Origin of the sequence: Luteimonas lutimaris (assembly GCF_039537065.1) — a bacterium.
Lineage (GTDB): Bacteria > Pseudomonadota > Gammaproteobacteria > Xanthomonadales > Xanthomonadaceae > Luteimonas > Luteimonas lutimaris.
The window spans coordinates 1-51328 of the sequence record NZ_BAAAZU010000029.1; the positions used below are offsets into that span (position 1 = coordinate 1).

46 protein-coding genes, 2 tRNA genes and 1 pseudogene are annotated in these 51328 nt (G+C 70.0%); 13 read left to right on the forward strand and 36 right to left on the reverse strand.

Features of this window, described 5'->3' with window-relative positions; genetic code table 11:
- Positions 1-70 precede the first annotated feature (70 nt).
- Positions 71-622: pseudogene (locus ABD679_RS12550) on the forward strand (integron integrase); the annotation flags it as partial.
- 11 nt (positions 623-633) lie between these two features.
- Here ABD679_RS12550 and ABD679_RS12555 read toward each other — a convergent pair.
- The 8 genes from ABD679_RS12555 to ABD679_RS12590 form a co-directional block, all read right to left on the reverse strand.
- On the reverse strand, positions 634-1434 hold the full coding sequence (locus ABD679_RS12555; protein ID WP_344760332.1) for a M15 family metallopeptidase: 801 nt from the start codon (positions 1432-1434) through the stop codon (positions 634-636).
- Between the two features lie 10 nt (positions 1435-1444).
- Positions 1445-2032, reverse strand: a complete 588-nt coding sequence (locus ABD679_RS12560) for a PH domain-containing protein (protein WP_344760333.1) — start codon at positions 2030-2032, stop codon at positions 1445-1447.
- A gap of 37 nt (positions 2033-2069) precedes the next feature.
- Positions 2070-3410 (reverse strand): alpha/beta hydrolase, encoded by a 1341-nt coding sequence (locus ABD679_RS12565; protein ID WP_344760334.1) that lies wholly within the window; start codon positions 3408-3410, stop codon positions 2070-2072.
- Positions 3411-3412: 2 nt separating this feature from the next.
- On the reverse strand, positions 3413-3592 hold the full coding sequence (locus tag ABD679_RS12570; RefSeq protein ID WP_344760335.1) for a DUF4177 domain-containing protein: 180 nt from the start codon (positions 3590-3592) through the stop codon (positions 3413-3415).
- Complete coding sequence (locus tag ABD679_RS12575; RefSeq protein ID WP_344760336.1) at positions 3589-3795, reverse strand: type II toxin-antitoxin system antitoxin; 207 nt, start codon at positions 3793-3795, stop codon at positions 3589-3591. Before ABD679_RS12575 ends, ABD679_RS12570 begins: the two co-directional genes overlap by 4 nt.
- On the reverse strand, positions 3792-4109 hold the full coding sequence (locus ABD679_RS12580) for a hypothetical protein (protein ID WP_344760337.1): 318 nt from the start codon (positions 4107-4109) through the stop codon (positions 3792-3794). The genes ABD679_RS12575 and ABD679_RS12580 overlap by 4 nt, the downstream gene beginning before the upstream one ends.
- Before the next feature lie 10 nt (positions 4110-4119).
- Entirely contained in the window at positions 4120-4947 is an 828-nt protein-coding gene (locus tag ABD679_RS12585) for an SPFH domain-containing protein (RefSeq protein ID WP_425561903.1), read from the reverse strand.
- Positions 4948-5250: 303 nt separating this feature from the next.
- Positions 5251-6174 (reverse strand): hypothetical protein, encoded by a 924-nt coding sequence (locus ABD679_RS12590; RefSeq protein ID WP_344760340.1) that lies wholly within the window; start codon positions 6172-6174, stop codon positions 5251-5253.
- Between the two features lie 111 nt (positions 6175-6285).
- Between ABD679_RS12590 and ABD679_RS12595 the strand changes: the two genes are divergently transcribed.
- Positions 6286-6711 carry a hypothetical protein gene (locus ABD679_RS12595; protein WP_344760341.1) on the forward strand — a complete coding sequence of 142 codons (426 nt, stop codon included), beginning with the start codon at positions 6286-6288 and terminating at the stop codon, positions 6709-6711.
- 451 nt (positions 6712-7162) lie between these two features.
- Here the strand turns inward: ABD679_RS12595 and ABD679_RS12600 are convergent, their stop codons facing one another.
- Entirely contained in the window at positions 7163-8380 is a 1218-nt protein-coding gene (locus ABD679_RS12600) for an endonuclease/exonuclease/phosphatase family protein (protein ID WP_344760342.1), read from the reverse strand.
- A complete protein-coding gene (locus ABD679_RS12605; RefSeq protein ID WP_344760343.1) occupies positions 8377-9114 on the reverse strand; it encodes an arginyltransferase in 738 nt (245 codons plus the stop codon). Before ABD679_RS12605 ends, ABD679_RS12600 begins: the two co-directional genes overlap by 4 nt.
- A 216-nt stretch (positions 9115-9330) precedes the next feature.
- On the opposite strand from ABD679_RS12605, the gene ABD679_RS12610 reads away from it, so the two are divergent.
- Entirely contained in the window at positions 9331-9906 is a 576-nt protein-coding gene (locus tag ABD679_RS12610) for an EF-hand domain-containing protein (protein ID WP_344760344.1), read from the forward strand.
- A gap of 103 nt (positions 9907-10009) precedes the next feature.
- On the opposite strand, the gene ABD679_RS12615 is transcribed toward ABD679_RS12610, so the two are convergent.
- The 4 genes from ABD679_RS12615 to ABD679_RS12630 form a co-directional block, all read right to left on the reverse strand.
- The gene (locus ABD679_RS12615; RefSeq protein WP_344760345.1) at positions 10010-11164 is read right to left on the reverse strand and encodes an RNA polymerase sigma factor; all 1155 of its coding nucleotides are present in this window, start codon (positions 11162-11164) and stop codon (positions 10010-10012) included.
- Between the two features lie 55 nt (positions 11165-11219).
- A complete protein-coding gene (locus ABD679_RS12620) occupies positions 11220-12065 on the reverse strand; it encodes a hypothetical protein (RefSeq protein ID WP_344760346.1) in 846 nt (281 codons plus the stop codon).
- 7 nt (positions 12066-12072) lie between these two features.
- Positions 12073-12996 (reverse strand): acyl-CoA thioesterase, encoded by a 924-nt coding sequence (locus ABD679_RS12625; RefSeq protein ID WP_344760347.1) that lies wholly within the window; start codon positions 12994-12996, stop codon positions 12073-12075.
- Between the two features lie 229 nt (positions 12997-13225).
- The gene (locus tag ABD679_RS12630) at positions 13226-13813 is read right to left on the reverse strand and encodes an N-acetylmuramoyl-L-alanine amidase (protein ID WP_344760348.1); all 588 of its coding nucleotides are present in this window, start codon (positions 13811-13813) and stop codon (positions 13226-13228) included.
- 22 nt (positions 13814-13835) lie between these two features.
- On the opposite strand from ABD679_RS12630, the gene ABD679_RS12635 reads away from it, so the two are divergent.
- The 3 genes from ABD679_RS12635 (at position 13836) to ABD679_RS12645 (ending at position 17645) form a co-directional block, all read left to right on the forward strand.
- On the forward strand, positions 13836-14366 hold the full coding sequence (locus ABD679_RS12635; protein WP_344760349.1) for a YqiA/YcfP family alpha/beta fold hydrolase: 531 nt from the start codon (positions 13836-13838) through the stop codon (positions 14364-14366).
- 121 nt (positions 14367-14487) lie between these two features.
- Positions 14488-16626 (forward strand): bifunctional 23S rRNA (guanine(2069)-N(7))-methyltransferase RlmK/23S rRNA (guanine(2445)-N(2))-methyltransferase RlmL, encoded by a 2139-nt coding sequence (rlmKL, locus tag ABD679_RS12640; RefSeq protein ID WP_344760350.1) that lies wholly within the window; start codon positions 14488-14490, stop codon positions 16624-16626.
- A 167-nt stretch (positions 16627-16793) separates the two neighbouring features.
- Positions 16794-17645: a pirin family protein gene (locus tag ABD679_RS12645; RefSeq protein WP_344760351.1), complete on the forward strand. Its 852-nt coding sequence runs from the start codon at positions 16794-16796 to the stop codon at positions 17643-17645.
- 476 nt (positions 17646-18121) lie between these two features.
- Here ABD679_RS12645 and ABD679_RS12650 read toward each other — a convergent pair whose 3' ends face one another.
- The 8 genes from ABD679_RS12650 to ABD679_RS12685 form a co-directional block, all read right to left on the reverse strand.
- Entirely contained in the window at positions 18122-18277 is a 156-nt protein-coding gene (locus tag ABD679_RS12650; RefSeq protein ID WP_344760352.1) for a hypothetical protein, read from the reverse strand.
- 79 nt (positions 18278-18356) lie between these two features.
- A complete protein-coding gene (gene aqpZ, locus ABD679_RS12655) occupies positions 18357-19094 on the reverse strand; it encodes an aquaporin Z (protein WP_344760353.1) in 738 nt (245 codons plus the stop codon).
- A 164-nt stretch (positions 19095-19258) separates the two neighbouring features.
- On the reverse strand, positions 19259-19702 hold the full coding sequence (locus ABD679_RS12660; RefSeq protein ID WP_344760354.1) for a hypothetical protein: 444 nt from the start codon (positions 19700-19702) through the stop codon (positions 19259-19261).
- Between the two features lie 105 nt (positions 19703-19807).
- Positions 19808-20668, reverse strand: coding sequence for a pirin family protein (locus ABD679_RS12665; RefSeq protein ID WP_344760355.1), 861 nt, complete (start codon positions 20666-20668; stop codon positions 19808-19810).
- A gap of 130 nt (positions 20669-20798) precedes the next feature.
- Complete coding sequence (locus tag ABD679_RS12670) at positions 20799-21209, reverse strand: hypothetical protein (RefSeq protein WP_344760356.1); 411 nt, start codon at positions 21207-21209, stop codon at positions 20799-20801.
- 80 nt (positions 21210-21289) lie between these two features.
- Positions 21290-21967, reverse strand: coding sequence for a deoxyribonuclease V (nfi, locus tag ABD679_RS12675; RefSeq protein ID WP_344760357.1), 678 nt, complete (start codon positions 21965-21967; stop codon positions 21290-21292).
- 20 nt (positions 21968-21987) lie between these two features.
- Positions 21988-22500: a histidine phosphatase family protein gene (locus ABD679_RS12680; RefSeq protein WP_344760358.1), complete on the reverse strand. Its 513-nt coding sequence runs from the start codon at positions 22498-22500 to the stop codon at positions 21988-21990.
- 127 nt (positions 22501-22627) lie between these two features.
- A complete protein-coding gene (locus ABD679_RS12685; RefSeq protein WP_344760359.1) occupies positions 22628-23524 on the reverse strand; it encodes a diguanylate cyclase in 897 nt (298 codons plus the stop codon).
- Positions 23525-23623: 99 nt separating this feature from the next.
- Here ABD679_RS12685 and ABD679_RS12690 point away from each other — a divergent pair, with 99 nt between their 5' ends.
- Positions 23624-26353 (forward strand): serine/threonine-protein kinase, encoded by a 2730-nt coding sequence (locus ABD679_RS12690; protein ID WP_344760360.1) that lies wholly within the window; start codon positions 23624-23626, stop codon positions 26351-26353.
- Between the two features lie 10 nt (positions 26354-26363).
- Here the strand turns inward: ABD679_RS12690 and ABD679_RS12695 are convergent, their stop codons facing one another.
- From ABD679_RS12695 to ABD679_RS12745, 11 genes are all read right to left on the reverse strand, one after another.
- Complete coding sequence (locus ABD679_RS12695; protein ID WP_344760361.1) at positions 26364-27269, reverse strand: DMT family transporter; 906 nt, start codon at positions 27267-27269, stop codon at positions 26364-26366.
- A 123-nt stretch (positions 27270-27392) separates the two neighbouring features.
- Entirely contained in the window at positions 27393-28475 is a 1083-nt protein-coding gene (gene murB / locus ABD679_RS12700) for a UDP-N-acetylmuramate dehydrogenase (protein WP_344760362.1), read from the reverse strand.
- Between the two features lie 5 nt (positions 28476-28480).
- A complete protein-coding gene (locus ABD679_RS12705; RefSeq protein ID WP_344760363.1) occupies positions 28481-29536 on the reverse strand; it encodes a quinone-dependent dihydroorotate dehydrogenase in 1056 nt (351 codons plus the stop codon).
- A 2-nt stretch (positions 29537-29538) separates the two neighbouring features.
- Positions 29539-30327 carry a class I SAM-dependent methyltransferase gene (locus ABD679_RS12710; protein WP_344760364.1) on the reverse strand — a complete coding sequence of 263 codons (789 nt, stop codon included), beginning with the start codon at positions 30325-30327 and terminating at the stop codon, positions 29539-29541.
- 31 nt (positions 30328-30358) lie between these two features.
- A complete protein-coding gene (gene amaB, locus ABD679_RS12715) occupies positions 30359-31891 on the reverse strand; it encodes an L-piperidine-6-carboxylate dehydrogenase (RefSeq protein WP_344760365.1) in 1533 nt (510 codons plus the stop codon).
- A gap of 130 nt (positions 31892-32021) precedes the next feature.
- Positions 32022-32098, reverse strand: a tRNA-Arg gene (locus ABD679_RS12720).
- A 132-nt stretch (positions 32099-32230) separates the two neighbouring features.
- The gene (locus ABD679_RS12725) at positions 32231-33529 is read right to left on the reverse strand and encodes a dicarboxylate/amino acid:cation symporter (RefSeq protein WP_344760366.1); all 1299 of its coding nucleotides are present in this window, start codon (positions 33527-33529) and stop codon (positions 32231-32233) included.
- 117 nt (positions 33530-33646) lie between these two features.
- Positions 33647-34423 (reverse strand): L,D-transpeptidase family protein, encoded by a 777-nt coding sequence (locus ABD679_RS12730; RefSeq protein ID WP_344760367.1) that lies wholly within the window; start codon positions 34421-34423, stop codon positions 33647-33649.
- Positions 34424-34563: 140 nt separating this feature from the next.
- A complete protein-coding gene (locus ABD679_RS12735; RefSeq protein ID WP_344760368.1) occupies positions 34564-35415 on the reverse strand; it encodes a MurR/RpiR family transcriptional regulator in 852 nt (283 codons plus the stop codon).
- A gap of 16 nt (positions 35416-35431) precedes the next feature.
- The gene (locus ABD679_RS12740) at positions 35432-36529 is read right to left on the reverse strand and encodes a dipeptide epimerase (RefSeq protein WP_344760369.1); all 1098 of its coding nucleotides are present in this window, start codon (positions 36527-36529) and stop codon (positions 35432-35434) included.
- Positions 36530-36557: 28 nt separating this feature from the next.
- The gene (locus ABD679_RS12745; protein ID WP_344760370.1) at positions 36558-37955 is read right to left on the reverse strand and encodes a C40 family peptidase; all 1398 of its coding nucleotides are present in this window, start codon (positions 37953-37955) and stop codon (positions 36558-36560) included.
- A 366-nt stretch (positions 37956-38321) separates the two neighbouring features.
- Here ABD679_RS12745 and ABD679_RS12750 point away from each other — a divergent pair, with 366 nt between their 5' ends.
- From ABD679_RS12750 to ABD679_RS12765, 4 genes are all read left to right on the forward strand, one after another.
- Positions 38322-39830 carry a transglutaminase-like domain-containing protein gene (locus tag ABD679_RS12750; protein ID WP_425561904.1) on the forward strand — a complete coding sequence of 503 codons (1509 nt, stop codon included), beginning with the start codon at positions 38322-38324 and terminating at the stop codon, positions 39828-39830.
- A 114-nt stretch (positions 39831-39944) separates the two neighbouring features.
- Complete coding sequence (locus ABD679_RS12755) at positions 39945-42872, forward strand: TonB-dependent receptor (RefSeq protein ID WP_344760371.1); 2928 nt, start codon at positions 39945-39947, stop codon at positions 42870-42872.
- Between the two features lie 94 nt (positions 42873-42966).
- Complete coding sequence (locus ABD679_RS12760; RefSeq protein ID WP_344760372.1) at positions 42967-45228, forward strand: serine hydrolase; 2262 nt, start codon at positions 42967-42969, stop codon at positions 45226-45228.
- 382 nt (positions 45229-45610) lie between these two features.
- A complete protein-coding gene (locus ABD679_RS12765; protein ID WP_344760373.1) occupies positions 45611-46672 on the forward strand; it encodes a DNA topoisomerase IB in 1062 nt (353 codons plus the stop codon).
- Positions 46673-46865: 193 nt separating this feature from the next.
- On the opposite strand, the gene ABD679_RS12770 is transcribed toward ABD679_RS12765, so the two are convergent.
- Positions 46866-46941, reverse strand: a tRNA-Ala gene (locus tag ABD679_RS12770).
- A 13-nt stretch (positions 46942-46954) separates the two neighbouring features.
- Entirely contained in the window at positions 46955-48094 is a 1140-nt protein-coding gene (gene rnd, locus ABD679_RS12775; protein WP_344760374.1) for a ribonuclease D, read from the reverse strand.
- Positions 48095-48235: 141 nt separating this feature from the next.
- Between rnd and ABD679_RS12780 the strand changes: the two genes are divergently transcribed.
- The gene (locus tag ABD679_RS12780) at positions 48236-50077 is read left to right on the forward strand and encodes a formylglycine-generating enzyme family protein (protein ID WP_344760375.1); all 1842 of its coding nucleotides are present in this window, start codon (positions 48236-48238) and stop codon (positions 50075-50077) included.
- Between the two features lie 20 nt (positions 50078-50097).
- Positions 50098-50997: a M48 family metallopeptidase gene (locus ABD679_RS12785; protein WP_344760376.1), complete on the forward strand. Its 900-nt coding sequence runs from the start codon at positions 50098-50100 to the stop codon at positions 50995-50997.
- 73 nt (positions 50998-51070) lie between these two features.
- On the opposite strand, the gene ABD679_RS12790 is transcribed toward ABD679_RS12785, so the two are convergent.
- A partial coding sequence (locus ABD679_RS12790; RefSeq protein ID WP_344760377.1) for a hypothetical protein occupies positions 51071-51328 on the reverse strand: 258 nt, incomplete at its 5' end.

Genomic DNA, 51328 nt, shown 5'->3' on the forward strand with positions numbered 1-51328 from the left:
CATGGTGTCTCCGGGTAGATCGACAGTCTCCTGCCGGGTACCCGGTTACACAAAATCTTGGACAGGCCCGTTGATGGAGTGCGTGCGCCTGCGGGTGAAGGACGTGGACTTCGAGCGCGGCGAAATCGTGGTGCGCAGCGGCAAGGGCGGCAAGGATCGCCGGGTGCCGCTGCCGCAGAAGCTGCGCGAACCGTTGCAGGCCGCCATCGAGCGCGCCTGCCTGTTGCACGCGTCCGACACCGCGGCTGGCCTTGGCGAGGTGTGGCTGCCGCACGCGCTGGCGCGCAAGTATCCGAATGCCGCGCGCGAGACCGGATGGCAGTACGTCTTCCCGTCGCCGCGGCTTTCGGCCGATCCGCGGTCGGGCAGCCAGCGGCGGCACCACGTCGACGACAGCATGCTGCAGCGCGCGGTGAAGGCGGCAAGGCGGCTGGCGGGCATCGACAAGCCGGCCACCTGCCACACGCTGCGGCACTCGTTCGCCACGCATCTGCTGGAGGCCGGGCACGATATCCGTACGGTGCAGGAGCTGCTCGGGCACAAGGACGTGGCGACGACGCAGATCTACACCCACGTGCTGGGCCGCGGCGCGGGCGCGGTGCTCAGTCCGCTCGACAGGTAGGCGGCGCGCGCTCAGCGCGAGTGACGCCAGTGCCAGGGTTCGTACACGATGCCGTGCGGGTTGTCGCGCGGGTAGCTCATCGCGAAGCCGTGTTCGCCGGCGTGGTGCGTGAGCCATTCGAACGCGGGCGTCGCTTCGAACGATTCCTCGGCCGGCGGCTCGCCAGGCGTGCCGATGTCGAGTGCGCGCCCGGAGTGGTGCTCGGAATAGCCGGGCGCGGCGTTGACGGCGAGGATATCGTCCATGCATTGCCCGCGCGCGAGCTTGCGCTCGAAGATTCCCAGCTGGTAGTCGTGGCTGCGGTAGCCGGAAATGGCGTCGAGCACGATGCCGTCGCCCACTGCCGCGTCGCGCAGGGTGTGCCAGGCGCGCGCGGCGTCGGCGTGCAGCCACAGCGGCCGGCGGAAGCGGTCGAAGCCTGCAAACGAAAGCCAGGCCGGTTCGGCCACCAGCGGCAGGCCGCTGCGTCCGGCGTAGCTGTCCGCGTCCAGCCCGAGCTTGTCGAGCCGTGCCTGCAGGCGCTGCAGGGGCAGGGTGGGGACGACGTCGAGGCCGGGCCTTGCGTGCGCGTGCGGCTGGTCGAGTGCATCGAGGGCGTCGTCGATGCCCGGTTCGCGCGCCAGGCGCGGCACCAGCGACAGCAGGCCTTCGGGCAGTTCGGCGGCGAGGTAGCAGCCGTCGCGTTTGCGGCGCAGCACGCGGCGTGCGCGTGAGAGGGCGCGCGCATCGTGGTTGCTGCGCGCGCGCAGCAGGCCGCCGGGCCAGAGTTCGATCTCCGGCGTGTTGACCAGTATCCGGGCCTGTCCGCGCATGTGGCTCAGGTTAGTCGCGGGCGCCGGGCGGTGCCAGCTCGGCCAGGCGCTGCACGAATGCCTGCGGCTGGCGCGGCTGCAGCAGCAGGTCGTAGCCGGCAGTCGTGGGCAGGTACACCAGGCGCGTGCCGCCGACGGTCGCCACGAACGCCCGATGCAGGTTGCGCAGGCGGAACCAGCCGCTGTGGAAACCGGGCAGGCTGGCGCCGTTGGTCTTGAGCACGGGCTTGAGTTCGGTGCGTTCGCCCAGGTCCACGATGCGCGCCTGTGACAGCTGCAGTTCGCGCCAGCCAAGCCTGCGCGAGTAGAAGCTGGTGGTGATTGCGAGGCCGTCGCTGTCGAGCGTGACCGCGTGCCGGCGCATCGCGCGGGCGATGAGCCAGTGGATGGCCAGCGTCAGGGCGAGGATGCCGGCCAGGATCAAGGCGTTGGTGAGCAACGGGCTGCCGCCGATCAGCTGCTTCGGCCCCGGGTCATCGCCCGCATAGGCGATCGCGCCCGCGGCGATGGCGACCGGAAGCGCGACCAGCAGCAGGAACAGCCACAGGCGCGAGGTGGGGGAGGGAGGCTGCAGTTGCCAGGCAGGCGTCGTGTCCATGGGAGCTCCGCAGGCGGAAAAGACCGGGAACGAACCTTCAATCCGTCGATGCGGCCTTGATCCAGCCGGCGACGTCATCGATCAGCGTGGTATCGACGTGGCCGGGCTGCGTGTACTGCGCCGGGCCGGGCTCGCCCTCGACGGCGATGCCGAGGTGGTTGAGGGTCGGGTACAGCTTGAACTCGACCTTCGGGTCGTCATGGAAGCCCGCCTTCCAGTGCTGCCAGTCGGCGTCCACCACCTGGAAATCCTGCGCGCCCTGCAGCACCAGCATCGGCAGGGCGACGGCCCTGGCTTCGGCGACCGGGTCCACGGCCTCGGTGCTGCGCCAATAGTCGGCGGGCTGGCCCAGCGGCGAGGCGTCGGTGGCGACGTCGCCGCCCGCGCGGACGGCGGCGACCTGGCCCTTGAGCCTGGCGATTGCCGCGGCTTCTTCGTCGCTTGTCTTGCCGTCGTCGAGCACCGCCAGCCGGATGTGCTGCTCGATCATGATGTCCAGCATCGGCCGCGCGGGCGCGGCGAACAGGACCAGGCCGGCGACATGGCCGGACTTCGCCGCGATCCGGGGCGCCATCATCGCGCCCTGGCTGTGGCCGAGGACGTACACGCGCGCCGGGTCCACGCCCGGCGCCTTGCGCAGCGCGTCGACGGCGATGACGGCGTCGTCGGTGGTCTCGCTGTCGATGGTGACCTTGCCGTCGGCGTAGTCCTGCGGCCGCGCCTGCGTACGCTTGTCGAAGCGCAGCACCGCGATGCCCTGTGCCGCCAGTCCGCGCGCGATATCGAGGAAGGGGCGGTTGGGGCCGACGGTCTCGTCGCGGTCGTGCGGGCCGGAACCGTGCACCAGTACGACGGCAGGCACCGGCGCGTCGGCGCTTGCGTCCGCGGGCATCGCCAGCGTGCCGGGCAGGGCGCGCTCGCCGTCGCCGACGCTGAAGTCGCGCTCCTGGTAACCGGCATCCGCTTCCGGCGGCGCGGCCTCGGGAGCAGGCGCCGCCGCGGGTGCATAGCGCAGGCCGGCGACCTTGCCATCGCCGTCGATGGCGATGGTGGCGTCCACGCTGGCCAGTTCGCGGTGGACGCGGACCACCACCACGGTCATGCCCGATTGCTGCGAAACCTGCGGCGCGTCGCGGCCGGTCTGCGTGCCGGCGGCAGCCAGCTGCTGCTGGACGCCTTCGAGCTTGTCGACGCCCAGCGCGGCCTTCATCTGCGGCGAGAAGTCGGCGCTGGCGGCCTCGTACTCGCCGGCCTCCATGTGGTCGAGCAGGCGGGTCGCGGTCGCGACCGCATCGGCATCGCCGTCGGCGGCCATTGCCGGGAGCGCGACGGGCAGGCAGCACAGCGCGGCCAGCAGCATTGCGTGCAGGATTCGCATCTTCAGTTCTCCTTCTTGAGGAACATGCGCAGTGCATCGGCATAGTGCGACTGCACGACGGAGACCAGCTCCCAGCCCTGCGCGCCCAGCTTGTCCAGCTCGGCCTGGGCCCGATCGTTGAGCTTGCCGCCGAACACCTTGTACGGCAATTCGACCACCTTGTACTGCCATCGCCTGCTCATGGAGTTTCCTCGTTTCCGGGGCCTGGTGTGCCCGGTGTGTTCGATTTGTCCGGCTTCGGCAGCCGGCCGGCCTTGCGCAGGGATTCGCGCAACACGTATTCGATCTGTGCATTGAGGCTGCGCAGTTCGTCGTCGGCCCAGCGCTGCGCGGCGGCGAGCACGTCGGCGTTGATGCGCAGCGGGTAGGACTTCTTCGCGCTCACGGGCGTTGCCTTGCCTTGCGCCGCGCGGCGAAGAACGAGAGCAGCACGGCGACGACCATCGCGTTGACCAGCACCACCATCGCCACGATCACGAAGGTGGCGCGGCCGCGGTCGTCGCCGGCCCACCACAACCCCGCCGCCGCCAGCAGCCCGACCACGCCGACCGCTTCCATCAGCCGCGACAGCCGGCGGTCGAGCCGGGCCTTGGCCTCGTTGCCGGCGTCCTGCGTGCCGCGTTGCAGCGAGCGGGCGATCAGGAACGCCGGCGCGCTGGAAAGCGCGAACACGATGGCGGCGAGGTTGGCGGTGCCCACGGTCGCGTCCTCAGTACAGCGAGCCGGTGTTGACGACGGGCTGGGTGGCGCGGTCGCTGCACAGCACGACCAGCAGGTTGCTGACCATGTTGGCCTTGCGCTCCTCGTCGAGTTCGATCACGCCGTTCTTCTGCAGCTCGTCCAGCGCCATTTCCACCATGCCCACCGCGCCGGCGACGATGCGCGTGCGGGCGGCGATGATGGCGTTGGCCTGCTGCCGCTGGAGCATCGCCTGGGCGATTTCCGGCGCGTAGGCGAGGTGGCTGATGCGCGCGTCGATCACCTGCACGCCGGCGTCGGACAGGCGCTCGGCCAGTTCGTCGCGCAGGTGCTCGCTGATTTCGGCGGCGTGGCTGCGCAGCGCGACCTGGCCTTCCTCGTGCTGGTCGTACGGATAGCTGGTGGCCATCGTGCGCAGCGCCGACTCGGACTGGATGTGGACGAAGCTTTCGTAGTCGTCGACGTTGTAGACCGCCTCGGCGGAATCCACCACCTGCCACACGATCACCGCGGCGATCTCGATCGGGCTGCCGTCGAGTTCGTTGACCTTGAGCTTGCCGCTCTCGAAATTGCGCACCCGCATCGACACCTTGCGGGTGTTGAAGAAGGGGTTGTTCCAGCGCAGGCCGTTGTCCTTGACGGTGCCGACGTACTTGCCGAACAGGCTCAGCACCGCCGCCTTGTTGGGTTCGACCATGTACAGGCCGGCCAGGCCGAACACGATGGCGATGGTCAGCAGGATGCTGATGATCAGGAAGAACGGTGACGCTTTGCCTGTGTCGAACGCGCCGAGGCCGCTGATGAACAGCCAGAAGGCGGCGAAGGCGCCCAACAGCATGTAAAGCAGAATCGGAATGCCGGAGAGGGAGCGGATCGGATTTTCTTTCATGGCGGGTCTCTCGTGTCCCCAATGGACAATGAATTGATATCAAATTGATATCACATCGTCAAGTGGCACGTGGCCCGGTCGACCGCAAAACCCGCACCCCCGCGGCTTGGCCGCGGGCCTTCCAATCCCGTAGGAGCGACGGAAGTCGCGACTGTTTTGCGGGGACGGCTTTCGCGACTTCCGTCGCTCCTGCACAGGCAAGGGTTCGCGGCTGAAGCCGCTCGTGCACGAGCGGAAGGGGCCGAACCCCACTCACTCCCCCGGGTTGAGGTACAGCAGCGGCGCCGGCGCGAACTCGCCGGTGGCATACAGGCCGCGGCCTTCGGCATCCCAGCCCAGGGCCTCGGCCTGCGGCAGCCACGGCAGGTCGTGGACGACCGGCTTGCGTGCCACCGCCTCGGCCCAGGACTCGTCGCCGCGGCGGCGGTACAGCAGGACTTCGTTGTAGGTCATCACCGCCAGACGGCCGCGGTCGGGGGAAACGTCGGCGGCGGTGACCTGGTGGCGGATCCGTGCCATGCGCTCGTTGGCGCGCAGCGCCTCGGCATCGGGCACCGGCACGCCGGCCAGCACGCCCAGCTTGCGCGCGACCTGCAGCCCCTCGTCGTCGGGCCGCAGGGGCAGGGAGAACAGTTCCGGCGGCGTGCGCTTCTTCGACACCAGCAGGATCTCGCCGCGTTCGGCATCCACGGCCACCGCCTCGCAGTCGCGCGCGCCGTCGGGCCAGCGGAAGGCGATCGACCAGGCGGGCTTGAGCGGGGCGCGCCGGGCATCTTCGCCGAGCGAGGCCGGCTCTTCGATCACGTGCAGCTGCAGGCTGCGGCGCAGGCCGCCGTTGTCGCCGGTATCGGCCACCAGCAGGTAGTGGTGGCCGTCGAGCTCGAAGGCGGCGATGTCTTCCCAGTCGGTCTTGGCCACGCCGGCCACCTCGAACGTGGCCTGCACGCCGCCGCGCGTGCCGACTGCGAACAGGCGCGCCGGGTTGCCGCCGTCGTCGAGCATCCACAGCACGCCGTCATGCGTGCGCGATGCCGCCAGGCCGCTGATCTCGTCCAGGTGCGCGTCGAGCAGCATGCCCGACAGTTGCGCGAACGGCGGCGCCTGTGCGGTGCACGCGGCCAGCAGCGCCGCAAGCACGGGCGGCAGCAGGCGGCGGATCGGGCGGCGCGGCGTCATGGCGCCAGCATCGCATGACGCGCCGCCGCCGCGAAACACCGCTGTCGCGCCTCGTGCCGGCCGCTAGAATCCAGCGATTGCCACCCGGCACGAACAGGACAACCACGGCCCATGAACGAATCCAACGGCTACGCCGTCTTCTTCTTCCCGCAGGCACTCGAAGCGCTGGGCGACGCGATCCGGCCCTACCTGCAGGAAGGCGCGACCGGCGCGCACGTGCTGTGCAACGAAATCGACACCGGCGGCGCGCTGGTGGAAATGACCCTGCAGGGACGCGACTCGGAGAACCGTGAGGTCGCGCTGGAACTGATGGTGCCGACCAGCATGGTGCGGATGATCGTCTCCACGCGCAGCGACGAGAGCTTCGGCTTCGGGCCGAAGGTGGCGGCCAGGCCGGAGCCGGTGGTGGCGAACGTCGCCGGCAGCGCGGCTGCGCCGGCGGATGCGGGGAGTGAAGGGAAGCCGGAGGCCGGTGCGCAGTCGCCGGCGCCGGCCGCATCCCCTGAGCCGGCGGCGGAAGAACCCGGCAAGCCCTGATTCCAGGCAGATCAGCAGGAGCGGCGGAAGCCGCGAGCTTTTCCCGTCGGCTGGAATCAGGGGACTGGATGACCAGCCTTCGGCCGTTGTAAAGCGCCGCGTGCGCGGGGATGACGCGTTCCGATGCACGGGTGCCTTTGCAGGAGCGGCTTCAGCCGCGAGCTCTTCCATCGACCGGAATCAGGATGACTGGATGACCAGCCTTCGGCTGTTGTAAAGCGCTTCCCGCCTGCGCGGGGATGCCGATTCCGATGCGTTGATACGCAGGTGCGCTGATGCACCGATGCACCGATGCACCTTGCGATGCATGCGCTGGGCGCCCTTGCGGGAGCCTTGTGGGAGCGGCCATGGCCGCGATCCCTCGATCCGCGCAGGACGTCCCTGTCCCCGCCTGCGCGGGCACGCTGGCCAAAAGCTCGCGACTTCCGCCGCTCCTGCAAGTCCCGCCGACCTACAGGCGCACGTCCACCCACACCGCGCGATGGTCGCTCGCATCGATGACGTCACTGCCGGGCTCACCGGTCTTCGGCCAGTACACGCCGCTGTCCAGCAGGCGCATGCCGGTGGACGGCAGCACGTAGTCCAGCCGCAGCGTGCCGACGCCGGGGCCGAAGTCGCCGGTCGCGTGCGCCGCTGCGCCGCGGTGGGCGATGCCATCGGCGGCATGCCTGGCGCCGGCTTCGACCGCGCCTTCGCTGCGCGGCGTCGCCTGGCGCAGCACGCGCGGGTGTTCGAGCAGCTCGACGATCGCCTCGTGGCGTCCGTCGCCGTCGGCCGGGTCGTTGTTGAGGTCGCCGGCAATGACGAAGCGCGCGCCGGCATCGAGCCCGCCGCAGCGGCCGGCGTCATCGCACAGCCACGGCCGGTAACCGGGTGAGATGTATTCGCGCCACAGCCGGATCTCGTCGGCGTTGCGCGCACCGTTGCGGTCCTCGGGGCCGTCGAACACCGGCGGCGTGGGATGCGAGGCCAGCAGGTGCAGCATGCCGCGCGGCGTGCGGATGGGGACGTCCCAATGCGACTTCGACGACAGCCGCAGCTGCGTCCAGGTGTCGTCCGGGTAGTAGGGCGTGCCATCCGCGCGCATCGGCCGTGCGGCATCGGGCAGCTCGTTCCACTTCAGCAGGTGGAAGGTGCGCACCGCGGCCGCATCGATCGGGTAGCGCGACAGCACCAGCATCCCGTACTGGCCCGGGTGCAGGCCGTAGCCCCAGGCGTCGTTGCCGCCGGCGCGGCCCTCGCCACCCGCGCTGCCGTTGCCGTCCAGGTCCAGCCCGCTGGGCACGCCGGTGTTGACCGGCGCGAGGTAGTGGTATGGATAGCGCAGCGGTTCGCCGCCGCCGGGCTGCGCGTGTTCGAGGTAGTCGTGCCGGAACAGGTCGGCGGCGCGATGCGCGGGGTCGTAGTCGAACTCGTTGAGCAGCACGATGTCGGGGCGCACGCGCTGCAGCACGGCGGCGACCTTGCGCGCGTTTTCGTCGCCTGCTTCCAGCCGCCGGACCAGGCCGCCGGCCGCGTCGTCGTACAGCGAGGTGTTGTACGTCGCCACGCGCAGCGCGCCGCTGTTGTCCAGCTGCTTCAAGTACGCATCCGGGTCACCGTGCACGTTGATGCGCACGCAGCCGGCGCAGGCCAGCAACAACAGGGACAGGGGAAGGAACCGCTTCATGCATCGTCTCCACGCTCCAGTCGCCGCCAGCCGCGCCCGGTGAATGTTTCCAGCGGGCGGAAGCGGCGTTTGTAGTCCATCTTCCGGTGGCCTTCGATCCAGTAGCCCAGGTACAGGTGGCGCAGGCCTTCGTCGCGTGCCCACGCGAGCTGCCGCAGGATCGCGTACGTTCCCAGCCCGCGCGCGGATTCGTCGGGATCGAAGAAGGTGTAGACGGCCGAAAGCGCGCGGTCGGTGCAGTCGGTCACCGCCACCGCCAGCAGGCGGCCGCCGGCGCGGAATTCCAGGAACCGGCCCTCCGACCAGGCGCCGACCAGGAACTGCTCGAACTCGCTGGCGCCGTGGTCGTCCATGCCACCATCGCGGTGGCGCGCCTTCAGGTAGCGCTGGTAGAGCGCGAGCTGTTCGTCGGTGCGCTGCGCGGCGACCACGCGCATGGTGAGGTCGGCGTTGCGGCGCAGGCAGCGGCGCTGGCTGCGGTCGGGCACGAAGTCTTCGACGGGGATGCGCACCGCGATGCAGGCGCGGCACTGCCCGCAATGCGGGCGGTAGACGAGGTCGCCGGAGCGACGGAACCCCCACTCCAGCGCCTGCGGGTAGAACCGCGGCAGGCGCGGGTCGCGCGGATCGAGCACCAGGTCGCGCGCGGTGCGCTCGGGGAAGTAGCCGCAAGGATGCGCGCCGGTGTCGAAGATCCGCAGGTTGTCGTCGTCGCGCTGTGGCGTGCTGCCCATGGTCAACGCACCATCGCAACGGACGGCCGGCACGGCCGCTGGCGCGTGACGGGGCAGGGAACGGGACGGGCAGGCATGCGACAAGCATAGCGCCCGCGCTCGCAGGCGCTGCGACTGTCCGGGTGCTGAATGTCGGCGCCGGCGTGTCATCCGCTGCAGCGGGCATGCGTTGACTGTCGTGATGGCGGCACCGTCGCTGCCGTAACGGAGACATCGATGAACCGCAAGATCCTGTTCACCACCCTGGCCCTCGCGCTGGCGACCGCCGGTACCGCAGCCGCCCAGCAGGCGGCGACCACGCCCGACAAGCCGGTCCGCCACATGCAGCTGGACACCAACAACGACGGTGCGATCGACCGCACCGAAGCCGCCGCCGCGCCGCGCCTGGCCGAGCGTTTCGACAAGCTCGACAAGGACAAGGACGGCAAGCTGGCCGGCGACGAACTGCGGTTCGGCCATCGCGGCCACCGTGGCCATCGCGGCGCCGGCATGATGAGGCTCGACGCCGACAAGGATGGTCGCATCAGCAAGGCCGAGGCCGCGGCCAACGAGAAGTTCGCCGCGCGCTTCGCGGACATGGACTTCAACAAGGACGGCTACATCGACCGTGCCGATTTCAAGGCGCGCATGGAACAGCGCCGCAGCGAATGCTTCGACAAGGCCGACCTCAACAACGACGGCAAGCTCAGCCGCGTCGAGTATTCGAACATGCACGAGGTTTGTGCGCCGAAGCGCGACTGGAAGGGCATGCACGCCGGCAAGCGACAGGGCGCCGAAACGCCGGTGAGGTAAGGCGCAGGATGCGCCGAAGGGGAAGGCCCGCGTCGAAAGGCGCGGGCCTTTTTGCGCCATCCGCCAGCAAGTCCTGCCACTGGCCCGTGCGGTGGGCGTGGCGCTACGGATGGTTCCCGGTCGACATCAATCCGACGATCAGCCCGCCCAGTCCGCACGTGATGCCGATGATGAAGCCGATCCAGCAGTTGATGCGTTCGCGCCGCCGGCGTTTCGCTGCGGCGACGGGGTCGCGCGCGGCTTCCATGGCATGGCGTCGCCGCAATGCTCGGGGCTGGACCACCAGTGACTGGTAGACGATCACGGCCATGAATCCGAGCGTGAGCGCTACCGCCGCGATGGTCCGGAGCAGGCCGTGCGTGCTGGATGCCACCAGCACCAGCAGGATCACGAAGCCGATCGATGCCAGCGAATTGATGACTGCGCTGCGCACCAGTTCCGAACGCTCGCGCTCGTCGATCGCCCCCTTGAGCTGGCTGCGCAGACCGAGCCAGATGCCCGCCAGCGCGGCGGCGATGCCGATGCCGATGCTGCCCGCCGCGCCGAGCAGGACCTTGCCGGCGGTTTTTGCGCCACCGGCGGCGGCCACTGCGAGGATGCCCTTGGCCGCGGCGGGCGGACTGGCGGTGGCCAGCGCGGTGGAGATGATGGCGGTGAACGCCGCCGTCGGTGCGCTGCTGCGCGCGAACTCGCCGAATCGCTTGAGCAGGTCCTCGCGCAGTCCCTGCCGTGCGCGCGACAGGCGCTTGCGCACGGCGGCGTCGGACAGGCCCAGCAGGGCCGAGACCTGGCGCGAACTCTGGCCCTCGCGGTAGTACAGCAGCAGCACCTCGCGGCTATCGTCGGGCAGTGCGGCGATCAGTTCCGCGGCGGCCTGTTCGCGCTCGTCCTCGACCAGCTGTTCGGCGGGCGTGGGCGACGTGTCGGCGGCCAGCGAGATCGCGATTTCCGCGCCTTCGCCATCGAGCGGGCGGTGGCGGTTCGCGCGCAGGTGGTCGCGGGCGAGGTTGCGGGTGATCTGGCGCAGCCAGGGCAGGAAGCTTGCTGGATTCTGCAGGCGCTTGAGGTTCTGCCAGGCGGCGAGGAAGGCGTCCTGGGCGATGTCCTCGCTGGCCGGCACGTCGCGGGTGATCGCCAGGGCCACCGCGGTGACGGTGTTCTGGCAGGCGGCGACGACGCGGCCGTAGGCGTCGCGGTCGCCGCGCGCCGCGGCGGGCAGTTCGGTGCGGACCAGCAGGTCGATGGCTTCGGCGTTCATAGCGTCCAGTTCGATGGCCTGCCTACATGACGTCGCCGCGGGGCGGATGTGACCGCTACAGCGGTTGCACGATCCGCCAGCCGTCGCCGTCGCGGCGCACGTCGTACCACTGCGGCACGGGCGTGCCGCCTACGCGGCGGCGCTGCATGAAGATGGTGCCAGTGCCGGCGTCGTTGGCCTCGTACTTGCCGATCGCGATCACCTCCGCGGCCGGCTGGCCCTCGACCGGTGCCGGGCACTCCGATACCGGCAGCACGCTGCCGGGCGAGGGCGGCAGCGCTGCCAGCAGGTCCGGCGCGGGGTCGCTGCCGTCGACGGCGATGCAGGCGGTCCTGCCGGCGCGGTCCGGCAATTCGCCGCGCAGCAGTGCGATCGCCAGCGAATCCGGCGTGGGCCTGCCCCCTGCACCGACCAGGTCGGGAACCGGGGCGGTTCCTCCCGCGGTCGCGGGCGCGGACGCGACTGCGGCCGGCGCATCCTCCTTTGGACCTTCGCCCGGGCCCGGCAGGGTCATGTAGGTCAGCGCGATGATCGCCACGATCACCACCAGCAGCCCGAGCTTGATCCGCGACGCGCGGCGCATCGCGGTGTTGCGCCGGCCCGGGTCGGGGATCGTGCCGCGGAAGCTCATCGCGACGTAGCTGTCGGGATCGTTCTTCGACGAATCCATCAGCCCGGCATCGCGCAGCATCGCGCGCGCGCGCGGCTGGTCGGCGGAGCGGACGATCCACACCGCCGGCTTCGGCTGGTCGCTGTCGCGGTCGCGGTAGCTGAAGTTGCCGCGCCGCCGGCCCTTGTACGAGCGGCCGTTGGTGATGCGCACCTCGATGCCCGCGTCGCGCAGCAGCTCGGCGACGCGTTCGACGTTCTCGTGCCGGGCGCTGGTGAAGACCTGTCTCATGCCGCGCTCACTTCTTCGCCGGCACGTGCGAGGCCGATTCGCCATCGGTGACGCGGATCAGCCCTTCCTGCGCGGTGCTGGCGACCAGCTGGCCGCTGCGGTCGTAGATCAGCCCGCGCGCCAGCCCGCGCGAGCCCTGCGCGCTGGGGCTGTCGATCGAGTACAGCAGCCAGTCGTCGGCGCGGAACGGACGGTGGAACCACAGCGCATGGTCGAGCGAGGCCATCTGCACGTCCGGCTGGTAGTAGCTGATGCCGTGCGGGAAGGTCGCGGTGCCGAGCAGGTGGAAATCCGACGCGTAGGCGAGCAGGGCGCGGTGCAGCTCCGGCGCGTCGCCGACCTTTTCGGCCAGGCGGAACCAGAACTGCTGGAACGGCGGGCGCTTGGGCGGGTTGAGCTCGTCGCGCGGGCCATACCCATTGACAGCCGCGTGCCTGAACTCGAACGGCCCCATGCGGTCGAGCCAGCGCTGCACCTTGGTCGGCAGCGTCGCCAGCACGTCGGGCGGGATCGCCGGCGCCGGGTCAATGTCCTCGGGCCTGGGCACCTCGGGCATCGACAGCTGGTGTTCGGCGCCGGTTTCCTGCTGCTGGAACGACGCCGCACAGAAGAAGATCACCTGGCCGTGCTGGATCGCCGTGACCCGGCGCACCGAGAACGTGCCGCCGTCGCGGGTGCGGTCGACGTCGTAGACGATCGGGTGCTCGATGTCGCCGGCGCGCAGGAAGTAGGCGTGCAGCGAATGCGCGCCGCGCGGCTGCTCCATCGTCGCCTGCGCCGCCGACAGCGCCTGCCCCAGCACCTGGCCGCCGAACACGTACTTGGTGCCGATGTCGCGGCTCTGGCCGCGGAACAGGTTGTCCTCCAGCCGCTCCAGCGACAGCAGTTCGATCAGCTCGGAAACCACGGGTTTCAGCGTGGACGGGGGCATGGCGGGCCTGGGCGCGGGGTCGTCGCGGATTATACGGGCGCGCGGCGTGGACCCCTGCAGGAGCGGCTTCAGCCGCGAGCGCTTGTGCCTCGCCTGTAGGAGCGACGGAAGTCGCGACCGGGTTCGCGGGGAAGGCTTCGCGACTTCCGTCGCTCCTACGAAAGCAAAGGCAGAGGCTCAGAAGCTCGCGGCTGAAGCCGCTCCTGCAGGTCCCCGTGGTGCCGGGGTCTCACGCCAGCCGCTGCAGCGGCACTGCCTCCAGCACCTGCTGCCAGGGAAACAGCGGCCCCGGGTCGCGCTTGCGAGGGACCAGGATCGCCGGGTCGTCGCTGGCCGGCACCATCGCCGTGTCCAGGTCCTCGTGCCCGGCGATGTAACGCAGCGCCGGCAGTTCAAGCTGCAGCGCGGCCAGCAGGGCGGCCAAGGCGTCGAGCTGCACCTCCGGGTAGCCTTCTTCCATTGCCTGGTGGCGCGAGTCCAGCCAGTGCGGGAAGCGGCCGCCGTTCACCAGCTCGATGCCGATCGAGCGCGGGTTGTAGCCGCGCACGTGGTGGGCGATGCGGTCGGGCGCGACGTAGCGGTGGCAGGTGCCGTCGCGGTCGATGTAGTAGTGGCCGCTGTTGCCGGTGCCCCCGCTTCCGTCGGCGCGCTGCGGATACAGCACGCGCTCGCCGTATTCGCGCGCGGTGGCCAGGTCCGGCAGTTCGGTGCAGTGGATGACGACCAGGTCCACCTGCGACAGCGGGCGCGTTTCCAGCCGCGTTTCGTAGGGCAGCGGCGAGACTTGCAGTGCGCGCGGATCGGGATCGGTCGGCATCGGGCGATGCTAGCATTCGCGCATGAGCGCACGCGGCCACTGCATCCTGTCCCACGGTTTCGAAAGCGGCCCCGACGCGACCAAGGTCACCGCGCTGGCGCAGGCCGCCGGGCGGCTGGGCTGGACCCATGAACGCCCCGACTACACCGACCTCGACGCGCGCCACCAGGCCAGCGAACTCGGCGACGTGCCGGCGCGCCTGCAGCGCCTGCTGGCGCTGGCACGCGACGCCGCCGCGCGCGGGCCGCTGGTGCTCGCCGGCTCCAGCCTCGGCGCCTGGATTTCGGCGCGGGTGTCGCTGGAAGTGCCGGTGAGGGCCCTGTTCCTGATGGCGCCGCCGGTGGCGATGGGACCCGCGCCGGCGCTGGACGCGGCGCGCGTGCCGACATCGATCATCCACGGCTGGGACGACGAGCTGATCCCCGCACGGCAGGTGGTCGACTGGGCGCATGCGCGGCGCGCACGGCTGCAGCTGGTGGACGATTCGCACCGGCTCGCCGGGCACGTGGACGCGTCGGCCGACGCGTTCGCGGCGCTGCTGGCGGGGTTGTGATGCACGCTTTGTCGGTCGGTCGTTCCGGTTGTTCCTGCACCCCGCGTCGTCATTCCCGCTTTCGCTGGAATGACGTTCTTGGACATGCGCAGGCACCCGAAGCGCCAGGAGCAGTATCCCCATGAAATTCTTCGCCTCCTGCGCCAAGGGCCTCGAGTACCTGCTCGTCGACGAGCTGCTCGCGCTCGGCTGCCCGCACGCCACCGCCACCATCGCCGGCGCCAACGTGGAAGGCACGCTGCAGGACGCGCAGCGCGCCGTGCTGTGGTCGCGGCTCGCGAGCCGGGTGCTGTGGCCGCTGGCCGAATTCCCCTGCGAGGACGAGCACGCGTTGTACCGGCACGCGGCCCTGCTGCCGTGGCCGGAACACATGGACGACACCATGACCCTGGCTGTCGATGCGCACGTGTCGGGTGAGGCGATCACCCACGCGCGCTACGCCGCGCTGCGGGTCAAGGACGCGGTGGTCGACACCCTGCGCGCGGCGACCGGCGCGCGGCCGTCGGTGGACGTCGAATCCCCGGACCTGCGCCTGAACCTGGTCGTGCGCAAGGGCAGGGCGATCCTGTCGGTCGACCTGGGCGGCGGCCCGATGCACCGCCGCGGCTGGCGTCGCGCGCAGTGCGAGGCGCCGCTGAAGGAAAACCTCGCCGCCGCGGTGCTGCTGCGCGGCGGCTGGCCGCAGTTGTACGCCGAGGGCGGCGCGCTGCTCGACCCGATGTGCGGTTCCGGCACGCTCCTGGTCGAGGGTGCACTGATGGCCGCGGACGTCGCGCCGGGCCTGCTGCGCCACGGCGACGTGCTGCCCTCGCGCTGGCGCGGCTTCGACGAAAAGGCCTGGGCGGACCTGTATGCGCGGGCGCACGAACGCGAGCGTGCCGGGCGCGCCGCCCTGCGCGACGTCTTCGCCGGCAGCGACCTCGATCCGCATGCGATCCGCGCCGCGCGCGAGAACGCCGCCGCGGCTGGCCTGCGTGACGCGATCGGCTTCGAGGTGCATGACGTCGCCGCGTTGCCCGTGCAGCCGGCGCCGCGCGGACTGGTCGCCTGCAATCCGCCCTATGACGCGCGCCTGGCCGCCGATGCGGCACTGTACCGCGCGCTCGGTGATGCGCTGAAGCGCGCGGTGCCCGGCTGGCGCGCCAGCCTGCTGTGCGGCGACGCGGAGCTGGCGCATGCCACCGGCCTGCACGCGCGCAGGAAATACCAGCTGTTCAACGGTGCGCTCGAATGCAGCCTGATCGTCTGCGACCCGGTGCGTCCTGCCATGCGCGACGACGCGCAGCCGCGCGCGCTGTCCGAGGGGGCGCAGATGCTCGCCAACCGGCTGCGCAAGAACCTGCGCAACCTCAAGTCCTGGCGCGCGCGCGAAGGGGTCGACTGCTTCCGCGCCTACGACGCGGACCTGCCCGAGTACGCCGCCGCGATCGACGTCTACACCGAAGCCGACGATCCCGACGCGCTGTGGCTGCACGTGCAGGAGTACGCGGCGCCGGCGAACATCCCCGAGGCCGACGTGCGCCGCCGCTTCGGCGAGGTGCTGGCGGCCGCGCGCGAGGTGTTTGGCGTTCCGCGCGAGCGCGTCGCCATCAAGACCCGCGCGCGCGGCAAGGGCGGTAGCAAGTATTCGCGCGCCGGCGCGGGAGGCGGGGAAAGCTTTGTCGTGCGCGAAGGGCAGGCGCGGCTGCAGGTGAACCTGTTCGATTACCTCGACACGGGCCTGTTCCTCGACCACCGGCCGCTGCGCCGGCGCATCTTCCAGGAGGCGCGCGGCCGGCGCTTCCTCAACCTGTTCTGCTACACCGGCGTGGCGACCGTGCAGGCCGCGGTGGGCGGCGCGGCGGAAACCACCAGCGTCGACCTGTCGGCGACCTACCTGCAGTGGCTGGCCGACAACCTGGGCGAGAACGGCATCGGCGGCAGCGCACACCGGCTCGTGCAGGCCGACGCCGTGGCCTGGCTGGAAGCCGACCGCGGCCGCTACGACCTGGTCTTCTGCGACCCGCCGACGTTCTCCAACTCCGCCCGCGCCGACGACTTCGACGTGCAGCGTGAGCACGTGCGCCTGCTGCGCGCGGCGGTGGCGCGGCTGGCGCAGGGCGGCACGCTGTACTTCTCGAACAACTTCCGCCGCTTCCGGCTCGACGCGGATGCCATCGCGGAATTCGCCGACTGCGAGGACATCAGCGCGCAGACGATCCCGCAGGACTTCGCCCGCAACCCGCGCATTCACCGCGCCTGGCGGCTGCAGGCGCGCTAGGCCCCCCAATGCGGCGAAGTACCCGGCCCCTCTCCTGCGGAGCGGGAGAGGGGCTTTGACGGCTTCGCAAGCCTTTCGCCTCCGGCAACCCTGCGTTCCAGCCGTGGTCCTGTTCCCGGCGCATGATGGCGCCATCTCCTTCCAATCACTTCCACGGAGAGTCCGCCATGCAGACCACCCCCTACGCCCGCGTCGTCCGCCAGGTCCGCGGCGCCGCCACGTCCGACGGCGCCGGGGTCAAGCTCACCCGCGTCATCGGCGGCCCGGCGCTGCCGGACCTCGATCCGTTCCTGCTGCTCGACGAGTTCGGCACCGACCAGGCAGAGGACTACATCGCCGGTTTCCCGAGCCACCCGCACCGCGGCTTCGAGACCGTCACCTACATGCTCGACGGCCGCATGCGCCACAAGGACAACCACGGCAACGAGGGCCTGCTGGTCCCCGGCAGCGTGCAGTGGATGACCGCCGGCCGCGGCCTGGTGCATTCGGAGATGCCCGAGCAGGAGGAAGGCCGCATGCGCGGCTTCCAGATGTGGGTGAACCTGCCGGCGAAGGACAAGATGGTCGACCCGCGCTACCAGGAATTCGATGGGGCGAAGATCCCGCACGTGCAGCCGTCCGCGGGCGTCGCGGTCAAGGTGATCGCCGGTGAAGTCGATGGCGTGCGCGGCCCGATCGTGCAGCCGGCGACCGACCCGGTCTACCTCGACGTCACGCTTGACGCCGGCGCGGCGTGGGAATACGCGCTGCCCGAAGGCCAGAACAGCTTTGCCTACGTGTTCGAAGGCGACGCTGCGCTGGGTGACGGCGAGGATGCGCGCGCGCTGGCTACGCACGAGATGGGCGTGCTCGGCGGCGGCGACGTGGTGAAGCTGCAGGCCGGCAAGTCCGGCGCGCGCCTGATCCTGGTGTCGGGCCGTCCGCTGCGCGAGCCGGTCGCCCGGCACGGGCCGTTCGTGATGAACACGCGGCAGGAGTTGATGCAGGCGTTCGTGGATTTCCAGGAAGGCCGCTTCTAGCCCGTCGACCTTGCGGTGCCTGCTCTCGTTTGCGGGAGCAGGTCCATTTGTAGCGATCCAATGTGCAAGTCCCAGGCACGGGCGCTACACCGCCGTTGCCGTGGTTTTGACTTTGCCGTTGCTGTTGCCGTTGATCTTGATCTTCGGGGCCCCTCCGAAGCGGCGGAGCCGGCGGACAAGACCCGCAGGGCGCCGCACATGGATGTGCGGCGTTTTCCGTGGGGGCAGGATGCCCCCTCGGAAAATCCCGCCGGCTCCGTGGACCCGGCGCGCAGCGGCGGGCGCGCAGGCGGGGTGTGTTTCTTTGCGCCAGGTTTCTTTGCACAAGCAAAGAAAGGTGGCTCGCGCGCTCAGCGCGCGAAACGCTGTTGATCTTGTCGCTGTCGCCAGACCCGCGCCACGTTTCACGCCACGAGATGAAAGCAAGATCAACAGCTTCCGCACTGAAGCGCGGGTCGCTTTTGTCTTGGCAAAAGTCACCACTGCGCTGCAGGAGCAGCGCAGAACGGCGAAGCCGGCCCGAAGGGCGAGTGCCAGAGCAACAGCAACAGCAACAGCAACAGCAACAGCAACAGCAACAGCAACAGCAACAGCAACAGCAACAGCAACAGCAACAGCAACAGCAACAGCAACAGCGGGTTGCCTCGCTTGCAGGCAAACAAAAGGGGCCAACAGGCCCCTTTTGTCAGTCGCGGAGCGGAATATCCCGGCTCAGGGATTTCCCACCACGTCCTCGTCTTCCCGTCCCAGCCAGCGATAGGCGATGCCGCCCAGCAGGCCGCCGAGGAACGGGGCGACCCAGAACAGCCACAGCTGGCTGATCGCGCCCGCGCCCGCGAACAGCGCCACGCCGGTCGAACGGGCGGGGTTCACCGAGGTGTTGGTGACCGGGATGCTGATCAGGTGGATCAGGGTCAGCGCCAGGCCGATGGCGATGCCGGCGAAGCCCACGGGCGCGCGGCCGTGGGTGGCGCCCATGATCACCAGCAGGAAGAACGCGGTCATCACCACTTCGCACAGGAACGCCGCCGCCACCGAGTAGCCCTGCGGCGACAGCGCGCCGTAGCCGTTGCTGGCGAATGCGCCCGCCGAGCTGGAATCGATGGCGAAGCCGGCCTGGCCGCTGGCGATCTGGAACAGGATCCAGCCTGCCGCGATCGCGCCCACCACCTGCGCGACGATGTAGGGCACCACGTCCTTGAGCGGGAAGCGGTCGCCGGCCCACAGGCCGACGGTGACGGCCGGGTTGAAGTGCCCGCCGGAGATGTGCCCGAACGCGTAGACGCCGGTCAGCACGGTCAGGCCGAAGGCCAGTGCCACGCCCATGTAGCCGATGCCGAACTGGTATCCGTCGGCCCCCACCACGTGCGCGGCCAGGACGGCGGATCCGCAACCGCCAAGGACCAGCCAGAACGTGCCGAGCAGCTCGGCCGCAAGTCGTTTCGTCATGTTCGTTTCCCCGTTGAAGGGCCCGCAGCAGGGCCGGGGGAAATGCTGGAACAATTGCGCCGCGAAGATGTTCGCGCGGCGTGAAGGCCGCAGGACCGGGAGGCGGCCACGAGCAGGCCGTGCAGGGGGCACGGCCCGCAGCCCCGCGAGGGCGGGGCAGGACGTCAGTTGCTGCTGAGCTGGGGTCCGCGGAAGCGCAGCGACTGGGCCTGGTCGAGCGCCTCGGCCAGCTCCGGCTCGGAGTCGGCGTGCAGCGAGATGTGGGCGACGCGGCCGTCGTCGAGTTTGATCAGTGCTTCGCGGACCTCTGCGTTGGGGGCCGAGGCGATCTCGCCGCGGTACCAGCGCATTTCGTGGCCATCGATCACCGCCTTTTCCGCGCGGTCGGCACGGCGGGGATCAAACGGCGAGTCCTTCGAGATCATCACCGCGAAGACTTCGCCGCCGTCCTCGCGCAGCGCCTTGCAGAAGACGAAATCGTCGCCGGTCATGGCCGACCAGGTCAGGTTGGCGTCGCCGGGCAGCTGCGGGCATTCGCCGGCCGACTGCGCCTGCGCGGCGCCGGCAGCCAGCAGGCAGGCCAGTGGAAGGATCCGGAGCAGGTTCATACGCACCCCCTTGCGTACGTGGAACAAACGTTGCCCGAACATAGTTGACCCCCATCACGGATGCAAATCGTGACGGGTATCACATGATGGACCGCAATCCCGGGCTCAGCGCTCAGGCAGGGGAATGAACTCGTCGTCGCCGGCGATCCTGCCGAAACGGCCGGCGACCCAGTCCTGTTTGGCCTGCTCGATGCGCTCCTTCGACGAGGACACGAAGTTCCACCACAGGTGGCGCGGCCCGTCGAGCGGTTCGCCGCCGAACAGCATCGCCTTGACCGGTGTTTTCGCCCGCAGCACGGCGCGCGCGCCGCGGTCGATCAGCGCCAGGTGCTTTTCCGGGATGTCGGCGCCGTCGAGCTGGGCCTGGCCTTCGAGCACGTACAGCGCGCGCTCCGGGGCGCGGTCGTCGATGGTGATCTCGGCGTCGGCGGGCAGGTCGACGGCCACGTTGAAGGTGTCGGCGAACACCTTCACCGGCGATTCCTCGCCCCAGGCACGCCCGGCGATCACGCGCAGCACCGCGCCCCCGAGTTCGACCTGCGGCAGGCTGGCCGCGCCGTGGTGGTGGAACGCGGGTTCGACTTCCTCGTGCGCCTTCGGCAGGGCCACCCAGGTCTGCATGCCGTGCAGCGGATGTTCGCCCTCGCGCAGCGCCTGCGGCGTGCGTTCGGAATGGGCGATGCCGCGGCCGGCGGTCATCCAGTTGACGTCGCCGGGACTGATGTCCTGGTCGAAGCCGAGCGTGTCGCGGTGGCGGATCGTCCCGCTCCACAGGAAGGTCACCGTCGCCAGGCCGATGTGCGGGTGCGGGCGCACGTCGATGCCCAGTCCGGGTTCGAACACGGCCGGACCCATATGGTCGACGAACACGAACGGGCCAACGCTGCGGGCCTGGATCGTCGGCACGGCGCGGCGCACCTCGAAGCCGCCCAGATCGTGCGTGCGCGGGGCGATGATCGTGGTCATGGTCGGGTCCTCGCTCGGAGCAGGGTGCCAGCATCGCACCCCGCCGCGCGCATCGCGAGCGCCGCGCCGCAACGCTGCGTCCCGGGTCCGGGGACGGATTGCGGCGGCGCAAGCGGGCCCGCTGCTTCCGTCAGGGCAGCGCTTCGAGCGTGAGCTGCGCTTCCGGCTCCGCGGCGAAGTCCAGCGAGACCAGGGTCAGGCGTTGTCCGTCCAGGTCCTTGCTGCGGTCGCCGCGGCCGGTGTGCAGGCTGAAGGATTCCGGCTTGTCGGCGGCAGCAGGCGTCCATTCGAAGACCACCGTCGCGTCGCCCGCCCAGACGCACTGGCGGCCGGGCCGGCAGCGCGAATCGTTGGTGACCCGGACGTAGCGCAGCGTGCCGCGGTCGGCAAGCGCAACGCCTTCGCCGGCGGTCATCGCGAAGCTGTCGCCGGCAGCGATGGTGCGCATGTCGCTGGCGCCGGCGGGCGAGGTGGTGCAAGCGGCGAACAGCAGCGGCAGCAGGCCGGCGAACGTGGCGGCGTGGGGCAGGAACATGCGCATGCGGGAACGTCCTTGATCGGGGGAAGCCCGATTCTAGGCACGCACGCGCGTGCCGGGGGTGAACGCGGCCCGACCCGCGGTCAGTGGCGCGCGGCGTGCTTTTCGTCGCGGCGCGACGCGAGGCGATCGGCCAGCCGCGTCGGCTCCGGAAGCCGGTAGCTGCCGGTGAAGCGCATCACCAGGTCCGCCGCCGACGCCATCGACACCCTGTGCCCGGGCGACACCACCAGCGGGTTGCAGCGCAGCTTGCTGCGCAGCAGCCAGCCCAGCTGCGCACCCTTGTGGCGCAGTGGCGTATAGGCGCCGCGCAGTTCGTGGGGTTCCGAGCCGCTGCCGACCAGGATCTTCTTTGCCACGCCGATGCTCGGCAGGCCGGTCGCCACGCCGAAATGCGCGGCGATGCCCAGTCCGCGCGGATGGGCGATGCCGTGGCCGTCGACGAACGCCAGGTCCGGCGCCTGCGGCAGCGCCTCGAGTGCGAGCAGCAGCGCGGGCAGCTCGCGGAACGACAGCAGGCCGGGGATGTAGGGCATGCGCGTGGGGATGCGCGCGATCTCCGAGGCCAGCACTTCCAGCGTATCGGCGTCGAGCAGGACCGCCGCGGCGCGCGTGGTGTCGCCGCCGTCCTCGAAGCCGACATCGAAGCCGGCGATGGTGCGCAGCGGCTTCGCGTAGCCGTCGCGCAGGCTGACCTTTTCGGCGAGCGCCTCCTGCAGCGCCCGCGCAGCCGCGACGTCCCCGTCCCATTCCTCCTCCATTCCCGCGCCTGCCACCATCATCAGTAGCGCCGGTGCAGCAGTTCGGGCGGGTGGCCGTCGCGGATGCGGACCTCGAACAGGTTGCCGTAGTCGCTCTCGTCGATTGGCGCGACCTCGCAGCCGCACAGCGCCGACACGATGCCCGGCACGGTGTCGCTGTGCCCGACCACCAGCACCGTGCCGCGGTCGTGGCCGCGGCGCAGGCGCGCGGCGACGGTTTCCGCCGGGGCCTGCGCGTCGTAGGTCGTGATGCTTACGTCGTGTCCGACCGCGGTGGGCGCGGCGGTGTCGCGCGTCCTGCGGAAGCCGGTCGCGTAGGTGGCGACCACGTCGCGCGACTGCAGCAGCGCGGCCAGCGCCGCGGCGCGCGCGAGGCCGGCGTCGCTCAGCGAGGGGTCGCGCGCATCGTCGGTCGCCTTTTCGGCGTGGCGCACGACGATGTACGTCACCGACGGCGACAGCACGGGGATCGTGGCGCAGGCGGCCAGCGCAAGCAGGCAGGTGGCGGCCAGGAGGCGGAACGCGGCGGACATCTGGTGTTCTCCTGTTCGGATGCGGGGCGGATGCCGCCTCGGGGCGGCTGCACGAAGGCTGGAAGGGCGGCGGCAACGCGCCGGCGCGTCATTATGCGCGGAACGGCATCGCGGCGAGGTGCGCGGCTCAGTCCGCGATGCGGACGCGGTTGCGGCCGTCGGCCTTCGCGCGGTACAGCGCGGCGTCCGCGGCGGCCATCAGCCGGCTGCGGGTGTTGCGGCCGGGGGCGAGGCCGGCGATCCCGATGCTGACGGTGATGTGCTGCGATTCGTCGCCGGGGGCGAAGAGGGTCGCCGCCACGTCGGCGCGCAGGCGCTCGGCGAAGGCGTGCGCGGCGGTCGCGTCGCACTCGGGCAGCAGTACCGCGAACTCCTCGCCGCCGATGCGGGCGGCAAGGTCGCCGTGGCGCGCATGGCGCTGGACCTGGGCGGCGATCGCGCGCAGCACCTCGTCGCCGCTGATGTGGCCGTAGCGGTCGTTGATGGGCTTGAACAGGTCGACGTCGACGATGCACATCGACAGCGGCCGCCCGTGGCGCAGCGCGCGGGCGATCTCGCGGTCCACCTGCTCGGTGAAATGGCGGCGGTTGCACAGGTCGGTGAGCGCGTCGCGGGTGGCGAGCTGGTAGATCTCTTCGTGGTAGTTCGCCTCGACGCTGGTGTGGCTGATGAACTTGAGGATGCTCTCGCCGACGGTAACGTGGTCGCCGTCGGCCAGCGCGGCCTCGGTGACCGGCTCGTCGTTGACGCGGGTGGGGTTGGTCGCGCCGAGGTCGCGGACGCGGTATTCGTCACCGTCGCGCCAGACCTGGCAGTGCTCGCGCGAGACGCTTTTGTGGGCGATGCACAGGTCCGCTTCCTGCGAGCGGCCCACCAGCACGCGCGCGCCGCCGATGTCCGCGCGTGCGCCCAGGCCTTCGCCATGGATCACGACCACGCACGCCGAACGCGGCGTCGCGCCACGCGGACCACTGCTGGGCAGCGTGCGCTGCGTGGTTTCGGAAGGGCCGGTGCGGGTGTCCATGTAGGCAGGGCGCGGGACCGGGCTGCAGTGTAGCGACAATCCTGCGACCGGGCAGGGGCTTCCGGTACCATGCGGCTGCTGCCTGCAGGGGGGAGCACCATGACCACGCGCGCCGGGGACGACCCCGACCGTACCGAACTGCTCGCCACGCGCGGGCCCGCGCCGGACAGCGGCGGCGGCGACGTGCTGCAGCCCGGCGCACGCCTGGGACGCTATCGCATCGAGGCACTGCTCGGGCGCGGCGGCATGGGAGACGTGTACCGCGCGCAGCAGCTCGAACCGGTGCGCCGCACGGTCGCGCTCAAGCTGCTGCGCAGGCAGCGCCTGGAGGCGCGCCACCTGGCCTATTTCGAGGTCGAGCGGCAGTTGCTGGCGCAGATGCGGCATCCGGCGATCGCGCAGGTGTTCGATGCCGACACCACCGCCGACGGGCATCCGTTCTTCGCCATGGAGTTCATCGCCGGCAGCCCGCTGACCCGGTTCTGCGAAGAGCACGGCCTGTCGCTGCGCCAGCGCATCGAACTGATGATCCGCATCTGCGAAGGCGTGCAGCACGCGCACCAGAAGGGCGTGGTCCACCGCGACCTGAAGCCGGGCAACCTGCTGGTGGATGAGGTCGACGGACGCGCGCTGCCGAAGATCATCGACTTCGGCATCGCCACCGCGTCGTCGATGGCCGGGGGCCGCGAAGTCGCCGGCACGCCCGACTACATGAGCCCGGAGCAGGCCGGTGGCGACCAGTCGCTGGTCGACACGCGCAGTGACGTGTACTCGCTGGGCGTGGTGCTGTACGAGGTGTTGACCGGGCAGCGCCCGGAGCTCGCAGGTGAAACGCAGGTGGCCAGCACGCGCACGCTGCGGCTGCCTTCTGAACAGTTGGCCACGCTGCCGCCGGGCGACGCCGAGCGCGTGGCGCGCGGGCAGGGCCTGCGCGCGGTGCAGATGCGGCGCGTGTTGCGGCACGAGCTGGACTGGGTGGTGGCCCGCGCCATGCGCCACGACCGTGGCGACCGCTATCCCTCCGCCGGCGCGCTGGCGGACGACCTGCAGCGCTTCCTCGACGGCAGGCCGCTGGCGGCGGTGCCGGCGACGCGCCGCTACGCCTGGGGCAAGTTCGTGCGCCGCCATCGCGTGGGGCTGGCCGCGGCATCGGTCGCGCTGGTGGCGCTGCTGGGCGGACTGGCCATGTCGCTGTACGGACTGCAGCAGGCGCGCGCGCAGCGCGCGATCGCCGAACAGCGCAGTGCCGAGCTGGAAAAGGTGGCGGCGTTCCAGCAGTCCATGCTCGAAGGCATCGACATCGAGGCCATGGGCATCGGCATGGCCGAAGGACTGCGCGCGCAGGCGACGAAGGCCACGCCGGAGGCGCGCGCCGCGGTGGAAGCCACCCTCGCGCATGCGAGCACCGCCGACATCGCCCGCAGCCTGATCGACCACAACCTGCTGGCTGGCGCCGAACAGGCCATCGCCAGCGATTTCGGCAACGAGCCGCTGCTGGCCAACGACCTGCGTGAATCAGTGGCGCGGGTGCGTGACGCGCTGGGCCTGCCCGATGCCGCCGCCGACGGCTACCGGCAGGTCGCGGACGATCGCGAGGCCGCGCTCGGGGCCGGTGCCACGCCGACGCTGCGCGCGCGCAGCGAGCAGGCCTCCGCACTGCTGGCGGCGGCGCAACCGGCGCAGGCGAAGCAGGTGCTGGAGCAGGCCCTGGCGCATGCCGGCGCGCTGCCGCCGGACGAGCCGCTGCGCATCCGGCTGCAGCTCGACCACGCCCTCGCAGTTGCCGCCCTCGGCGACCGCAAGGCCGCGCGGCAGGCGCTGGAATCGCTGCTGGAGCGCAGCCTGGCCGCGCGCGGCGAACGCGATCCGGCGGTCATGGACATCGAGAACAACCTGGCGATCCTGCTCGGACGCATGGGTGAGCCGGAGCTCGGTCGCGACTACCTGGAACGGATGGTGCCGATCCGTCGCGAGGTGCTCGGCGACGACGATCCGAAAACGCTGGACTCGCTGCATAACCTCGCCGTCATGCGGGTCATGACCGGCGACAGGGAAGGCGCGCTGGCGATGCAGCGCCAGCTGGTGCAGACGCAGACGCGCCGCCTGGGCGCCGAACATCCGCAGACCCTGTCCGAGCGCGGCAACCTGGCCAGCTTCCTGATCGACAACCGCCAGCCGGAACAGGCGCTGCCGATCTCGCGATCGGTGGTGGAGGCGAGCACGCGCGTGCTCGGCGCCGACGATCCGCGCACGCTGCGCGCCAAGCTCAACCTGTCCACGCTGTACGCGCGGCTGGAGCAGTTCGACAAGACCCTCGAAATGCAGGACGAGGTGATCGAAGCGCGCACGCGCGTGCTCGGGCCGCGTCACCCCGACACGCTCTACATCCTCGTCAACCACGCCGGCACGCTGATGCAGGCCGGCCGCAGCCGCGAGTCGCTGGCGCTGCTCGAGACCGTGCTGCCCGAGGCACGCGAGGTGCTCGGCGACCGCCATCCGCAGGCGCAGGCGGCGCTGGACATCCGCGCCCAGGCCGCCGACGACGTGGGCGACACGGCGCTGGCGATCGCCAGCCACCGGGCGCTGCTCGGCATCCGCGAATCCCTGCTCGGCGCGCGCGACGCCAAAACCGTCGAGATCGCCTGGCAGCTGGAAGCCGAGCTGGCCGCCGCCGGACACGGCAAGGAGGCCGCGCGGCTGCGCGCGCGCTACGTGACGCCTCTGCTGGAAACGCCGGAGGCCGAGCTCGACGAGCGCCAGAAGGAGTTCGTGGCCAACTTGCGCAATGTCGAGGCGGAGGAAAGCGGGAAAGCCACCGCGCAGCGCTGATCGCGCGCGCTCACTCCGCGGGCTTTGCGGCCTCGGCCGGCGCGTTGGTCGCCGCGCGCCGCGCCAGCTGCACTTCGCGGTGGGCGATGTAGGCGTTGGCGATGAAGATGATGGCCGCGCCGATGACGGTCCAGCGGCTCGGGTCCTCGCCGAACAGCAGCCATGCGGCGAACGCGACCAGCGGCAGCTGCATGAAGCTGATCGGCGTCAGCGCGGATACGTCGCCGAGCTTGAGCGCGCGCGTCCACAGCAGCTGCCCGCCGGTGCCGAACGCGCCGATCGCCACCACCCACAGCCAGGTGATGCCGTGTGGCCACTGCCAGGCGAACAACGCCGGCACCAGCGACAGCGGCACCCAGAACACGTAGGTGTAGAAGACGATGGTGTCGGCCGCGTCGATCCGCGAGAGCTGCTTGATCTGGATCGCGACGATCGCGCTGAGCACCGCCGCCGACACCGCCACCAGCGTGCCGGCACTGAACGAATCGGTGCCCGGACGGACGATCACCAGCACCCCGATGAAGCCGATGATCACCGCGCTCCAGCGGCGCATGCGCACGACCTCGTGCAGGAAGATTACCGCGGCGATGGTGGCGAACAGCGGCGCCGAGTACGACAGCGCGATCGCCTGCGCCATCGGCAGGTGGCCGATCGCCCAGAAGCTGCACAGCATCGACGCCACGCCGATCGCGCTGCGCACCAGGTAGCGTGGCAGCTGCCGCGTGCGCAGGATCGACGGCCCGCTGCGCCACAGGAAGGGCAGCAGCACCAGCAGCCCGAAGAAGTTGCGGAAGAAGGCGATCTGGTAGGTCGACAGCGAATCGGAGGCCAGGCGGATCGTCACCGCCATTGCGCCGAAGAACAGGGTGCTGCCGATCATCAGCAGGGCGGCGCGGGCGTGGGGGGTGCGGGGCATGGGGCGTTGCTTTTTTGTAGGAGCGGCTTCAGCCGCGAGCTTTTTGCATCAGGTGCCGGCAGGGAAAAAGCTCGCGGCTGAAGCCGCTCCTACACGGACGGGGGTTGCGTGGAGCGGGGCGGTTCACCAGCGGGCGCCGACGATCCGCGGCTCCGGCTCCAGCGCCACGCCGAAGCGTTCGCGCACGGAAGCGGAGATCGCGCGCGCCAGCGCCAGCAGCTGCGCGCCGCTGGCGCCGCCGTGGTTGACCAGCACCAGCGCGTGGTCGGGCGAGACGCCGGCGTCGCCGTCGCGGTGGCCTTTCCAGCCGCAGGCGTCGATCAGCCAGGCGGCCGAGAGCTTGCGCATCGCGCCGCCGGCCTGGCCGTGCGCGGCGGCATCGGCGGGGAAGGCGGCGACCGGGAAGACCGGCAGCCGCGGATGCGCGGCGAGCAGCGCGTCGGCCTGCGCGGCGGGGACGATCGGGTTCTTGAAGAAGCTGCCGGCGTTGCCCACCCGCGCCGGGTCGGGCAGCTTGCGGCGACGGATGCGGATCACCGCGTCGGCAACGTCGGCAGCACGCGGATCTGCGACGCCCATCGCGGCCAGTTCCGCGCCGATGCCGGCGTAGTCCAGCCGCAGGCGCGGCGTGCGCGACAGGGCGAATTCCACCGCCGTCACCACGAACCGCGCCGGGTCGTGCTTGAACACACTGTCGCGGTAGGCGAACGCGCACTCGCCCGGCGCGAGCCGCCGCATCCGGTTTTCGCCACGGTCGAAGGCTTCCACCGCGTGCACGTGCTCGCGCACCTCCACGCCGTAGGCGCCGATGTTCTGGATCGGCGCCGCGCCCACGGTGCCGGGGATCAGCGCCAGGTTCTCCAGCCCGCACAGGCCCAGCGACAGCGTGTGCATGACGAAGGCGTGCCAGGGCACGCCCGCAGCCGCGCGGACCACGAGCGCGTCGCCGTCGCCTTCGCCGCTTTCCACGTTCTGGGCGGTGAGCGACAACACCGGGCCCGGCGCATCGCCGACGAACAGCACGTTGCTGCCGCCGCCGAGCACCAGCAGCGCAGGATCGGTGATGTCGACGATGCCGTCGGCGAACAGCCGCGGCAGTGCCGACGCATCGTCGACTTCCACCAGCAGCGGCGTCCGCGCGCGGACGCCGAAGGTGTTGCGCGTCGTCAGGTCCGCGTCGCGCGCGGCCCGGCAGCCGGGCGGCATCGTGTTCACTCGTTGGGCACGTTGCCGCGGCTGGGGGCTTCCTTGCGCCGGCGGATCGCCTCGACGCAGTCGCCGACCAGACCCGGCCCGCGGTAGACAAGGCCGGTGTACAGCTGCACCAGCGAGGCGCCGGCGGCCATCTTCTTGGCCGCGTCCGCGCCCGAGAGGATGCCGCCCACGCCGACCAGCGGGATCGATTCGGGCAGCCGCGTGCGCAGCATCCGCAGTACCGCGGTCGACTTGTTCATCACCGGCCCGCCCGACAGGCCGCCGGTTTCGCGTGCCAGCGGGTCTTCCTGCACGGCGATGCGCGAGACGGTGGTGTTGGTGGCGACCACGCCGTCCACGCGCATGTCGCCGAGCACGCGCGCGGCGGCGTCGATGTCGTCGTCGGACAGGTCCGGCGCGACCTTGACCAGCATCGGCACGTAGCGGCCGTGCTGCGCGGCCAGGCGCTCCTGTTCCTCGCGCAGGGTGCCGATCAGCTTGCGCAGCGCCTGTTCCTCCTGCAGCTCGCGCAGGCCTGCGGTGTTGGGCGAGGAGATGTTGACGGTGACGTAGTCGGCCAGCGGGTACACGCGTTCCAGGCAGAACAGATAGTCGGACGCAGCCAGTTCGTTGGGCGTGTCCTTGTTCTTGCCGATGTTGATGCCGAGCAGGCCGTCGCGGCGGCGCGCGCGGCCGACGTTGCGCACCAGCGCCTCGATGCCGTCGTTGTTGAAGCCCATACGGTTGATGACCGCGTGGTGGCGGGGCAGGCGGAACATGCGCGGCCTGGGATTGCCCGCCTGCGGCTCGGGCGTGACCGTGCCGACCTCGACGAAGCCGAAGCCCAGCGCCAGCAGCGCGTCGATGTGGGTGCCGTTCTTGTCCAGTCCGGCGGCCAGCCCGACCGGATTGCGGAAGGTCATGCCGAACACACGCGTCGGCAGCGGCCGCGGCCGGCGCGCCAGCAGCGACGCCGTGCCGGTGCGGTAGGCGACTTCCAGCGACGCCAGCCCGATCCCGTGTGCGCGTTCCGCGTCGAGGCCGAACAGGAAGGGGCGGGCGAGTCCGTACATGCTCAGCGCGTGGTGGGGATGTCGGGAAGGGTACCGACGAACGCGCGCGCGTCATAGTCGAAGTCCACCCGGCCGTCGACGGCGTGGCGGTCGAACAGCGCGCGCAGCGCCTCGACCATCGGCGCGTATTCCGGATGACCGGCCTGCGGTGCCCAGGACGACGACAGCAGCCGGCCCAGCAGGCCGTCGAAATCCAGGCGCTGGACATGCGGGAAGCTGGCCGTGGCGCGCAGGCCGCCGCCGTACCAGCGGGCGATGGCGTCGTCGTCGGGATGGCGCTCGGCCACCCGGGCGTAATCGATGCCGTGCGCGTGCTGCAGTGCTTCGTACTCGGCCATCAGCGGCGAGCGATCCACCGCGCGCAGGTTCCACAGCAGCACCGCCAGCCCGCCCGGGCGCAGGACCCGCGTCCATTCCGCGCGCGTGGGCGCCGGGTCGAACCAGTGGAAGGCCTGCGCCGCCGACACCACGTCCACGCTGGCGTCGGCCAGCGTGGTGGCCTCGGCGCTGCCGGCCACCCAGCGCACGCGCGGGTCGCCGGTGAAACCGGCCATGCCGGCCTCGCGCATCGCCGCGTTAGGTTCCACCGCGACGACCTCGTGCCCGGCCCCATGCCACATGCGGGTGGAGATGCCGGTGCCGGCGCCGACGTCGGCCACCTGCAGGCCGGCGTCGATGCCTTGCGTTCCATGGAGCCACGCCACCAGCCCGGCCGGATAGCCGGGGCGGTGGCGGACGTAGTCGCCGACGCGGTTGCTGAAGCGTTCGGTGGGCGCGGCGGCGTCCGTCATGGTGGCGGCTTGGCTCCGGTGGTTGTCGTGCTTACAGGTCGAACTTGATCCCTTGCGCCAGCGGCAGCGCATCGGAGTAGTTGATGGTGTTGGTCTGGCGGCGCATGTAAGCCCTCCACGCATCCGAGCCCGATTCCCGGCCACCGCCGGTTTCCTTCTCGCCGCCGAAGGCGCCGCCGATCTCGGCGCCCGAGGTACCGATGTTGACGTTGGCGATGCCGCAGTCCGAACCGGCCGCCGACAGGAAGCGCTCGGAGGCCTTCAGGCTGCCGGTGAAGATCGCCGACGACAGGCCCTGCGGTACGTCGTTCTGCATCGCGATCGCGTCGTCCAGGTCGCTGTACTTCATCACGTACAGGATCGGGGCGAAGGTCTCGGTCTGCACCACTTCGGCGTCATTGGACAGGCCGGTGATGATCGTCGGCAGGACGAAGTTGCCCTTGCGGTCGATCCGCTTGCCACCGGTCTCGACCTTGCCGCCGGCCGCCCTGGCCTTCTCGATCGCGGCCTCGTAGGCCTTGACCGCGTCCTGGCTGTTGAGCGGGCCCATCAGGTTGGCCGGGTCGGTGGGATCGCCGATCTTCTTCTCGACCTGGCCGTAGGCGGTGACCAGCTTGCCCAGTACGTCATCGAAGATCGATTCGTGGATGAACACCCGGCGGGTGGTGGTGCAGCGCTGGCCGGCGGTGCCGACCGCGCCGAACACGATTGCCGGGATCGCCAGCTTCAGGTCGGCGGTTTCGTCGACGATCATCGCGTTGTTGCCGCCCAGTTCGAGCAGCGAACGGCCCATGCGGCGGGCGACGCGCTCGCCGACCTGGCGGCCGACCTTGGTGCTGCCGGTGAAGCTCACCAGCGCGATGCGCCGGTCGTCGACGAACTTCTCGGCCAGCTCGGTGCCGGCGTCGTTGATCAGGAAGAAGATGTCCGGGAAGCCGCCCTTCTTCAGCGCCTCGTTGCAGATGCGCATCGAGGCGATCGCCGACAGCGGGGTCTTGTTGGAGGGCTTCCAGATGCAGATGTCGCCGCAGGCGGCCGCGACGAACGCGTTCCAGGCCCACACCGCGACCGGGAAGTTGAACGCCGAGATGATCCCGACCAGGCCGATCGGATGCCACTGCTCGTACATGCGGTGGCCGGGGCGCTCGGAGTGCATGGTCAGGCCGTAGAGCTGGCGCGACAGGCCGACGGCGAAGTCGCCGATGTCGATCATCTCCTGCACCTCGCCGTCGCCCTCGGGCTTGGACTTGCCCATTTCCAGCGCGACCAGCGAACCCAGCGCGTCCTTGTGTTCGCGCAGGGCGTTGGCGCACAGGCGCACAGCTTCGCCGCGCAGCGGAGCCGGGGTGGTGCGCCAGACCTTGAAGGCGGCCTGCGCGCGCTCGACGATCTGGTCGTAGTCGGCCTGCGACGTCGCCTGCACCTTCGCCAGCACCTCGCCGTCGGTGGGGTTGACCGGCTCGAGCACGCCGGCGTCGCTGGTCTTGGACCACTCGCCGTTGCCGAGGTAGGTGCCCGATTCGTTGTCGGAAAGGCCGAGGGCGGTGAGGACGGGATGGGTCATGGGGGACTCCTGTTGGCGAAAGACGAAGGCGGCTGCCGCTGCCGCATGTGGCTGTGGGAGCGGCCATGGCCGCGATCGGCTTCCCGTGCGTCGGAAATCCATCGCGGCCACGGCCGCTCCCACCGGCGAATGGCGCCCCCGGCGCGATTCGAACGCACGACCTTCCCCTTAGGAGGGGGACGCTCTATCCAGCTGAGCTACGGGGGCCAGCCGCGTATTTTCGCACGAACGCGCGACCGGCTGGAAAAAGCCGCCGCGGGCGCGCCGCGCTGCGCATTTCGCCGCGAATGCGTGCCTGCGTCGGCGGATCGCCGGGGGTCGCGGGCGGATGCGCGGGCCTCAGGCCGGACCCGCGTCGCGGGCGCCGGGCGTGCCTGTTTCCGGCAGGGCCTGCTCCGGTGCTTCGGCCGGATCACCGGCGCCGCGGGCCACCACGCTGGTGGCGGTGAGGTCGGCGCTGACGTTGCCCACGGTCGAGAACACGTCGGGGATGGTGTCCACCGCCAGCAGCACGCCAAGCGGCTCGATCGGCAGGCCCATGGTCTGCACGATCGGCATGTTGGTGGCCATGAAGCTGACCTGGCCGGGCAGGCCGACCGAGCCCATGCTCACGATCACCGCCAGGCCGACGCCGGCCGCCATGTGCGCGGCGGTCACGTCGATGCCGTAGATCCAGGCCACGAACGCGGCCACGCCCAGGTACTGCACCGGGCTGGTGATGCGGAACAGCGACACCGCCATCGGCAGTACCAGAGAACTGACCTGCAGCGGATAGCCCAGGCGCACGCGCGCGCTTTCTAGCATCGCCGGCAGCGAGGCCAGTGACGACTGCGTGCTGGCGGCAATGGTCTGCGCCGGCAGGATCGCCAGCGCGAAGCGCCGGAACGGCTCGCCGCCGAACACCCGCGCCACCAGGTACAGCATCAGCGTCACGCTGATGTACAGCGTGCACTGCAGCGCGATGTACCAGCCCAGCGCGCCGAGCACCTTCACTCCGACCTGCGCGCAGACCGCCAGCACCAGTGCGAACACCCCCAGCGGCGCGGCCCACAGCACCCAGCGCACGATCACGATCATCACGTCGGCGACCGCCTGCACCAGCTCCAGCAGCCGCGCCTTGTGGGCCGGGTCGATGCGGTTGAGCGCGAAGCCGAAGAACAGCGCGAACACCACCAGCGGCAGCATCGCGCTGGCCGCCGCCGCGGCGACGACATTGGCCGGGATGATCGCCGCGATGGCCTCGCCGAAGCCGCCGGGCGCGGTGCCGGCTTCCACCGGCGACAGCGCGGCACGGAACGAATCCACCATCGACGCGTCGCGTGGCAGCAGCGACAGCAGCGCGGGCGCGGCCAGTACGGTGTAGACCGCGGCCAGCGTCAGCAGGATCAGGAACACCACGATCGCCCGGCGCGCGGTGCGGCCGGACGACGCGGCATCACTGGCGGTGTTGACGCCAAGCACGATCAGCGCCGCCACCAGCGGCACCACCGTCATCTGCAGCGCGTTGAGCCAGAGCCGGCCGATCGGCTGCACGATGCCGGCGACGGTTGCCGCCGTGTCCAGGTCATGGAAGGCGAGCGCCAGGCCGATGACGGCGCCAAGCGCCAGTCCGAGCAGTACGCGGGTGGTCATCGACATGCGGTGCGGGTCTCGTGCAGGAAGTGGGTATTGCAGTTGGTAGGAGCGGCTTCAGCCGCGAGCTTTTCCATCGCATCGCATCGCGACGAAACCAAAAGCTCGCGGCTGAAGCCGCTCCTACGGGGATGGCGACGGCAGCTGCCAGGCTACCTGCAGGCGATCATATTCGGCCCTGGGCAGCAGCACGAACACCGGCTTCGCTTCTGGCCGCAGCCAGCCATACAGCCGTTGCATCGTCGCATCGGCCATCGCGGTGCAGCCGGCGGTGGGCACGCCCGGGGCCTGCCACAGGTGGGCGAAGATGCAACTGCCCGCGCCCTTGCGCGCGGCGGCATTGTGTTCGATCACGAAGCCGTTGCGATAGCCCTGGTTGCCGTCCCGGTGCAGGTCCAGGCGCATCGGTTCGCTGGAACCCTCGACCGCGTCGGCGCCCACCTCGCGGGCGTCGACGATGCGGTTGTAGAGCGGCGAGTCGACCACGTCCATGCACCAGCTGTCGGCCTGCATTTGCGCGTAGGGCAGGGCGGTGTCGGCGTGTCCGGCGTAGCCGAAGGCCTCGCCGACCGCGAACACGCCCGCCGGCGAGCGGCCGTCGCCCTCCTGCTTCACCGGACCCCCGGCCTGCGGCGGATGCAGGCCCAGTCCCCAGCCCGAGCCGCCGCGGCCGATGCTCACCGGCGCGGCGTCGCCCTGTTCGCGCCACTGGCCGGCGTCGTCGCGGGCGAAGGTGCGCAGCGTGCCGGTGGTCGCTTCCCAGTCGTCGGTGACGACCAGCACCATCTGCCGCGCGTCGCGCCAGGCGGCATCGCCGGCCTGCGGGTTCGGAGGAGCGGAGGCGCAGGCCGAAAGCAGCGCCGCCGCGGTGATGGCGAGCAGGCCGGCCAGCCCCCGCATCGTCATTCCCGCGAAGACGGGGCTTTCAACGGACGAAGATCCGGTCATCCGGCGGTTTCCACGGTGCGGCGCGCCGGACGACATCCGGGGCCGGAACGAAATTCGGCTCATGGTGTCTCTCTGGTCATGGGGGAGCCGGCTCACGTATCGAGCATCGGCTGCATCAGTTCGAGATTGATCGACAGCTGCTGCAGCCGGCCCTCGTCCTCGCACAGCAGCTGGAAGATCAGGTCCAGCAGCTGCTGCAGCGCGGTCTGGTAGAGCAGCAGTTCGATGTGCGCGTGCTCGTCGTGCGCGGACACCAGCAGCGACAGGTCGGCGTGCGCGCGCAGCGGGTTGGCGGTGTGGCGGGTCACCGTGACGACCTTGCCGCCGCGCTCGTGGAACAGGCGCGCGATCTGGCACAGCGATGCCTGCCGGCCGTGTTCGGCGAATGCCAGCAGCACGTCGCTGGCCGAGGTTGTGGACACCGCCGCGGGCACCAGCACCGGGTCGAAGTGGTGCACGGCCAGGATGCCCAGCAGCGACAGCTTCATGGCGAACGCGCGCGCCTGGATGCCGTCCGGCCCCAGTCCGATCACGAACACCTTGCCCGCATCGCGGATCGCGCCGGCGATCGCGTCGATGTTCTCGGGCGGATTGATCATCCGCGTTTCTTCCTCGGCCTCCGCCTTCGCGCGCCACAGGCCCTCGGCCAGGGTGGCGTGCGGGTGCGCCGCCGGGCTGGCGGGCGGGCCGCCGTTGTCGTCGTTGCCGTCGCCGCGCGCCAGCGATTCGCCGACCGAGTACTTCAGGTCGGGATAGCCCTTGAAGCCGAACTTCTGGCTGAACTTGACCACGCTCGACTGGCTGATGCCCAGCGCGTTTGCCAGCTGCTGCGAGGAGTAGTCGCGCAGCAGGTGGGCGTTTTCGAGCACGAAGTCGGCGATGCGGCGTTCGATCGCCGACATGTGGTCGCGCTCGGAGCGGATCTTGAGCAGCGGTGCGTTCATCGTGCCGGCCGGTGGCTCAGGCCGAAATCGGTTCGAGGTTGCGGATCTCCCGGATGCCCAGGCCCGGCGCATCGCTGATGGAGATCTCGGACTCGTTGAACGTCACCCCGCCGTCGACCGGGTCGAACGCGCACAGCGACGGCCCGTCCAGGTCGACCTTGGTGATCACCCCGGACTTGGCCACCGCCACGTGCACCGCCGCGGCCACGCTGATGCTGGTTTCGAGCATGCAGCCGATCATGCACTCCACGCCGTACAGCGCGGCGATGTCGGCGATGCGGATCGCATTGGAGATGCCGCCGGTCTTCATCAGCTTGATGTTGATGATGTCCGCGGCGCGGGCCTTGATCAGGTCGATCACCTGCAGCGGGCCGAACACGCTTTCGTCGGCCATCACCGGCGTGTGCACGCGGTCGGTGACGTATTTCAGCCCGTCCATGTCCTGCGCCTTGACCGGTTGTTCCAGCAGTTCCAGGCGCACGCCGGCGTCCTCCAGCGACTGCATCGCGTACACCGCCTGCTTGGCGGTCCAGCCCTGGTTGGCATCCAGGCGCAGCAGGGCGCGGCCCTCGACCGCGGCGTAGATCGCCTTGACCCGCTCGATGTCGACGCCGATGTCCTTGCCGACCTTGATCTTCAGCGATTCGAAGCCGCGGTCGACGGCCGACAGCGAGTCGGCGACCATCTTGTCGATGTGGTCGACGCTGATGGTGATGTCGGTGGTGATCACCGGCTCGCCGCCGCCGAGCATCTTGTACAGCGGCGTGTCGTACAGCTGCGCCCACAGGTCGTAGACCGCGATCTCCACCGCCGCCTTGGCGCTGGTGTTGCGCTCCAGCGCGCCCTGGATCATGCGCGTGATGCGGTTGAGGTTGGCGATGTCCTCGCCGATCAGGCGCGGGGCGATGAACTTGTTGATCGCCGAGATGATCGAGCCATGGGTGTCGCCGGTGATCACCGCCGTGGCCGGCGCTTCGCCGTAGCCGACGTGGCCGGTATCGGTGTGGATGCTGACGACGATGTCCTCCACCGTTTCGACAGTGCGCAGCGCGGTCTTGAACGGCGTTTTCAGCGGAACCCGCAGCATGCCGAAACGGATGTCGGTGATCTTCATTGGCTCGCCTTGTATGTGGAGGCCGGCACTACGGCCGGATGCGCTGGATGTTGGTCATGCGGTCGACATAGGTCTGCGACGCGTTGAAGCGCATCGGCGTCAGCGGCGTTACGGACACGCCGTTGAGGTGGCCGCTCACCAGCTTGCCGTCCTCGTCCAGCCAGCTGCCGCCGTTGGTGTCGTGGATGACGTAGGGCGTGCCGTTGTCGTGCCCGATCACCATCATCACGTGGCCGGGGATGTAGACCAGGTCGCCGACCTGCAGGTCCTTCGCGGCGTCCATGCGCTTGTCGCGGCTGTCACCCGGTTCGAACGCGAGCCGGTTGAGCGCGGGGCTGATGCTCTGCGCGCTGGTGTTGCGCGGCAGCTGCACGCCGAAGCTGCGGTAGACCTCGGAGACGAAGCCGCTGCAGTCGCGGGTGTCGTAGGAATGGCCCCAGCCGTAGCGCTCGCCCAGGAACTTGAATGCCTGGCGGATCACGTTGGCGCGGGTCAGCGGCAGGTAGTCGGCCGAGACGTCGGCGGTGCGCGGCAACAGCGCCGGCACGATGCGCAGGCTGCCGTCGTCGTTGCGCACCGGCAGCTCGACCACGTGCGAGGTGTACGCGGCCTGGCCGTTGACCGACTCGGTGCCCGGCCAGTCCTTCAGCACCGGCAGGCGGATGCCCATGTCCAGCTGCAGGTTGGAGACTGCCGGCAGGTCGGGGGTGAACGTCGTGCGCACGTGCGCACCGGTCACCACCAGGTACGGCACCTTGCGGGTATAGCCGAAGACCTGGGTCTTGCTGCCCGCGGCCACGTACTGCTTCTCGATCCACGCGGCGTAACGGTTGCCGACCACGAACAGCCAATTGCCGTCCTTGCTCTCGTGCACGATCGCCACCGGCGTGCCGGGGAACATCGCGCTTTCCTGGAAGCGGTCGATGTCGGTCTCGCCGGCGCGGCTGAAGACCCGCAGGTCGGTGGGGAAGGTGCGCAGCGCGGCGCGATGGACGACCAGGCCGTAGCGGGTCGGCTGTGTCTTCGGGATCGCCTTCAGGTTGGTGGCCGCGACGATGTCGTCGATGGATTTGCTCGGGACCTGCTTGCCGCGCACGTCGTAGAGTGTGCGTTCCGGGCGCCTGGACAGGCCTTCGATCCAGTCGCGCACGCGCTCGGCGTCGAGTTCGGCCGGCAGGTTTTCGATGTCGTGCATCGACGGATCGGTTTCCTGCAGCTTGCGGTTCTGCAGGGCGATCTGTCCGCGATCGAGGACCACGCGGTCGGCCTGCCGCTGGCGGTCGACCCAGTAGTCCGGCGTGAGCTGGCTGGTGTCGACGCCGATGACGCCGGTCGGCTGCGGCGACACGCGCGCATCGGCGGCGGGGGCGGTCGCCAGCGCGGACAACCCCAGCGCGGCGGCGAGGAAGAGGGAAAATTTCGTCATCGAATCAGTCCTGCGGCGACGGGGAACCACATAGTGTCGGCGACCGCTTCGCAGCGGCAGCTGAAGCGTCCAGGCAACGTACGGCAATGCACAACGACGCCCTCCGGCAGGCGCGCGGCAGGAGACGCAACAGGTCTTTTGCGTTGCAACATCCGCGCTTCCCCCGGATGCGGACCGAATGCCCGCCGCCGGCATCATGGAATACATATTTCTTCCGACGCAAGTTTTCCGAATAAATTATTGACGCTGTCGGGGACGCATGTTACACAGCCGTGACGATGGGGCGCAGGCAGCGGGGCGGGAAACGGCGTGGACTTCACTTCGATCGATACGGTTGGCGGGTGCATTGCGCGGCCCGCAGCGGCGGTGGCGCGATGGCGCTGGTCGCTGGCCGTGTCGTTCTGCCTCGCGCTCGCACCGTGCCTGGCCGGCGCGCAGGCCACCGATGCGCAGGGGGCGGCTGATGGCGTGCCGCCAGTCGCGCAGGTCGCGGCACAGGTGGATGACGGCCATTTCCAGCAGGCCGAAGCCGGCATCGCCGCCGCACTCGCGGAATCTTCCGGCGTGCCTGCCGAACAGCAGCGCGCCTATGCCTACCAGCGCGAACGCATGCGCCGCATCCTGCTCGACTTCACCCTCGACGAGGATGCCGTGCGAGAGCGCGTGCGCAAGCAGATCCCCGACCTGGCCGACGCGGAGTTCGACCGCTGGAATGCCGCCGGCCTGTTCGAGCACATGGTGATCGACGGCCGCACGCTTTATTTCAATCGCTCGCCGTCCAACCTGTTCCGGCTCGACAAGGGCGCGCTGGCGCGTCGCGATCCCGCGCTGCGGCCGCTGCGCGACGGGCCGATGGAATCGCTCAACGCGCACCAGCGCGCGATCCGCGATGCCGCGCTGGCCGAAGGACGCAGCAGCGTGCTGCCGCTGCGCCTGCGCATGACCCAGAAGCTGAGCGTCGATGCCGATGCCGTGCCCGAGGGCGAGACGGTGCGCGCGTGGATCCCGTATCCGCAGGCGCTGCCGGGGCAGCAGGAAGACATCGAATACATCGCCAGCGTGCCGGCCGCGCACCAGATCGCGCCCGAGGCGGCGCCGCAGCGCACCGTGTACCTGGAAAAGCCGGCAAAGGCCGGCACGCCGACCGAGTTCTCCGTCACCTACGAGCTGACCATCTTCGGCCAGTACCACGCCATCGATCCGGAGAAGGTAGTGGCCGCCACGATCACGCCGGAGCTGGCGCCCTTCGTTGCCGAACGCGCGCCGCACGTCGTGTTCACCGACGCGATGCGCGAGTTCTCCCGGCGCGTGGTGGGCGACGAGACCAATCCCTACCGCGTCGTGCAGAAGCTGTTCGCCGCGGTCGACGAAATCCCCTGGGCCGGCGCGCGCGAGTATTCGACGATCTCCAACATCAGCGACTACGCGCTGCACGCCGGCCACGCCGACTGCGGCCAGCAGACGCTGCTGCTGATCACGCTGCTGCGGATGAACGGCATCCCGGCGCGCTGGCAGTCGGGCATGGTGTTTTCCGACGGCGATTACAACAACATCCACGACTGGGCGTACGTCTACCTGGCGCCGTACGGCTGGGTGCCGATGGACGTGACCACCGGGCGGCTGGCCGCGGACAAGGGAACAGGCGACGATCCATCCATGGAATGGTTCTACCTCGGCGGCCTGGACAACTGGCGCATCGCCTTCAACCAGGACTGGGACCGCCCGTTCCAGCCGCCGAAACAGCAATTCCGTTCCGACAACATCGACTCCCAGCGCGGCGAGGCCGAATGGGACGGCGGCAACCTGTACTTCAACCAGACCGGATACGACTTCGAGTGGGAGATCCTGCCCGGGCAGGGACGGGCCCAACGCTAGAGACTGGCTTCAACAACAGCATCCACAGTTACTGACGGGGAGAGGGAAATGAGCAGCAACAGGAATCTGCGCAGACGCGCACTTTGCATGGCCATGGGGGTGTGTCTTGCATCCATGGCATCGGCGCCGGTATTCGCGCAGAGCGTGACCGGTGCGGTGGCCGGCCGTGCCGAGGCGGGCACGCAGGTCACGATCAGCAACCCGTCGACGGGGCTGTCGCGCTCGGTGACGGTCGGCAGCGACGGCAGCTACCGCATCGCCCAGCTGCCGCCGGGGCAGTACACGCTGAGTACCGGCTCGGGCGAGCCGCTATCGGTCGGCGTTTCCATCGGCGGCACCACGACGGTCAACCTGAGCGGCGCCGGTGCGGTGGACCTCGCCGCGGTGCAGGTGATCGGCTCGCGTGTGATCAACCAGGTCGACGTGCGCTCCACCGAGTCGGCCACCAACATCCGGCGCGAGGAAATCGCGCGGATGCCGGTCGACCAGAGCCTTGGCTCGGTCGCGCTGCTGGCGCCGGGTGTGGTGTCGTCTGGCGCGACCTTCGGCGGCCTGACCTTCGGCGGCTCGTCGGTGGCCGAGAACGTGGTCTACATCGACGGCATGGACGTGACCGACCCGTACCGTCGCCAGGGCTATTCGACGGTGCCGTTCGGCTTCTACGAGGAATTCCAGGTCAAGACCGGCGGCTACTCGGCCGAGTTCGGCCGCAGCACCGGCGGCGTGATCAACGCCGTGACGCGTTCGGGCACCAACGAGTTCCACTCCGGCGCCGAGTTCACGATCGAGCCCCGGGCCTGGACCTCCAGCCGCAAGGACCATTTCCACAAGGATGGCAGCATCGACGAGCGCGACCGCACCAGCCGCGACGGTGGGTCGTTCTACAAGGCCAACGTCTGGGCGTCCGGCGCGCTGATCAAGGACCGTTTGTTCTTCTTCGGCATGTACGAACAGCGCGACAGCAAGCCGCGCGACGTCGACACCATCGAGGCCTGGTACACCGACAGCAACAACGACTTCTGGGGCGGCAAGCTGGACTGGCAGATCAACGACAACCACCTGCTGTCGCTGCTGGCTTTCTCCGACGAGGCCGAGTCCGACACCACCAAGTACAACTACGATTGGGATTCCGCGACGCGCGGCGACGAGGTGGGCCAGAGCTATGACGGCTCCGGCGGCGACAACTGGTCGCTGACCTACACCGGCAACTTCACCCAGAACTTCGTCGCCAAGGCGATGTACGGCGTGAACAAGCGCAGCGCCACCGGCGGCAGTCCGTGGGATGGCGATTGCAGCATCGTCAGCCGCGACAGCACCTACGACGAGATCTTCGGCCCGTCGACCATCCAGGAAGGCTGCCATCCGAGCAACGCCAGCGTCAGCACCCGTTACGACAAGCGCGAGGCCGCGCGGCTGGACTTCGAATGGACGCTGGGTGACCACCTGCTGCGCTTCGGCGCGGACCAGCAGGTCATGGATTCCAACAGCTCCCGCGTGTATCCGGGCGATGGCGTGAGCTACAGGTTGACCGGTATCTCTGACGACACCAACCGCCAGCTTCCCAATGGTGCAAACGTCCCGGCTGGCGTGAACGCCTACGTGGATGCCCGCCGCTACATCACCGGCGCGCCGGTCAGCACCAAGGCCCAGGCGGTCTACATCGAGGACAACTGGAACGTCACGCCCAACCTGCTGCTGAACATCGGCGTGCGCGGCGACAAGTTCGAGAACACGCTCGCCTCCGGCGCGACCTTCGCCAAGGCGGACTTCGGCGACATGGTCTCGCCGCGCGTGGGCTTCAGCTGGGACATGAAGGGTGACGGCTCCACCAAGCTGTTCGGCAACGCCGGCCGCTACTACATCCCGATCACCAACAAGCTGACCGACTACTTCGGCGGCGGCACCACGGACGAGCACACCTACTACGTGCTCGACCGCATGGAAGAGCGCACCGATCCGGTCACCGGCGCCACCTACCTGTTCCCGGTCATCGGCGCGCAGATCGGTGACGTCAACACCGAAGGCAACGTGCCCGCGCCGGACGACGTCCGCACCGCGGTGGCCCGCGACCTGAAGCAGGTGTTCCAGGACGAGTTCATCCTCGGCTTCCAGCAGGCGCTCAACCAGGCCTGGTCGTGGGGCGTGAACGCGACCTACCGCAAGATGACACGCGCGGTGGAGGACGTGAGCATCCGCCACGTCGAGGGTTGCGACTGGTATTCGGGCGACTGGCCGATCCTCAACCCCGGCGAGAAGAACACGCTGTGGTGCCCGGATACCGAGCAGTGGGTGAGCTTCGACAACTCCAAGGACGGCTACATCACGTCCGGCAGCGACATCGTGATGGGCTACAAGCGGCCCAGGCGCACCTACAAGGCCGTCGAGTTCCAGCTCGACCGCGCGTGGGACGACAAGTGGGCGCTGAACCTGAGCTACGTGTGGTCGAAGTCGGACGGCAACATCGAGGGTCCGGTGAACTCGGACACCGGCTACAACGACACCAACCTGGTGCAGTACTACGACCATCCGGCCGTTAACGAGCGCTTCGGCCCGACGTTCAACGATTACCGGCACCAGATCAAGGTCCGCGGCAGCTACAAGTTCAACGAGATGTGGAGCGTCGGCGGCACGCTGAGCGCGCATTCCGGCGGCCCGATCACCGCCTTCGGCGTGCGTTGGCCCGACGATGACCGCAGCGCGGGCGGACCCAGCGAGTTCAGCGGCGGCGGTTCGGGCTGGCTGTGCGAGTCCGGCTGCGACAGCTGGACCACGCGCGAGATGGTCTACACCAAGAAGGGTGGATTCGGCCGCATGCCGTGGGTGACCAACCTGGGTGCCAGCGTGATGTGGACGCTGCCCTCGGACAAGGTCGACCTCAAGGCGCGTTTCTCGGTCTACAACCTGTTGAACAAGCAGACCGAGATCAACGTGCATTCCCGCTACGAGAGCACGCCCGGCAACAAGATGCCGTACTTCGGCGAAGCCACCGTGTGGCAGTCGCCGCGCTACATGCAGCTGGTCGTGACCTGGAACTTCTTCTGATCTCCTCCCGTGGGCGGCCCGGTTCCGGGCCGCCCTTCTTTTTGCCCGCGAGCAGCGGCAGGATGCCGGCGAACGGGACAACGGACGCCAAGCCATGACATCCCTGCGCCTGCCTTTCCATGCGATCGCCTTCGTCCTGTTAGCGGCGCTGCCGCTGGCGGGCGCGGCGGAACCGGCCGGGGAGGCCCCCGACACGGCCGCCATCGACCGCGCGTTCGACGACACCGTGGCGCGATACGAGCTGCCCGGGCTGGCGGTCGGCGTCGTCGTCGACGGCAAGGTCGTCTACACGCGCACCGCGGGTGAACTGGAGGCAGGCAGCGGCCGCAGGATCGATGCCGACACCCTGTTCAAGATCGCCTCCAACAGCAAGGCGATGACCACCGGCCTGCTGGCGCGGCTGGTCGACGCGGGAAAGCTCAAGTGGGACGATCCGGTGGTGAAGTACCTGCCGGACTTCCGCATGTACGACCCTTGGGTCACGCGCGAGATGCAGGTGCGAGACCTGCTGATCCACAACAGCGGGCTTGGCGCCGGGGCAGGGGACCTGATGCTGTGGCCCGGCCCCAACGATTTCACCCGCGCGGACGTGATCCACGGCCTGCGTTACCTGAAGCCGAAGTACAGCTTCCGCTCGCGCTACGCCTACGACAACACGCTGTACATCGTCGCCGGCGAGGTGGCCGCGGCCGCCGGTGGCGCGCCCTACGACGCGCTGCTGCGGCGCGAACTGTTCGAACCACTGGGCCTGAAGCGCTGCCAGGTCGGCGCATGGGACCGCGACGCGGTCGGCAACGTCGCCCAGCCGCACGCGCGCCGGGACGGCAGGAACGTGGTGACCAGCGCCGACGAGGCAATGATCCCGGACGTGCCGATGATGGCCGCCGGCGGCATCCGCTGCAGCCTGCACGACATGCTCGCGTGGGCAACGATGTGGCTGCAGCCGGAGCAGTCCGGCCTCGTCGACGGCAAGCCGTGGCTGTCGGAAGAACAGCGCGAGGCGGTGTGGTCGCCGCAGACGATCATGCCGCTGTCGCGGCGCATGCGCGAGTGGGACGATAGCCACTATTCGGCCTATGGCTATGGCTGGCGCCTGGCCGACGTGGACGGCACCCAGAAGGTCTCGCACACCGGCACGCTGTCGGGCATGTATTCGGCGCTGACGCTGCTGCCGCAGAAGCACGCCGGCTTCGTGATCCTGATCAACAGCAACGCCGACGACGCGCGCACCGTGCTCAACCAGGTGCTGGTCAAGCAGTTCACCGCGCCGGAGCAGCAGCGCACCGTGGCCTATTACGCCGACCAGCTCAATCGCGACGCACGCGAGGCCAGGGTACGGCGACCCGTGCCCGACACGTCATCGCGGGTACCGGCCGTGCCGGCGGACATGGCCGGCCAGTTGGGCGTGTATCGCGATCCGTGGTTCGGCGACGTGTTGATCTGCCCGGCCGGCGACGGCGTGCGCTTTACCTCGGCGAAATCGCCGCGGCTGGTCGGCGACGTCATGCGCGCGGGCGACCGGCTGCTGGTGCAGTGGCGCAGCGGCGGCGATACCGAGCCGTGGCTGGACTTCGGCCCCGCCGACGCGCAGCCGGTGACGCTGGCGATGGCCAAGATCGATCCCGACGCGGACTTCAGCAGCGACTTCGAGGACCTGGCCTTCGTGCGCAGCGGTGACTGTCCCGCTGCCGCTGCCGCGGCGTCGGACGTGCCAACGGTGTCGCCGGCGGCCGATGCCGAGTCGGCCGGCATGGCCGACATCCGCGCGCTGGTGCCGGACATGGCCCAGGACATCCGCTACGCCGGCAGCCACAACTTCGTCGGCAAGCCCGTCGACGGCTACGAGGCCCCGCGCTGCTACCTGCTGCGGCCGGTGGCCGAGGCGCTGGCCCGGGTCGAGGCGACGCTGCGCGAAAGCAACCGGCGCCTGCTGATCTACGACTGCTTCCGTCCCGTGCGCGCCGTGCAGCATTTCATGCGCTGGGCGCAGGATCCGGACGACGTGGCCAACAAGGCCGAGTTCTACCCGCTGCTGGGCAAGGACGCGCTGGTGCCGCAGTACATCGCCGAACACTCCGGCCACAGCCGCGGCGCGACGCTCGACCTCACGATGATGCAGTGCGACGCCGGCGGCGAAAACTGCGAGCCGCTGGACATGGGGACCGGCTTCGACTACTTCGGCGAACTGGCGCACACCGATACGCCCAACGTCACTGCCGCGCAGCGCGAAAACCGGCACCTGCTGCGCGATGCGATGCAGGCGCAGGGCTTTTCCAACTACACCGACGAATGGTGGCACTACACGCTGAAGCCGGAGCCGGACCCGCACACGGCCTATGACTTCCCGCTGCGCTGACTGATCGGGCGCCGGTGTCGGCGTCTGTCATGGTTTGCGCGGGACCTTGCGCGTGGTCGTGTTTCCGCCAGGTGGCCGGGATCGTTGTGTTCGGCGCCGGGGGGAGCCGTCATCCGAGTAACGGTTTCCGCTGGAAGCCTTGCGGTCTCCCGCGCCTGAATCATCGATGCGCCCTTCTGTCATCGCGGGCTGCGGCGGGGTTGCGACGCGCTTGTTGTCGCTGCGTGCGGTCATGGTCCGCTCCGGTTGCCAGCTGCCGGCATGTTGCGCCCTGCGGTGGCAGGGTCCCGGGAAGCCGCGGGACCGTGTTCTGCCCGGGCGCGGGCATGCACGCAGGAGAGACATGTCGCGGCGGACACTGCCGGGATGAACGGGCATTCCCATGGCGACTGACGCCGGCGGCAGTCGCGAAGCGCCTGCCAGCGACGATGCGCAGCAGGCCGGCCTGCGCCACGTCACCGACGGGGAGCCGGGCATCCGGAGGCTCCGCGCGGGGCGCGGGTTCCGCTACGTCGACGCGGCCGGGAGGCCTTTGCGTGATAGCTCGGTCCTGGAGCGCATCCGCAGCCTCGCGATTCCGCCGGCGTGGACGGATGTCTGGATCTGCCGTTCGCCGCGCGGCCACCTGCAGGCGACGGGAAGGGATGCGCGGGGGCGCAAGCAGTATCGTTACCATCGCGACTGGTCGCGCGTGCGCGGCCGCGGGAAGTTCGACCACGTGGTGCGTTTCGGTGCCGCGCTGCCGCGGTTGCGGCGACGCCTGCGCGGCGACCTGCGACTGCAGGGATTCCCACCGGAGAAGGTCTCGGCGATCGTGGTTGCACTGCTCGCCGATACCCTGGCGCGGGTCGGCAACAGTACGTACGCGCGCAGCAACGGCTCGTTCGGGCTGACGACACTGCGCAACCGGCATGTCGAGTTCCTGCGCGGCGGGCGCGTGAGCTTCACGTATCTCGGCAAGGGCGGCGCCCGCCAGCAACTGCTGGTCGACGATGCACGGCTGGCGCGGCTCGTGCGCAGATGCCGGCAGTTGCCAGGGCAGCAACTCTTCCAGTACCGGGACGATGCCGGCGTGCTGCAATCACTTGGCTCCGAACAGGTCAATCGCTACCTGCGCGACGCCATGGACGGAGCATTTACCGCGAAGGACTTCAGGACGTGGGGCGGGACCCTGGAGGCTTTCAGGCACCTGGCCACGACACCGGCCCCCGCGAAACCGGAGTCCGCCGCTGCGGCCTCCACCTGCAAGGCGGTCGTCGATGCAGTCGCGTCGCTGCTCGGCAACACGCCCGCGGTCTGCCGAAAATCGTATATCGACCCGCGCGTGTTCGAAGGTTGGCGCCGGGGGCAACTGGCGCACTTCGCGGAAGGTGCGCGCGGGGAGCGGCAGTGGGAGCACGCGCTGCTCCGTTTCCTCCGTCGCCACGCGCGGGACGACGGTTGATCGAAACCGCCGGCGCTACTGCATGGCATCAGTCCCTGGAAGCGTGTATTTCCCCTGCCCATGAGTAGTGTCGACAGGAGGGCCCGACTGTGGCCGGAAGCGGCGATGCAGTGCGGGCAGCTGAATCCCGCACGCCGTCGCCAAAAAAAAACCGGCCGTCTGGCCGGTTTTCCTGCCTCCCCGAAGGAGGAGGTGGTGGAGCGGAAGGGGATCGAACCCTCGACCTTCGCATTGCGAACGCGACGCTCTCCCAGCTGAGCTACCGCCCCACGAGGTTGCGGATTATACGGAGGTGCCCGCCGCGAGGCCAGATCCCTGTGCGTCCGGGGACAGCAGCGGGGCGAGGACGGGTTCGAGTTCGGCGCGGCGCCAGCCGGCGAGCGGGCCGGGCCAGGGTTCGCCGTCGTCGCGGGGGGCGCCAAGCAGCTGTTCCAGCCAGCGCCGGGATGCGAGGACGCCGTCGGGCAGGCCGAGCTCGGCGCTGCGGGCGGCGGTGGCGTCCTGCAGGCGGCGCAGCGCCTGCTTGTCGCGGTCGTCGTTGCGGGGTTCGGGCGCCTGCGCCTCGTCGTCGAGCGGGGTCTGCAGGGCCTGCCAGATCGCATCGCCAAGCTTGCGCGGGGCCTTGGGGTGGGCGTCGAGCTGGCGCTGCAGCGCGTCGCGGTTGGCGATCGGCTCGCGGGCCAGCTGCACGGCCAGGTCGTTGTCCAGGATCCAGCTGCGCGGGCGGTCGGCGCGGCGGGCGTGGGCGTCGCGCCAGCGCAGCAGCCGCAGCAGACGATGGCGCCCGGGTTCGTCGAGGAACTGGGCGGCGCGCAGCGACAGGTGCGGCCAGCGGTCGCCATCGTCGCGCTCGGCGTTGGCCACCATGCGTGCGCAGTCTTCCTGCAGCCAGGCCTCGCGGCCCAGCCCGAGCAGGCGCGCGTCCAGTGCGTCGTGCAGGGCGAACAGGTGGCGCACGTCGTCGGCCGCGTATTCGAGCTGCGACGGCGACAGTGGCCGGCGCAGCCAGTCCGAGCGGGTTTCGCCCTTGGGCAGGCTGACGCCGAGCACCTCCTGCACCAGCCGCTGGTAGCCGATGCCGCTGGCCACGCCCGACAGCGCGGCTGCCGCCTGGGTGTCGAACAGCGGCTGCGGCACCACGCCGCAGCTATGCATGAACGCCACCAGGTCCTCGCTGGGGCTGTGCATGACCTTGAGCACCGTGGCATCGGTGAGCAGCGGTCGCAGCGCGTCGGTGATGCCCGGGGCGAGCGGGTCGACCAGCAGGATGTCGTCGTCGCCGTCGCCCAGGGCGATCTGCACCAGCGCCAGCTGCGGCCAGTAGGTGCGTTCGCGGATGAATTCGGTGTCCAGGCCGATGCGGCGGGGGTGGCCTGCGAGGCGGCTGTCCAGTTCCGCGGGGTCGGTGATCCAGTGGGGCACGGCGTCGGGGTCGGGAGGAAGTGCCTGCAGCGTAACGGTCGCCGGCCGGCGGCGGCAAATGCAGGCGGCGACGGAACCGGCCGGCCTGCATGGGGTGGGGTGATGTCGTAATCTGGCGACCCGTTGCCGCAGGAGCCGGGTTTGCGCGGAGTGTTCCGGATCATCGTCGTGGCGTTGCTGCTGGCGGGTTGCTCGCGCAGCCCGGGCGAGGCTGCGCGCGACGAACCGGCGGACGACGCGCCTGCGCTGCGCGAGGGCATCGTTACCGTCAGCGGCGACGATGCGGTTTCGGAAACCCTGACCTGGCGCGCGCCCGCGGTGGAAATCCCCGCCGATGGCGTCGACGATGTCCTTGAACGCGCCGGCGAAGCGCTGCAGGCCGGCAACCTGGCGATCGACGCCGGGTCGGCGGTGCCGCTGTACATGGCGCTTTCGAAGGCGGCACCGGACGATGCACGCGTGCGCGACGGGCTGCGGCGCGCGCTGGCCGCGGTCATCGCCCGCGGCGATGCGGCGCTGGCGCAAGCCGGCGACGACATTTCGGCGTTGCGCGAGGCCCACCAGATGGCGGCCGTCGCGCGGGCCGTGGACGGCGACGACAAGGCCGTGCTGGGCTACCTGGAGCGCATCGACCAGGCCGACACGCTCTGGGACCTCAACCGCGAGGGCGAACTCGCGCTGGCCGACGGCGACTACGGCGAGGACGGCGGCGGCGCGCTGGCGAAGTTCCGCGAGGCGCTGAAGCTGGCCCCCGGCCAGCCGCGCGCGATGCAGGGCCTGGCGGCGACCGAGAGCGCGATGATCCGCAACGCCGAGATCGCCGCCGACAAGGCCGACTTCGAAGGCGCGAAGCGCTGGCTGGTCGCCGCCGCGAAGATCCGCCCGGAGATGTCGACGGTGCCCGATGCCGCCGCGCGCGTCGAACGCCAGCGCAGCGCGCGCGTTGCCCGCCTGCGCGACCTGGGCGTCGCGGCGCTGGCGCAGCCGGACGGCCTCGAACAGGCGCGGCGCCGGCTGGCGGAAGTGCTGCTGATCGCGCTGCCCGGCGATCCGGCCGCCGCCGACCTGCGCGAGCGCATCGACCTGGCCGAGCACTACGGCCAGTTCCGTCCCGGCCAGCAGTTCACCGACGGCCTGAAGAACGGCGCCCGCGGACCGCAGATGGTGGTGGTGCCGCACGGCGCCTTCTACATGGGTGCCACCAAGGACGACGACCAGGCCACCGACCTCGAGCGCCCGCGGCATCCGATCCGCTTCGCGCGCGGGCTGGCGATGTCGATCACCGAGGTGACGGTCGGCGACTTCCGCCGTTTCATCAATGCCACCGGGCGCCAGACGCGCGCCGAGCGCCGCGGCTACTCGATGGCCTACGACGAGCGCAGCGGCAACTTCGTGCGCATGAGCGGCGTGGACTGGCGCAGCGACTATGCCGGCAACCCGGCCACCGACGATTTGCCCGTGCTGCACGTCAGCGCCCGCGACGCCGAGGCCTATGCCGAATGGCTGTCGGAGCAGAGCGGCCACGCCTACCGCCTGCCCAGCGAGGCCGAGTTCGAATACGCCCTGCGGGCCGGCGGCGCGACGCCCTATCCGTGGGGCACCGGTGCGCCGCCGAAGGGGTCCGGCAACTACACCGGCGCAAAGGACCGCTCGCCGACCGGGCGGCACTGGAACAACGCCTTCGACGGCTACGGCGACGGGTTCTGGGGACCGGCACCGGCGGGGCGCTTCGACGCGAACGCCTGGCAGGTCCGCGACCTCGCCGGGAACGTGAGCGAATGGGTCGCCGACTGCTGGCATGATGGCTACCGGCGGGCGCCCTCGGACGGTACCGCCTGGCTCAACCCGGGATGCCGGACGCGCGTGGTGCGCGGCGGGTCCTGGGCCAGCGCACCGGTGCAAACGCGCTCGTCGTGGCGCGCGCCGGCGGGCGTGGACAGTACCAACGGGCGGATCGGCTTCCGCGTCGTGCGCGAGATCTAGGCGGGCAGGAGACATACGCAATGCGACAGAACCCCTTGGGCTCCGGCCAAGCACAGCAGGGCAGGCGGCGCGGTTTCGGCTTCAGCCCGCGCCTGCTGATCCTGGTGGCCTTCATCGCCTACGGTGCCTACTACTACTTCTCCAACCGTTCCACCGACCCGCTGACCGGCGAGACGGTGCTGATCGACAAGAGCATTTCGCCACAGGACGAGAAGGCGCTGGGGCTACAGGCGTACCAGGAGATCCTGGCGCAGGAGACGCCGGTGGACCCGAACACGGAGATCTCGCGCCAGGTACGCGAGATCGCGCAGCGCCTGATCACGAAGATCCCTGAAGTGGAGGACGCGCTGGCCGCCGAGCACGGCCTGCAGGCCCAGCACATCGAGGACTCGTTCGACTGGGACGTGACCGTGCTGCAGTCCGACGAGGCCAATGCGTTCTGCCTTCCCGGCGGCAAGATGGCTGTCTACACAGGACTGGTGCCGGTGGCGCAGAACGCCGACGCGATGGCGATCGTGATGGGCCACGAGATCACCCACGCGCTGCTGCGCCACGGTGCCCAGCGCATGACCGAGCAGAAGCTCGCCCAGCTGGGCCAGATGGCCGGCGCGATGAGCGGCATGGACCAGCAGCAGCTGCAGATGGCGATGGCGGTCTACGGCTACGGGCGCTCGCTGCCGTACGCGCGCAAGCAGGAGTCGCAGGCCGACGAGATGGGCCTGATGCTGGCCGCGGCGGCCTGCTACAACCCCGAGGAAGCGATCGCGCTGTGGGAGCGCATGGGCCAGGCCAGCGGCGGCCAGGCGCCGCCGGAGTTCGCCTCCACCCACCCCAGCTCGGCCACCCGCATCCAGAACCTGCAGGCGCTGATGCCCAAGGCGCAGGAATACCGCAAGCGGTTCTGCACCGGCGCGCAGTAGGCGCGAAGGGAGTTTGCAGGAGCGGCTTCAGCCGCGAGCTTTCGAGGATCAGGGGCCGGGACCTGGATCGGGATCAGGACTGGAAGCTGGCGAAGAGAACGTCCCCGATCCCCTTCTCCGGGGAAAACATGTCATCCCGAGCGCAGCGAGGGATCTGCTTCACCGTCCGCGCCAAGCAGTAATCAGATCCCTCGCTGCGCTCGGGATGACAATCCTGTGTTTTCCCGACTCCCGATTCCCGGCCCTCGAAAAGATCGCTTGGCAGGAGCGGCGGAAGCCGCGATGCTTTTGCGGGCGAAAGGATCGCGGCTTCCGCCGCTCCTACCAGGGC

Excerpts from the sequence above, each read along its gene's own strand:
- ABD679_RS12555 (WP_344760332.1), bottom strand. The coding sequence starts at position 1,434 with ATGCGCGGACAGGCCCGGATACTGGTCAACACGCCGGAGATCGAACTC.
- ABD679_RS12560 (WP_344760333.1), bottom strand. The coding sequence starts at position 2,032 with ATGGACACGACGCCTGCCTGGCAACTGCAGCCTCCCTCCCCCACCTCG.
- ABD679_RS12565 (WP_344760334.1), bottom strand. The coding sequence starts at position 3,410 with ATGCGAATCCTGCACGCAATGCTGCTGGCCGCGCTGTGCTGCCTGCCC.
- ABD679_RS12570 (WP_344760335.1), bottom strand. The coding sequence starts at position 3,592 with ATGAGCAGGCGATGGCAGTACAAGGTGGTCGAATTGCCGTACAAGGTG.
- ABD679_RS12585 (WP_425561903.1), bottom strand. The coding sequence starts at position 4,947 with ATGCTGTTGGGCGCCTTCGCCGCCTTCTGGCTGTTCATCAGCGGCCTC.
- ABD679_RS12590 (WP_344760340.1), bottom strand. The coding sequence starts at position 6,174 with ATGACGCCGCGCCGCCCGATCCGCCGCCTGCTGCCGCCCGTGCTTGCG.
- ABD679_RS12595 (WP_344760341.1), top strand. The coding sequence starts at position 6,286 with ATGAACGAATCCAACGGCTACGCCGTCTTCTTCTTCCCGCAGGCACTC.
- ABD679_RS12600 (WP_344760342.1), bottom strand. The coding sequence starts at position 8,380 with ATGAAGCGGTTCCTTCCCCTGTCCCTGTTGTTGCTGGCCTGCGCCGGC.
- ABD679_RS12605 (WP_344760343.1), bottom strand. The coding sequence starts at position 9,114 with ATGGGCAGCACGCCACAGCGCGACGACGACAACCTGCGGATCTTCGAC.
- ABD679_RS12610 (WP_344760344.1), top strand. The coding sequence starts at position 9,331 with ATGAACCGCAAGATCCTGTTCACCACCCTGGCCCTCGCGCTGGCGACC.
- ABD679_RS12615 (WP_344760345.1), bottom strand. The coding sequence starts at position 11,164 with ATGAACGCCGAAGCCATCGACCTGCTGGTCCGCACCGAACTGCCCGCC.
- ABD679_RS12620 (WP_344760346.1), bottom strand. The coding sequence starts at position 12,065 with ATGAGACAGGTCTTCACCAGCGCCCGGCACGAGAACGTCGAACGCGTC.
- ABD679_RS12625 (WP_344760347.1), bottom strand. The coding sequence starts at position 12,996 with ATGCCCCCGTCCACGCTGAAACCCGTGGTTTCCGAGCTGATCGAACTG.
- ABD679_RS12630 (WP_344760348.1), bottom strand. The coding sequence starts at position 13,813 with ATGCCGACCGATCCCGATCCGCGCGCACTGCAAGTCTCGCCGCTGCCC.
- ABD679_RS12635 (WP_344760349.1), top strand. The coding sequence starts at position 13,836 with ATGAGCGCACGCGGCCACTGCATCCTGTCCCACGGTTTCGAAAGCGGC.
- rlmKL (WP_344760350.1), top strand. The coding sequence starts at position 14,488 with ATGAAATTCTTCGCCTCCTGCGCCAAGGGCCTCGAGTACCTGCTCGTC.
- ABD679_RS12645 (WP_344760351.1), top strand. The coding sequence starts at position 16,794 with ATGCAGACCACCCCCTACGCCCGCGTCGTCCGCCAGGTCCGCGGCGCC.
- aqpZ (WP_344760353.1), bottom strand. The coding sequence starts at position 19,094 with ATGACGAAACGACTTGCGGCCGAGCTGCTCGGCACGTTCTGGCTGGTC.
- ABD679_RS12660 (WP_344760354.1), bottom strand. The coding sequence starts at position 19,702 with ATGAACCTGCTCCGGATCCTTCCACTGGCCTGCCTGCTGGCTGCCGGC.
- ABD679_RS12665 (WP_344760355.1), bottom strand. The coding sequence starts at position 20,668 with ATGACCACGATCATCGCCCCGCGCACGCACGATCTGGGCGGCTTCGAG.
- ABD679_RS12670 (WP_344760356.1), bottom strand. The coding sequence starts at position 21,209 with ATGCGCATGTTCCTGCCCCACGCCGCCACGTTCGCCGGCCTGCTGCCG.
- nfi (WP_344760357.1), bottom strand. The coding sequence starts at position 21,967 with ATGGAGGAGGAATGGGACGGGGACGTCGCGGCTGCGCGGGCGCTGCAG.
- ABD679_RS12680 (WP_344760358.1), bottom strand. The coding sequence starts at position 22,500 with ATGTCCGCCGCGTTCCGCCTCCTGGCCGCCACCTGCCTGCTTGCGCTG.
- ABD679_RS12685 (WP_344760359.1), bottom strand. The coding sequence starts at position 23,524 with ATGGACACCCGCACCGGCCCTTCCGAAACCACGCAGCGCACGCTGCCC.
- ABD679_RS12690 (WP_344760360.1), top strand. The coding sequence starts at position 23,624 with ATGACCACGCGCGCCGGGGACGACCCCGACCGTACCGAACTGCTCGCC.
- ABD679_RS12695 (WP_344760361.1), bottom strand. The coding sequence starts at position 27,269 with ATGCCCCGCACCCCCCACGCCCGCGCCGCCCTGCTGATGATCGGCAGC.
- murB (WP_344760362.1), bottom strand. The coding sequence starts at position 28,475 with ATGCCGCCCGGCTGCCGGGCCGCGCGCGACGCGGACCTGACGACGCGC.
- ABD679_RS12705 (WP_344760363.1), bottom strand. The coding sequence starts at position 29,536 with ATGTACGGACTCGCCCGCCCCTTCCTGTTCGGCCTCGACGCGGAACGC.
- ABD679_RS12710 (WP_344760364.1), bottom strand. The coding sequence starts at position 30,327 with ATGACGGACGCCGCCGCGCCCACCGAACGCTTCAGCAACCGCGTCGGC.
- amaB (WP_344760365.1), bottom strand. The coding sequence starts at position 31,891 with ATGACCCATCCCGTCCTCACCGCCCTCGGCCTTTCCGACAACGAATCG.
- ABD679_RS12725 (WP_344760366.1), bottom strand. The coding sequence starts at position 33,529 with ATGTCGATGACCACCCGCGTACTGCTCGGACTGGCGCTTGGCGCCGTC.
- ABD679_RS12730 (WP_344760367.1), bottom strand. The coding sequence starts at position 34,423 with ATGCGGGGGCTGGCCGGCCTGCTCGCCATCACCGCGGCGGCGCTGCTT.
- ABD679_RS12735 (WP_344760368.1), bottom strand. The coding sequence starts at position 35,415 with ATGAACGCACCGCTGCTCAAGATCCGCTCCGAGCGCGACCACATGTCG.
- ABD679_RS12740 (WP_344760369.1), bottom strand. The coding sequence starts at position 36,529 with ATGAAGATCACCGACATCCGTTTCGGCATGCTGCGGGTTCCGCTGAAA.
- ABD679_RS12745 (WP_344760370.1), bottom strand. The coding sequence starts at position 37,955 with ATGACGAAATTTTCCCTCTTCCTCGCCGCCGCGCTGGGGTTGTCCGCG.
- ABD679_RS12755 (WP_344760371.1), top strand. The coding sequence starts at position 39,945 with ATGGCATCGGCGCCGGTATTCGCGCAGAGCGTGACCGGTGCGGTGGCC.
- ABD679_RS12760 (WP_344760372.1), top strand. The coding sequence starts at position 42,967 with ATGACATCCCTGCGCCTGCCTTTCCATGCGATCGCCTTCGTCCTGTTA.
- ABD679_RS12765 (WP_344760373.1), top strand. The coding sequence starts at position 45,611 with ATGGCGACTGACGCCGGCGGCAGTCGCGAAGCGCCTGCCAGCGACGAT.
- ABD679_RS12785 (WP_344760376.1), top strand. The coding sequence starts at position 50,098 with ATGCGACAGAACCCCTTGGGCTCCGGCCAAGCACAGCAGGGCAGGCGG.